This window comes from Pseudomonas sp. AP42, from assembly GCF_001728935.1.
Taxonomy (GTDB): domain Bacteria; phylum Pseudomonadota; class Gammaproteobacteria; order Pseudomonadales; family Pseudomonadaceae; genus Aquipseudomonas; species Aquipseudomonas lactis.
In genome coordinates this window covers 1-55,366 of sequence record NZ_LYSO01000005.1, presented here as the reverse complement: position 1 = coordinate 55,366, position 55,366 = coordinate 1, and the positions used below count along the sequence as shown (strand labels likewise).

At 57.2% G+C, this 55,366-nt stretch carries 54 protein-coding genes and 8 pseudogenes; 38 read left to right on the top strand and 24 right to left on the bottom strand.

What is annotated here, in order from left to right; all coding sequences use genetic code 11:
- The first annotated feature begins 142 nt into the window (after window positions 1–142).
- The 8 genes and pseudogenes from A7K61_RS03390 to avs1c all read left to right on the top strand — a co-directional run bounded on the left by A7K61_RS03390 (window position 143) and on the right by avs1c (window position 12,024).
- Window positions 143–1,522: a TolC family outer membrane protein gene (locus A7K61_RS03390; RefSeq protein WP_019819744.1), complete on the top strand. Its 1,380-nt coding sequence runs from the start codon at window positions 143–145 to the stop codon at window positions 1,520–1,522.
- Between the two features lie 39 nt (window positions 1,523–1,561).
- Entirely contained in the window at window positions 1,562–1,798 is a 237-nt protein-coding gene (locus A7K61_RS30805) for a hypothetical protein (protein ID WP_074059233.1), read from the top strand.
- A 427-nt stretch (window positions 1,799–2,225) separates the two neighbouring features.
- Window positions 2,226–2,996, top strand: a complete 771-nt coding sequence (locus A7K61_RS03385) for a hypothetical protein (RefSeq protein ID WP_019819742.1) — start codon at window positions 2,226–2,228, stop codon at window positions 2,994–2,996.
- 82 nt (window positions 2,997–3,078) lie between these two features.
- Window positions 3,079–3,153, top strand: a pseudogene (locus A7K61_RS34140) (transcriptional regulator); the annotation flags it as partial.
- Window positions 3,154–3,722: 569 nt separating this feature from the next.
- Window positions 3,723–4,685 carry a DNA-binding protein gene (locus A7K61_RS03380; RefSeq protein WP_019819740.1) on the top strand — a complete coding sequence of 321 codons (963 nt, stop codon included), beginning with the start codon at window positions 3,723–3,725 and terminating at the stop codon, window positions 4,683–4,685.
- An 81-nt stretch (window positions 4,686–4,766) separates the two neighbouring features.
- A complete protein-coding gene (gene avs1a / locus A7K61_RS03375; protein ID WP_019819738.1) occupies window positions 4,767–5,951 on the top strand; it encodes an AVAST type 1 anti-phage system MBL fold metallo-hydrolase Avs1a in 1,185 nt (394 codons plus the stop codon).
- Window positions 5,951–11,755: an AVAST type 1 anti-phage system protease Avs1b gene (avs1b, locus tag A7K61_RS03370; RefSeq protein WP_019819735.1), complete on the top strand. Its 5,805-nt coding sequence runs from the start codon at window positions 5,951–5,953 to the stop codon at window positions 11,753–11,755. Before avs1a ends, avs1b begins: the two co-directional genes overlap by 1 nt.
- 11 nt (window positions 11,756–11,766) lie before the next feature.
- Window positions 11,767–12,024 carry an AVAST type 1 anti-phage system protein Avs1c gene (gene avs1c / locus A7K61_RS03365; RefSeq protein ID WP_019819734.1) on the top strand — a complete coding sequence of 86 codons (258 nt, stop codon included), beginning with the start codon at window positions 11,767–11,769 and terminating at the stop codon, window positions 12,022–12,024.
- Between the two features lie 668 nt (window positions 12,025–12,692).
- On the opposite strand, the gene A7K61_RS03360 is transcribed toward avs1c, so the two are convergent.
- The 10 genes and pseudogenes from A7K61_RS03360 to merT all read right to left on the bottom strand — a co-directional run bounded on the left by A7K61_RS03360 (window position 12,693) and on the right by merT (window position 19,070).
- Window positions 12,693–13,517 (bottom strand): hypothetical protein, encoded by an 825-nt coding sequence (locus A7K61_RS03360; RefSeq protein ID WP_019819733.1) that lies wholly within the window; start codon window positions 13,515–13,517, stop codon window positions 12,693–12,695.
- Window positions 13,514–14,596: a ComEC/Rec2 family competence protein gene (locus A7K61_RS03355; protein ID WP_019819732.1), complete on the bottom strand. Its 1,083-nt coding sequence runs from the start codon at window positions 14,594–14,596 to the stop codon at window positions 13,514–13,516. Before A7K61_RS03355 ends, A7K61_RS03360 begins: the two co-directional genes overlap by 4 nt.
- A gap of 266 nt (window positions 14,597–14,862) precedes the next feature.
- Window positions 14,863–15,120 (bottom strand): annotated as a pseudogene (locus tag A7K61_RS03350) (DUF3330 domain-containing protein); the annotation flags it as partial.
- Between the two features lie 115 nt (window positions 15,121–15,235).
- Window positions 15,236–15,472: a broad-spectrum mercury transporter MerE gene (gene merE, locus A7K61_RS03345; RefSeq protein WP_069556925.1), complete on the bottom strand. Its 237-nt coding sequence runs from the start codon at window positions 15,470–15,472 to the stop codon at window positions 15,236–15,238.
- The gene (gene merD / locus A7K61_RS03340) at window positions 15,465–15,827 is read right to left on the bottom strand and encodes a mercuric resistance transcriptional repressor MerD (protein WP_019819727.1); all 363 of its coding nucleotides are present in this window, start codon (window positions 15,825–15,827) and stop codon (window positions 15,465–15,467) included. The genes merE and merD overlap by 8 nt, the downstream gene beginning before the upstream one ends.
- Window positions 15,824–16,243, bottom strand: coding sequence for a hypothetical protein (locus A7K61_RS03335; protein ID WP_019819725.1), 420 nt, complete (start codon window positions 16,241–16,243; stop codon window positions 15,824–15,826). The genes merD and A7K61_RS03335 overlap by 4 nt, the downstream gene beginning before the upstream one ends.
- Window positions 16,244–16,263: 20 nt before the next feature.
- Window positions 16,264–17,946, bottom strand: coding sequence for a mercury(II) reductase (gene merA, locus A7K61_RS03330; RefSeq protein WP_019819719.1), 1,683 nt, complete (start codon window positions 17,944–17,946; stop codon window positions 16,264–16,266).
- Between the two features lie 34 nt (window positions 17,947–17,980).
- Complete coding sequence (merC, locus tag A7K61_RS03325; protein ID WP_019819717.1) at window positions 17,981–18,415, bottom strand: organomercurial transporter MerC; 435 nt, start codon at window positions 18,413–18,415, stop codon at window positions 17,981–17,983.
- Between the two features lie 12 nt (window positions 18,416–18,427).
- Complete coding sequence (gene merP, locus A7K61_RS03320; RefSeq protein ID WP_019819715.1) at window positions 18,428–18,706, bottom strand: mercury resistance system periplasmic binding protein MerP; 279 nt, start codon at window positions 18,704–18,706, stop codon at window positions 18,428–18,430.
- A gap of 13 nt (window positions 18,707–18,719) precedes the next feature.
- A complete protein-coding gene (gene merT, locus A7K61_RS03315) occupies window positions 18,720–19,070 on the bottom strand; it encodes a mercuric ion transporter MerT (protein ID WP_019819713.1) in 351 nt (116 codons plus the stop codon).
- Between the two features lie 71 nt (window positions 19,071–19,141).
- Here merT and merR point away from each other — a divergent pair, with 71 nt between their 5' ends.
- Window positions 19,142–19,561 (top strand): Hg(II)-responsive transcriptional regulator, encoded by a 420-nt coding sequence (gene merR / locus A7K61_RS03310; protein WP_019819711.1) that lies wholly within the window; start codon window positions 19,142–19,144, stop codon window positions 19,559–19,561.
- Window positions 19,562–19,762: 201 nt separating this feature from the next.
- Here merR and A7K61_RS34045 read toward each other — a convergent pair whose 3' ends face one another.
- Both A7K61_RS34045 and A7K61_RS33060 read right to left on the bottom strand, forming a co-directional pair.
- Window positions 19,763–19,969 (bottom strand): co-regulatory protein PtrA N-terminal domain-containing protein, encoded by a 207-nt coding sequence (locus A7K61_RS34045; protein ID WP_019819709.1) that lies wholly within the window; start codon window positions 19,967–19,969, stop codon window positions 19,763–19,765.
- 162 nt (window positions 19,970–20,131) lie between these two features.
- On the bottom strand, window positions 20,132–20,380 hold the full coding sequence (locus A7K61_RS33060; RefSeq protein ID WP_200645650.1) for a phosphoribulokinase: 249 nt from the start codon (window positions 20,378–20,380) through the stop codon (window positions 20,132–20,134).
- Between the two features lie 297 nt (window positions 20,381–20,677).
- Here A7K61_RS33060 and A7K61_RS03295 point away from each other — a divergent pair, with 297 nt between their 5' ends.
- The 14 genes and pseudogenes from A7K61_RS03295 (at window position 20,678) to A7K61_RS33055 (ending at window position 29,634) form a co-directional block, all read left to right on the top strand.
- Window positions 20,678–21,358 carry a cupin domain-containing protein gene (locus A7K61_RS03295; protein ID WP_004574802.1) on the top strand — a complete coding sequence of 227 codons (681 nt, stop codon included), beginning with the start codon at window positions 20,678–20,680 and terminating at the stop codon, window positions 21,356–21,358.
- Entirely contained in the window at window positions 21,355–21,939 is a 585-nt protein-coding gene (locus tag A7K61_RS03290) for a TetR/AcrR family transcriptional regulator (RefSeq protein WP_004574803.1), read from the top strand. The genes A7K61_RS03295 and A7K61_RS03290 overlap by 4 nt, the downstream gene beginning before the upstream one ends.
- 59 nt (window positions 21,940–21,998) lie before the next feature.
- Window positions 21,999–22,775, top strand: coding sequence for an SDR family NAD(P)-dependent oxidoreductase (locus A7K61_RS03285; protein WP_004574804.1), 777 nt, complete (start codon window positions 21,999–22,001; stop codon window positions 22,773–22,775).
- A 14-nt stretch (window positions 22,776–22,789) separates the two neighbouring features.
- Complete coding sequence (locus A7K61_RS03280; RefSeq protein WP_004574805.1) at window positions 22,790–23,356, top strand: OsmC family protein; 567 nt, start codon at window positions 22,790–22,792, stop codon at window positions 23,354–23,356.
- Between the two features lie 1,416 nt (window positions 23,357–24,772).
- Window positions 24,773–25,151: pseudogene (locus A7K61_RS03275) on the top strand (type II toxin-antitoxin system RelE/ParE family toxin).
- A complete protein-coding gene (locus A7K61_RS03270; protein ID WP_001172026.1) occupies window positions 25,132–25,467 on the top strand; it encodes a helix-turn-helix domain-containing protein in 336 nt (111 codons plus the stop codon). The pseudogene A7K61_RS03275 and the gene A7K61_RS03270 overlap by 20 nt, the downstream one beginning before the upstream one ends.
- Window positions 25,468–25,481: 14 nt before the next feature.
- Entirely contained in the window at window positions 25,482–25,817 is a 336-nt protein-coding gene (locus A7K61_RS03265) for a hypothetical protein (protein WP_000741275.1), read from the top strand.
- Between the two features lie 23 nt (window positions 25,818–25,840).
- On the top strand, window positions 25,841–26,167 hold the full coding sequence (locus A7K61_RS03260; RefSeq protein ID WP_000091614.1) for a hypothetical protein: 327 nt from the start codon (window positions 25,841–25,843) through the stop codon (window positions 26,165–26,167).
- A complete protein-coding gene (locus tag A7K61_RS03255; RefSeq protein WP_001054412.1) occupies window positions 26,164–26,544 on the top strand; it encodes a hypothetical protein in 381 nt (126 codons plus the stop codon). The genes A7K61_RS03260 and A7K61_RS03255 overlap by 4 nt, the downstream gene beginning before the upstream one ends.
- A 156-nt stretch (window positions 26,545–26,700) precedes the next feature.
- Entirely contained in the window at window positions 26,701–26,991 is a 291-nt protein-coding gene (locus tag A7K61_RS34040) for a DUF3391 domain-containing protein (RefSeq protein ID WP_305884790.1), read from the top strand.
- Between the two features lie 91 nt (window positions 26,992–27,082).
- Window positions 27,083–27,952, top strand: coding sequence for an HD-GYP domain-containing protein (locus A7K61_RS03245; protein WP_223198360.1), 870 nt, complete (start codon window positions 27,083–27,085; stop codon window positions 27,950–27,952).
- Between the two features lie 167 nt (window positions 27,953–28,119).
- Window positions 28,120–28,974: pseudogene (locus A7K61_RS03240) on the top strand (helicase-related protein); the annotation flags it as partial.
- A 151-nt stretch (window positions 28,975–29,125) separates the two neighbouring features.
- Window positions 29,126–29,374 carry a hypothetical protein gene (locus A7K61_RS03235; RefSeq protein WP_020302556.1) on the top strand — a complete coding sequence of 83 codons (249 nt, stop codon included), beginning with the start codon at window positions 29,126–29,128 and terminating at the stop codon, window positions 29,372–29,374.
- Window positions 29,375–29,466: 92 nt separating this feature from the next.
- Window positions 29,467–29,634 carry a hypothetical protein gene (locus A7K61_RS33055; RefSeq protein ID WP_020302555.1) on the top strand — a complete coding sequence of 56 codons (168 nt, stop codon included), beginning with the start codon at window positions 29,467–29,469 and terminating at the stop codon, window positions 29,632–29,634.
- A gap of 154 nt (window positions 29,635–29,788) precedes the next feature.
- On the opposite strand, the pseudogene A7K61_RS30795 reads toward A7K61_RS33055, so the two are convergent.
- Window positions 29,789–29,875: pseudogene (locus A7K61_RS30795) on the bottom strand (AAA family ATPase); the annotation flags it as partial.
- Window positions 29,876–30,067: 192 nt separating this feature from the next.
- Here A7K61_RS30795 and A7K61_RS30790 point away from each other — a divergent pair.
- Window positions 30,068–30,397, top strand: coding sequence for a four-helix bundle copper-binding protein (locus tag A7K61_RS30790; protein WP_032489165.1), 330 nt, complete (start codon window positions 30,068–30,070; stop codon window positions 30,395–30,397).
- A gap of 185 nt (window positions 30,398–30,582) precedes the next feature.
- Here the strand turns inward: A7K61_RS30790 and A7K61_RS03225 are convergent, their stop codons facing one another.
- Window positions 30,583–30,852 carry a hypothetical protein gene (locus tag A7K61_RS03225; RefSeq protein WP_003458515.1) on the bottom strand — a complete coding sequence of 90 codons (270 nt, stop codon included), beginning with the start codon at window positions 30,850–30,852 and terminating at the stop codon, window positions 30,583–30,585.
- Window positions 30,842–31,843 (bottom strand): annotated as a pseudogene (locus A7K61_RS03220) (IS66 family transposase); the annotation flags it as partial. The pseudogene A7K61_RS03220 and the gene A7K61_RS03225, both read right to left, overlap by 11 nt.
- Before the next feature lie 368 nt (window positions 31,844–32,211).
- Here A7K61_RS03220 and chrA point away from each other — a divergent pair.
- The 4 genes from chrA to A7K61_RS03200 all read left to right on the top strand — a co-directional run bounded on the left by chrA (window position 32,212) and on the right by A7K61_RS03200 (window position 36,666).
- On the top strand, window positions 32,212–33,417 hold the full coding sequence (chrA, locus tag A7K61_RS03215; RefSeq protein ID WP_017735062.1) for a chromate efflux transporter: 1,206 nt from the start codon (window positions 32,212–32,214) through the stop codon (window positions 33,415–33,417).
- 10 nt (window positions 33,418–33,427) lie between these two features.
- Window positions 33,428–33,733 carry a PadR family transcriptional regulator gene (locus A7K61_RS03210; protein ID WP_017335982.1) on the top strand — a complete coding sequence of 102 codons (306 nt, stop codon included), beginning with the start codon at window positions 33,428–33,430 and terminating at the stop codon, window positions 33,731–33,733.
- Between the two features lie 582 nt (window positions 33,734–34,315).
- Window positions 34,316–35,803 (top strand): SulP family inorganic anion transporter, encoded by a 1,488-nt coding sequence (locus A7K61_RS03205; protein WP_017735063.1) that lies wholly within the window; start codon window positions 34,316–34,318, stop codon window positions 35,801–35,803.
- An 11-nt stretch (window positions 35,804–35,814) separates the two neighbouring features.
- Entirely contained in the window at window positions 35,815–36,666 is an 852-nt protein-coding gene (locus A7K61_RS03200) for a universal stress protein (protein ID WP_020302552.1), read from the top strand.
- Between the two features lie 102 nt (window positions 36,667–36,768).
- Here the strand turns inward: A7K61_RS03200 and A7K61_RS03195 are convergent, their stop codons facing one another.
- Genes A7K61_RS03195 through A7K61_RS03185 form a run of 3 tightly spaced genes read right to left on the bottom strand, consistent with a single transcriptional unit; the run spans window position 36,769 to window position 40,415 of the window.
- Complete coding sequence (locus A7K61_RS03195) at window positions 36,769–39,762, bottom strand: Tn3 family transposase (protein WP_019334756.1); 2,994 nt, start codon at window positions 39,760–39,762, stop codon at window positions 36,769–36,771.
- A 3-nt stretch (window positions 39,763–39,765) separates the two neighbouring features.
- A complete protein-coding gene (locus tag A7K61_RS03190; protein ID WP_017335986.1) occupies window positions 39,766–40,176 on the bottom strand; it encodes a putative toxin-antitoxin system toxin component, PIN family in 411 nt (136 codons plus the stop codon).
- On the bottom strand, window positions 40,176–40,415 hold the full coding sequence (locus A7K61_RS03185; protein WP_017335987.1) for a ribbon-helix-helix domain-containing protein: 240 nt from the start codon (window positions 40,413–40,415) through the stop codon (window positions 40,176–40,178). The genes A7K61_RS03190 and A7K61_RS03185 overlap by 1 nt, the downstream gene beginning before the upstream one ends.
- Before the next feature lie 201 nt (window positions 40,416–40,616).
- Between A7K61_RS03185 and A7K61_RS03180 the strand changes: the two genes are divergently transcribed.
- The 4 genes and pseudogenes from A7K61_RS03180 to A7K61_RS03160 form a co-directional block, all read left to right on the top strand.
- Window positions 40,617–41,534: a recombinase family protein gene (locus tag A7K61_RS03180; RefSeq protein WP_017335988.1), complete on the top strand. Its 918-nt coding sequence runs from the start codon at window positions 40,617–40,619 to the stop codon at window positions 41,532–41,534.
- Window positions 41,535–41,697: 163 nt separating this feature from the next.
- Entirely contained in the window at window positions 41,698–41,961 is a 264-nt protein-coding gene (locus A7K61_RS03175; protein WP_020303033.1) for a type II toxin-antitoxin system RelB/DinJ family antitoxin, read from the top strand.
- A complete protein-coding gene (locus tag A7K61_RS03170; RefSeq protein ID WP_011282522.1) occupies window positions 41,948–42,229 on the top strand; it encodes a type II toxin-antitoxin system YafQ family toxin in 282 nt (93 codons plus the stop codon). The genes A7K61_RS03175 and A7K61_RS03170 overlap by 14 nt, the downstream gene beginning before the upstream one ends.
- A 165-nt stretch (window positions 42,230–42,394) precedes the next feature.
- Window positions 42,395–42,696: pseudogene (locus A7K61_RS03160) on the top strand (hypothetical protein); the annotation flags it as partial.
- Window positions 42,697–42,785: 89 nt separating this feature from the next.
- Here A7K61_RS03160 and A7K61_RS34135 read toward each other — a convergent pair.
- Together A7K61_RS34135 and A7K61_RS34130 are read right to left on the bottom strand one after the other, a co-directional pair.
- A complete protein-coding gene (locus tag A7K61_RS34135) occupies window positions 42,786–43,490 on the bottom strand; it encodes a methyl-accepting chemotaxis protein (RefSeq protein WP_370588167.1) in 705 nt (234 codons plus the stop codon).
- Window positions 43,491–43,718: 228 nt separating this feature from the next.
- Window positions 43,719–43,829 (bottom strand): annotated as a pseudogene (locus A7K61_RS34130) (hypothetical protein); the annotation flags it as partial.
- 1,945 nt (window positions 43,830–45,774) lie between these two features.
- Here A7K61_RS34130 and A7K61_RS03145 point away from each other — a divergent pair.
- From A7K61_RS03145 to A7K61_RS03135, 3 genes are all read left to right on the top strand, one after another.
- Complete coding sequence (locus A7K61_RS03145; protein WP_020302117.1) at window positions 45,775–46,845, top strand: ComEC/Rec2 family competence protein; 1,071 nt, start codon at window positions 45,775–45,777, stop codon at window positions 46,843–46,845.
- Between the two features lie 32 nt (window positions 46,846–46,877).
- Window positions 46,878–47,360 (top strand): hypothetical protein, encoded by a 483-nt coding sequence (locus tag A7K61_RS03140; protein WP_032904893.1) that lies wholly within the window; start codon window positions 46,878–46,880, stop codon window positions 47,358–47,360.
- A gap of 103 nt (window positions 47,361–47,463) precedes the next feature.
- On the top strand, window positions 47,464–47,814 hold the full coding sequence (locus A7K61_RS03135) for a hypothetical protein (RefSeq protein ID WP_020302115.1): 351 nt from the start codon (window positions 47,464–47,466) through the stop codon (window positions 47,812–47,814).
- A 459-nt stretch (window positions 47,815–48,273) separates the two neighbouring features.
- On the opposite strand, the gene A7K61_RS03130 is transcribed toward A7K61_RS03135, so the two are convergent.
- A complete protein-coding gene (locus A7K61_RS03130) occupies window positions 48,274–49,140 on the bottom strand; it encodes a WYL domain-containing protein (protein WP_020302114.1) in 867 nt (288 codons plus the stop codon).
- A 135-nt stretch (window positions 49,141–49,275) separates the two neighbouring features.
- Here A7K61_RS03130 and A7K61_RS03125 point away from each other — a divergent pair, with 135 nt between their 5' ends.
- The 3 genes from A7K61_RS03125 (at window position 49,276) to A7K61_RS03115 (ending at window position 53,676) form a co-directional block, all read left to right on the top strand.
- Window positions 49,276–50,460, top strand: a complete 1,185-nt coding sequence (locus A7K61_RS03125) for a hypothetical protein (RefSeq protein ID WP_020302113.1) — start codon at window positions 49,276–49,278, stop codon at window positions 50,458–50,460.
- Window positions 50,457–52,685: a ThiF family adenylyltransferase gene (locus A7K61_RS03120; protein ID WP_020302112.1), complete on the top strand. Its 2,229-nt coding sequence runs from the start codon at window positions 50,457–50,459 to the stop codon at window positions 52,683–52,685. Before A7K61_RS03125 ends, A7K61_RS03120 begins: the two co-directional genes overlap by 4 nt.
- Before the next feature lie 406 nt (window positions 52,686–53,091).
- Entirely contained in the window at window positions 53,092–53,676 is a 585-nt protein-coding gene (locus A7K61_RS03115; protein WP_020302111.1) for a hypothetical protein, read from the top strand.
- A 308-nt stretch (window positions 53,677–53,984) separates the two neighbouring features.
- Here A7K61_RS03115 and A7K61_RS03110 read toward each other — a convergent pair whose 3' ends face one another.
- The 3 genes from A7K61_RS03110 to A7K61_RS03100 form a co-directional block, all read right to left on the bottom strand.
- Complete coding sequence (locus tag A7K61_RS03110) at window positions 53,985–54,329, bottom strand: hypothetical protein (protein ID WP_020302110.1); 345 nt, start codon at window positions 54,327–54,329, stop codon at window positions 53,985–53,987.
- A 69-nt stretch (window positions 54,330–54,398) separates the two neighbouring features.
- Window positions 54,399–54,776: a TIR domain-containing protein gene (locus A7K61_RS03105; RefSeq protein ID WP_020302109.1), complete on the bottom strand. Its 378-nt coding sequence runs from the start codon at window positions 54,774–54,776 to the stop codon at window positions 54,399–54,401.
- Between the two features lie 2 nt (window positions 54,777–54,778).
- A complete protein-coding gene (locus tag A7K61_RS03100; protein WP_139129447.1) occupies window positions 54,779–55,255 on the bottom strand; it encodes a hypothetical protein in 477 nt (158 codons plus the stop codon).
- Window positions 55,256–55,366: the final 111 nt, after the last annotated feature.

Sequence of the window (55,366 nt, the reverse complement as noted above, 5' to 3'; positions counted from 1 at the left end):
CTTCTGCCAGTTTGAAGTCCTGGTGGGCTAAACAGGTGAGAAGAGCCCATTGGTCAATAGAGGAGCGCACGCTCCTTAACTATCCGCTTTAGTCCGCATTTCGCGTGATGGCGCGGTCGATAATCGAACGGTGAGTCAGCCGATGTTGAAGAAAGCCTTTTATCTATCGTGGATGCTGGCGCTACCGGTGCACCTCATGGCACAGCCCGGGCCAGTCAGGGAGCCGGATAGCTACGTCGATATTTGGACGCTGTACCAGCAGAACATAGTGTCCAATCCCAGAATCATTGGCGCCGAAGCGCAGGTTCGCAGTGCCCAGGGACAGGAGCGTGCCTCATTCGGGCAGCTGCTGCCGCAAGTCAGCGCCAGCAGCTCGTTTAACCGAGTAGGCCGCGAGCAGGGGACATACAAAGAGCTTGTCAACGGCGAGACATATGGCCTTCGCCTGAGTCAGTACCTTTACAATCCAGCGGCCTGGCGAGGCTTTAAGAAATACACAGAGATGACTGCGCAGTACCGTTCCCAATACGAGGATGCCAAGGTCGAATCTACCGTAGATCTAGTGCAGCGCTATTTTACCGTTCTGGCGGCCGAAGATGAATTGGAGTTGACCACAGCAGAGCGCAAAGCGACCCAGCGCAACTTGGATCGATTGCAGGCGATGTTCAAGCTTCGGCTGGCTACGGTGACGGATGTCTTGCAGATCTCCGCCAAGGTGGACAGCCTTAAGACAGCCGAGATCGAGGCTCGTAATCAGATTGAGGTCAGCCGCGAGGCACTGGCCGAACTGATCGGTCGCGAGGTCTATCAACCGCTCAAGCGGATTGATCAGGGCGTACACTTTGACATGCCTCCAGGCACCGAGGAATATTGGCTGGCCCAGGCGGTGAGTAGCAACCCGGCTCTACAGGCGAAGCAGAAGGCGGTCGATTCGGCCAATTACGCCATCGGTGAGGCGAAGGCCGGAAATTTGCCTACCTTAAGCATGGGTCTCGGCGCTCAGCGTAGCGACTTTGCCTACGAGAACGTGCCGTCGCCGCGCACGGACACTTATTCGGCTAGCGTCTCGATCCAGATTCCGATCTACAGCGGCGGCTCCACCAGCGCTCGGGTACAGGGCCTTTACGGGGCGCGAGACGCGGCTGAGCAAGATTATGAGTCCATTCGCCGACAGGTCATCAAGGAAACCCGCACTGCCTACATGAAAAGTGCCTCAGATCTGAGCAGGATTGCCTCGTCACGGCACGCGCTGGACTCGGCAACTAAGTCGCGGCAGGCCAGTGAGCGCTCGATGTCCCTGGGTATCGCGACTGCCGTAGAGGTACTCAATGCCGTGCAGCAGGAGTACTCCGCGCGGCGCGACTACCTAAAGGCACAGTATGACTTCATCTTTAATCAGCTGGTCCTGCTGCGCTGGCGTGGAGGGCTGACTGACATCGATATACAGAAGATCAATGCTTGGCTGAGTGTGCCTGTCCTAGGCGCGCAGAACGATATGTCGCCAATGAAGGCTAGGGGATGAGTGCGCAGCTACAAACGATTTCGGCGCCAGGAAACCCTAATGACGATTCACCAGGCGCGACACACCTATGATCCCAACCGACCTTTTTTCCCGTGGCTGCTGACTCTCTCGCGGCGCCGCATTGCTAACGGTGTGAGGTGTCGCTCACGCACCAAGCGACGCGAAATGGTGATCGATGCGTTTGATGTAACTTTTATCGACAACCCGGCGAATATCGAGTGCGAGTCTTCGGTGGATAGCGAGCGCTTATGTTCAGTCATCGGAGCAACACGTTGAAAACAAAACAGGCGGAGCACCCCGCAGTTGCTGTGACTTCATACTGCCGATAAGGCTGAGTCATGAATGACCCTCGTATCCACATCACTTCTGAGAACCTTGTTCAGAGCGAGGCCGTGCCAGTGCTTGATGAACCGATGGAAGCTCATGCTTTCGTATCCCGAATTCCCGAACTGTTGGTGGCTGAGATGAACGCTTAGCTAAACCGAGTGCTGCTTTTGGATACGCCTCAGGCCTTCCGCATCATTTTCGCCTGTCGGCCAAGTTGATGTTGATCTCAATACGCAACTCTCAGCGCAAGGCATTAGTCAGGGCCGCGCGGGTCGGGATGAATCAGTTGTTAAGCTGGTTCGTCTCATGACAAGACCGGGTTCAGTTGATGATGTTGTTTTGATATTGTGTTCGCTTGCCGATTCCGAGGTATCAAATGCACAAGCTTGTCGCTGAATATTTACGTCCATGGAAAGACAAGCTACCAACCCTTTACGATTGGGATTTTGACCAGGATCGCGCAACAAAAGACTTCGGATTGAGCTTTGGGGATACCACATCGTTCGGTAGAACGTTGGAGCTGAAGTCAGGTTTGCGTCAGCTGGTGAGGGAAACCGACTGCCCGATCGAGCACGCGAGAGTAGCGATCTATTTCGTAAAAGTTTGGGGGGGGATTACCCGCTTCTCAAAAGTCGAGGAGACACTTTGTCTTTTTGCACACATGAAGGGCAGCACAGCTCCGCCGGTGGCCTACAATCTCCCATTCAAGATGATCAGTAGCTGGTCGAAATGGGCGTCTATAGTCTGTCCTGAGTGGGCATGTATATATGATGTTAGGGTTGCCTACTCGCTAAATGCTATTAATTATCTAGCCGGGGCTAAGCACCCAATTTTTCCGATGCCAGAAGGGCGCAACTCACGCCTCAAGATGTTGGACGTTTCAACGCTGCTTTTGAGCGAAAGGTTGGGGCATACGCAACCACACGTTGATGGTGCGAGTGAGCCCAAGACGATCCGAAAAAATCACTTTATTCCTGAGCACAGTACTTACGCTACCTATGTGTCGTTGGTCTCCAAGGTGAGCCAGGATCTTTGGGGTGATTCCAACCGTATTCATGAAGTTGAAATGCTGCTTTTTTCGCTGGCAGATGCTGACATCTACGCTGATGTGTTTAAGCGTCTTTCCAACGTTGCGGTAAAGCAATAGAAAATTCGGTTCTCGCCGTTGTCACAAGGCACTCTAAAGTTTTATTTTGACTTGAATATCCAATGTTCCCTAGGAGCCCCCAACGTCCAAGCTCGCAGAATTCCGTCAACTCGAAAAACACCTCGCCGAGCAGCTGCAGGCCCTTGAGGTGTTGGAGCCGAAGTCGAATTGACCCAGTTGCCGATATGTGGCTGCCCCATTCGTCTCCTCGCAAAAACATTGCCTTTGCTGAATTTTGGCAGATTGGAGGTGGGTCAGACTTGCGTCAACACGTGGGGCAATTTGGCGTTGGCGCCAACAGGCTAGTGAACCTCATCTCTCAATTCTGATGCTTGCCGAAGTCCCCCGTTCAAGTTATTACTCCCAGCTCCTCAGTTACCGTCCGCCTGATGTAGGACTGATTCGGTTGCGCGATCGGATAAGCGAGGTGTTCTCACAAAATCGTATTGCTGCCGGCAGCTGCAGCGAAGTTACTCACGACTAAAAGTCCATTCCTTGTGACGCATCCGACGAAAATTACACGAACGCTATCCTGACACGACAAAAAGTCCAGGCTTTGTGTCTTAAGACAGTTCTTATAGCTAAAAAATGGGCAAATAGTCCAAGAATGATGTCGGTGCGGGCATCTGTATTATTCATTACGTTCAACGTATTATTAATTGAGTTTCGATTTTATAATGTCGTATAACATTCTATTATCAGACCTAATATACCGGGAGATAGTCCATGGCAGTAGGGGTGCCAGAAAACGAGGTATTTGCTGCCGCGGACGCGGTGTTGGCTCGCGGCGAACGGCCAACGGTCGAACGCGTGCGCCTGGAACTCGGGCGCGGCAGCCCGGCGCGGGTTGGCGGCCTGCTCGATCAATGGTGGGCGCGCCTGGCCGAACGGCTGAACGGTGAGACACGTCTGCCAGCGTTGCCAGCCGAAGTGGCGCAGGCCTTTGTTGCCATCTGGCAGCAGGCGATTCATCTGGCGCAAGGCGTCGCCGAGCAGTCCCTGGACCAGCATCGCCAGGTGCTGGCCGCCGAGCGCGAGCGCGTGGCCGTGATTGAAGGCCAGGCGCGCCAGGATGCGGCGCAGTTTCGGCAGCAGACGGCAGAGGCTCTGGCTGGGCGGCAGACAGCAGAAACTCGGTTGGCTGATTTGGACCAACTGCTGGCCCAGCGCCGGGCGCAGATCGAGGACCTGCAGCAACAACGTGGCGCCTTGCAACTGGACCGCGACGCCTTGCAACAGCAGTTGCAGGCTCTGCAAGCCGAGCTGCACGACACCCAGCACCAGGCCGAGCACGCACGGCTGGAGCAGGATGCCTACGTGCGGGGCGTCGAGGACCGTGGCTACCGCGAAATTGATCGGGCACGCGAGGAGAGCAAGACACATCAGGTTGAACGCCGAGAGCTACAGCGCCAGCTCGACCAACTGCAGCAACGATTGGAGCAAGACCGTCATGCCTTGAGCGAGACGCAGCGACAGGCAGCCGCTCAGCAAGCGCGGGCCGAAGTGGCAGCGGAGCAGGGCGAGCAACAGCTGCAAGCGCTTGAAGGCCGCCTGCATGCCACGCAGCAAGCGCTTGACGCAGTGCGGCATACGGCCGTGGCCCAACAGGCGCGTGCTGACACGCTGGAGCAGCAACTGGCCCAGCAGCAGGCGCCGAACCCGCGCAAGCCCAGAATCAAGAAAGGGTGAAGTGTTGGGGCGCGAATTCTTCGCCTTGCCAGCCGCCGTCCCTTAGACTGTGCAGCCCTAATCGGACGTCTGTTGGGCAGTATGCTGAAACTGAAGATGTATCCGGCAAATAAAGGTGATGCGTTTCTGGTCAATGCCAATGGCAATCACTTGCTGATTGATGGCGGGTATGCCAGTACCTACACCGACTACATCGCTCAGGATCTGGCGGAATTGTCACGACAGGGCGGGCGTCTCAGCCTGGTGGTATGCACCCATATCGACGCCGATCACATCGGTGGGCTGCTGACCTTCTTTTCGACCAATGGCGGTCCCGGCAACCGAGGCATCGACGTCGACGAGGTCTGGCATAACAGTCTGCGCTCCTTACCGTGCCCTGCCACCGGGCCAAGCCTGACTGAAGATGCCACGGTGCTTGAAGCCATAAAGCGACGAGGTTTCCCCATACCTCCCGAGCAGGCGGCCGATCCGATCAGTGCGCGCCAGGGCAGCTCGCTAGCCAATCTCCTCAGAAGCCAGGGTTATCACTGGAATTTCGGTGACGGATCTCGCTGCATAGACCGCCGCTGCGCGACACTCGACCTGCCGCATACAGTACAGCTTGCCGTGCTGGGCCCTAGTGTCGCGCGGCTGGAAAGTCTTCGCACCTTCTGGCTCAAAGACATGCAGAAGTTCGGCTATCGAGGTGCAGCGCAAAGCAGCGATCTGGTGGACGATGCCTATGAGATGTGGTGTGCCCATGCTGCTCAACAACCAGTTTCTGCGGGCATTCAACCGATTGCTGCAAATCAGGAGCTGTCGTTGGCGCAGGTGTACAAAGCCGACACGTGGATTGCCAATGGCAGTTCCATTGCACTGTTGTTGACGGCGGGGCGGTCAACCGTGCTGTTGTTAGGTGATGCCTGGGCCGAAGACATGGTCGAAGAACTGAAATGCCGGCAGCCAGAGTCGGGGCCCTTGTTGTTTGACGCCATCAAGATCGCTCACCATGGGAGTTATCACAACACCAGTGTGGAGCTGTTGGCTTTGGTGGACGCCCCATGCTTTCTGATTTCCACCAATGGCAAGGGAAGGCATGGTCATCCGCATTTCGAAGTACTGAAAGAAATCGTCGACCGGCCAGCGTCTTTCGAACGCACGCTGTATTTCAACTATGAAACCGCAGCCTCACGACGGTTGCGCAACTACTCATCGAAATCCGGAGCGCGTTTTAGCGTTCACGTGGTTGAAGGCGAATGGATTGACCTTGGAGAAGCCCAGCTGTGATGGATGAAGCTGTCAAACAAGCCACCTGCATGATTATCGGTAGCGAGGATGTAGGGACCGGTTGGCTGATTACACCCTCGCTCGTGCTAACGGCGCTGCATTGCGTGAAAGCCACTGCGGCGGCAGGCGGCCCCCTCACAGCCCGCTTCGGGACTGGTACTGCTGCGACTCAGTATGCTGTGGTGGTTGAAGCGCTGGACGACGATCTCGATGTATGCCTGCTGCGCCTGCCTGCGCCCTTGGACATTGAGCCGATTCCACTGGACGGCAGCCTGCCCCGGGTGGGTGCAAAGTGGTACGCGTTCGGCTATCCGACGACCAAGGTTGATATTGGTCATGCCCTCAACGGTGAAGTCCAGCAGATATTGAGCGAACGGGTGCACGGAGTGGACCTCGACCTGTCGGTCGCTCCAGGATCCCACCTCTCCGATTATCAAGGCCTGTCAGGCGCGGCGCTCATGACCGGCCGCGTTTGTCGCGGCATGCTGCGGCTGAATGTCGACACGGCGCTCGCTGCGCTGAGCATCGACCAGTTGCGTCCATTCCTTGAGGCCCACGGCGTGCTGCCTGAACTCCTTGTCGACGCCGAGCAGAGCGCGCCGCATGGCGCTCGCCCGGAGTTTGACGAGCTTTTTGAAAGCCGCCTGGCGAGCCTGAACGGCGGTTACCTCTGGGTGGAGGGCGCGCACGGTATTGGCAAGTCGACCTACTGCAGGCAGTTTGCACCGCGCACCCAGCCACTCGAAGTGCTCGGGGTGTACGCGCTTTCGGAGCGAGGTCGAGGAATAACGCCCGCGCACCAGGCTCAGCCGGAAGTATTCTTTGACTGGATCAACTCGTTATTGTCGCTGCAAGTGAGCGGGAAGCCGGCCAGGTTGCGGGAGCTGTCCTACCCTGATCTGATCCAGCAGACCCATGAAGTGCTCAACGCGCTGGCCCATCGGCACGCCGCTGCCGACAAGGTCGGGGTGCTGTTTATCGACGGCCTGAACGAAGCTGTCGGGGTGAGCACGGATAGTCTGCAGCGTTTTGTCGGCTTACTTCCCTCGGTTTTGCCTCGCGGGCTCGTGATCGTCATTACCGGGGTTGGCTTGGAAGCGCATGCCAGCAGCATCGGCCCCCTGCTGCAGAGCGCGGGGCGCTTGACCCTGCCGGCCCTTGATCACGACAGTCAGCACGCGTTGTGCATCGAGTTGCTCGACCCGGGCGTAGCGACGTCGACGCTGGTGGCCCTGCTGTGTGAGCGGGCCGTGGGCCACCCGCTGTACCTCCATTACCTGGCGGATCTGGTGAACGGTGGCGCTAGCGAAGCCGATATTGCTCGATTGCCCGCCTTCAGTGGCGCCATTCAGGATTATTACGAGACGCTCTGGGGACAACTCCTGCCGGACCCCGACGCGGTCAATCTGCTGGGGATCATTGCCCGGCTCCGTTGGGGGATTTCCACAGCAGACCTGACCGTCATGCTGCTGCCCGCCGAGAGTGCCGTCTACATCGCCACACTGGCCCGGATCCAGCACTTGCTTTCTCGAACGGGTAACACCGAGATCTATCATCCATCCTTTTCGGAGTTTGTGGCGCACAAGACCTCAGCCATGAACCAGCGCCTGCAGGAGCGGCTGGCGACTTTCTGCGTCACTGCGGAGAGTGGCGACTACGGACAGCTGAACAGGGTCTATCACGGCCTGCTGGGTGGAAAGCAGGCGCAACTGCTGGCCATCGGAGAATGTCAGCAAACATGGGTGGACGCCGCCGTTGTGCTGGGCTCAGAGCCCGATGTACTCCTTGGCGACATCGATCATGCGCTCGCCGCCGCGACGCGTATCGGTATGGCCACCGACATGGTCCGTTTGCTGCTGCTGTCACAACGATTGACCTTTCGCTACGACACCCTGTTTACCCAGTCAGCCGAGCGGGTGGCGCTGGCTCTGCTGGCGCTCGACAAAACCGATGAAGCACTGCGCCATGTCATTCGCAATGGTCGCGTGATTGTGAGCGCGCACGAAGCGTTTACAGTCGTCCATGCGCTGACGCGCAAGGGCCGCCAGCGCGAAGCGCAAATCCTGCTGGATAAGGTTCAGCTGTCGCTGAATGCGGTATTTGAACAGTGGCAATCCGAGGGTAGCATCGAGACTGATCGGCTCATCGAGACGATCCAACTGCGCTTGCACGGCTTTGCTTTAGCCGTAGCAGCGGGTGGACAGCCGCCAGTGAAGCGCTTCCTTAACGCGATCGTGCATCAATTCGTGCGCGCCCCGCATAGTCCGTTTTCCGTCGAAGAGCAAAATGAAGTTCTGTTACAGCTCACAGGTAACCTGAGCGGCGCGCTGCTTTGTCTGCGCGGACAGTTTACGTCGCTCCTGCAGCTCAAACTCCCTAACACCGATCCCGAGCAGATCCTGCACTCGCTGCTCCACACGCTGGTCTTCGCCGAAATGAACTCCCGCCTGTATGGTGTTCGCCTGGCCCGGGAGAGTATCAACTTGCTGTTGGAGGATTTGGAAGCGGTCAGCCAGACACTACAGCAACCCCAGGATCTGCGCGTCGTCGTTGTCGATACGCTGATTGAGGCGGGGGCCACTCGGCCGCTGGTACGAAGGTGCACAGTGGGCATTGCCGACACCCCGCAACCGCTGGCCTTGTATAAAACCAACCGTGCCGACCCCGATCGGGAGGGTTTCCACGAGTCGTATCGGCAGCTGCGTGCCCGGTATTTCCTCGATGACACCCAGCTACAGCCGGTGGTCCACCCGGTCCAGCCGCATGACTGGGAAGGCCCATTGCGCTCGATTGCTGCGGCCATCGCCTGGGCTGATGGTACCGCGCGCAGGGCCACGGCCGAGGCGGATCACGCCACTGTTGATCAGGTATGGTCCTGCGTAACTGATGTGATTTTACCGGCTTGGGCCATCCCCCTCGCTTCTCGGATCCTGTGGCAAGGCGCCTACAGCATTCCGGAGACCATCATCCCTGTTCTGTACGAGCGTTTAGCAAAACTGATACTGGACTGCTTTCCCCAGCGGTCAGGTGTGTTCATTCAGGTGCTTGAAGCGGCGTTTGATCACCAGTTCGGCCTCTACAACGAAGGTTTCCGCCAGGCGCTCGCGGGTGTCGCGGAGCAGTTCGTCAGCGCCGAGTTAACGGTGGACACGGCGGACGCGCTCTTCAACCTGATCATCCGCTGGCGAGACTACGTCGCGGCAAATGTCGAGAACCGATACGAGCTGATACCCGAGCTATTGCGCATTGTCCCCCTGCTGACGCGATTGGACGCGACCGAACAGGCCTTCCAAACGTATCAGTTGGCACTGCGTTTTTCGATGGGCCCAAGCTGGTACAAGGAGGATCAGTTGTCCCTGATGTCCAGTACGCTTGAATCCCTCCCGATCGAGCTGAAGGTGCCCCCGACAGCGCAGGCACAAATTGCGGCTTACCTGGAACGAGCCAGCGGGGATATGACGTTTCAGCGGTATGTTCGGGCAGACAAGGGCAGCTTCATCTCTCAACTCTGCCGGCGTTCGTTGTACGCTGGTGCCGTTCAGTATTTCAAGCATCAGTCTTGCGGGTCGCTGGCGCAACTATTGGCACAAGCGGCGGCCGGTGATCTGGACAGGGTATCACCGCTGGTTGGCATGCGATTCCCGGGCGGCGCGCTGGAGGAGCAGGCGGCCATGCTCGCCTTGCTTCGCCAGGTGCCGAGCAAGGCGGACTGGCGGCTGCGCTGGGCGCTGCTTGAGGTGTACCTGCATGGTGATGAGCGACACCTGGGCGACTGGGGACGAGAGTACGCGCTCATTATCACTGCACTGGAAGTTGAGCCAGACGATGTGGCCTGGGCGACACGGCGAATCCGGGTCCTGGTTCAAGGCATGCGCGCTGAACGGGCGTGGATGCTGTTGAGGGAGTCGGTCCTCCCCTTGTCCGCCGCTATCAACGCTGACCTTGCCCGCTTGCTGGAAGAGACCGAGGCGCGCGTAGGGCAGGAGCGCCTTGCGCAACTCGCCTCCATGTTTGGTTTTGAGTCTGAGCAACCTCGGGCGGCAGAAAAAGCGACGGGTAGCCCTGAGATACAGCCAGATCAGGTTGATTCCCTTGCGGACGAGCTCTACCGCCCAGGTCTGTTCGGCAAAGTGTCGGTTGAAGAGCAGGCCCGCAAAGATCTAGCGGCGGCGCGCTCGCTCCTGCGCCGAGGTAATTCGAACGCGGCAGTCAACGCCTGTATCGAAGTCCTGCGCAACCTCCAAGCGGGAGGATGGTCCATCTGGTCGAACAACCATACCGGTACCGCGGCGGAGCGGCTGATCATCGCCGAGGTACAAGACGGCAACGAGTTGGCCCGTCTTTATGGCCCGCTGTTGCTCGAGGAGCGCCACGTGCAGCGATGGCGCATCGCATCGCACCTCATTGACGTCGTGGCCAACAAGGTAGCGGCGCCACAACAGGTTGCCTTGCTTGACATCGCCATTGAGCATGTCGGACAAATGGTGGGAGAGGCGTCGACTGAAGCGTTCGACTACCTTGACCGCTGCGAGATCGAGGCCAACGAAGCGCTTTTTGAACTGTTGCTCTGGACCCTTGATCATCCGGTCTGGGAACGCCGCGACAGCGGCGCGGCCATGCTGCTCTGGCTGTCCTCAAGGGATGACACCTGGTTTGCCCAAGTGGTGAAACTTGCCTTTTCAATGGATCCGCGCAACCGGGCGGACATCGCTGCTGCCGTTCTCGACGTGCTGTCCTGCCGCAATCCGGCGGTGTTGTGGCAACGCTTAGCACCACACCTCATCATCGCTGAGGTTGTAGCAGAATGTCGTCACGTAGCACGGTTTGCCACGCTTCTGCGTATCGCCCAGCGGGCGAGTGAGCAGGGCTGCGCGACTGCAGCTAGCGTGGCGTCGGCGATGCGCGCAAGTTGCGCTGACGGCCCTGTTCCAGCGTCTGCCCAGTCGCCTGCAGTACCTGAGTTCTTTCCACAGGAGCTCCACGAACTCTGGCATACACTGGCAGAGCTCGGTGCCCTCACGGAAGCGTCGCTGACGCAGCTTGGCACGGTGCTAGCCGATACCTGTCGACCGCTCTCTATTGATATGGCACAGCAGCTGGAAATGAAAACTGCGCAGAGTTTTCGAGAGCCGGACCATCTCTCCACGGATCGTTGGGCTGGTAAACTGCGCTATGCCTTGAACGCGGCATTGTTTCGCCCCATGCCTGTGGACAGGCTGCTCTCCATCGAAGCGGCGCTGCGCACCTACAATCCGAGCACCATTGCCGCGCCCAAGGACGGTAACCGATTGCTCTCTGGCCTCGTGACCGCACTGGAAAATGGTGACGAGCAGGACTATCGACCCGCTTGCGACGATTTGGTGTTTCTGGATCTCCAGTGCTTCGTGGAGTTGGAAGGGGAAACCGCGTTCATTGAACTTGTCCCGCATCTGGTTTCTCCTGATCCCAGACAAACGCCGTATCGCTCAGGCTATGGATTTAAATCAACGGAGCTGCCACCCGATACCCCTGATCAGCAAATGGCGATCAGTGTCAGGGCTCAGCCAGTTGTCGCGTACTTTGCCTCGCTCAGTCCGGCGGTGCCTACTCACAGTTTCACCCAACTGATCGGGGCCAGCCCCTCTGCAACCATCAGGTACCATTGGCGCGATGGCAGCAGCGTTACGGGCACCGGCTGCAGTCGTCGATACGAGGCCGCACTGCTCGCCGTACAGCGGGGAGCACTCGCGCTTCCTCCAGGCTGGAACATCGTCTGGGCGCTGCGAGTCAACGGGAATGTGCGGGCAATTCTGCACGATGTTTAGAGGGCGATGACATGCTGACATCTTATGCGACACCGCTGACGCGGGCGGATTTTGAAGCGCGTGTGGGCTACTCGGCGGAACAGTGCCGCATGGGACTTATACACTTTGCCAAAGGGCTACGAGGCACTGAAAGCCTTACCCAAGTGCGGTGTTTGCCCAACGGCAGAATCGATTTGCTGAGCATCGACGAAGCAGCCCGCTTGCACGCGAACATGATGTATCAGATGCGGAATTTCACACCCTCGGTTGCCGAGGAAGGCATCGAATAACGCATTGCCGGCCCGGCCTCGAGCCAGGGCATTTCGTCCATTTTATGCAGGATCGAATGTGCTCGCGGCCGTCTCGGCCAAGCCAGGACAAACGCCCGGATGCTCGCTCAACGGCTTTGGCCGCTGCAACATATTTGTGCGGCTTTTGACATTTTGTCGTTCGGACATTCTGACCGTTGTCGGCCTGCTGTCTGCACACCTTTGGGCACGGCAGCGATTCATTTGATCTACGCCGCCCCCTGCGTGGTGTGGGGTTGTAGCCGCGTAGTTTCGCTTCAGCATCACCTCGGTGTTAATGCTCAATGCTTGAACTCAACATGGCTGAGTGGAGCTGGATCGCCGTTTCGCGCCTGGGATCGCCCGGATCGCAGGTTTGCAGCAGCTCCTCGAGCAGGCCAATGTTAAAAAGGATCCACGGCTCCAGCTCCCACTCTAATCCGGGTCGCCAACAAGACCTACTGTCGGTGTCGCGGGGCGTGCAAGTGCAAACCCGCACGGCCGGTGCGGGGGGCGGCTTTTTCCGCTTGGGGCAGGGGACAGGTGTTCGCGGATTGTAACCGGAAGGGGGAAGGCTGCCGGGCCGGCGCCCTGTGTCGGGACAACACGTCTGTGGCATTGCTCAGCTTTAGCAAGCGGCTTTCGCCCCCTGCTAAAGGGAGTGCCCGGGTCTATGCGGATTTTTCTGCAGTGGCGCGTGCCGCTCGTGGCTTCGGCGCCCAGGCTTCGCAGGTCAGGACAAGAGTGCGTGCGTAGGAGAAAGCAGCCTCACGTACGGACTGTTCGGTGAAATACCTCAGCCACAAAAACAGCATGGCCAGCGACACTGCAACCGATGTCAGCTCCCCACCATTGAGCAACGATTCCGGTGTCGCCGCCGCCTGGAAGCGGATTACCCAACTATTCAGGCCGTGTCGAACCCCCACCCAGACCAGACTGCCCAAACACAGGCTGATCGCGACACACCGCAATCCGAAAGCATTGCGGCGGAAGCCGTAGGAGATGTTGTCCTTGTACAACAGGCCGAATTGCTTGGTATCACGTGTGGCATTGCGCAGCATATTTCCCGCGGAAGTATAGAGGGCGTCCGCCGCTTGCGGATCGGCGGCTTCCTCACCTGCGTTGGGGAAGCGAGCGCCCATCTTCTTCGCAAGAATGGCGTGATAACGCTGGAGAGAGGCCACGTCGAAGGTGGTGTTTTCCCGATGGCGCAATACCTGGGTACTGGGCATGCCCCCCCACTTCTTCCACAGCGCGGGCTCCTTGGCTTTTCCGCCACGTCGGGCAAAATCAGCCAGCAGATACAGCAGACCGCAGACGATCAACGCGGAAACCAATGTGCTGAGCACCCCGAGCTTCTCGCTGTACAGCGAGAACACCAGCACGATCACCGGCGACAGGGTCAGGAGCGCAGGGTACAGACGTGCCTGTCGTTCGTAGGGATCGGAGAACTGACCGATGGCCTTGGCAATGGATGCCCCCGTACTGACCGTCATTCTTCGACTTCCTCATAAAACGGCAGATAGGTGATCGGCCCCCAGCCTTCACGCTTCGGTGTGCCCTGGGTGAAATGAGAAATTGCCCGCCCCTTGGTCTGGCCAACGCGAAAGCCGCGACGAAGGAATGCATTGGTAACAACCTTCTTCGGGTGCCGCGGGGCGTTAGCGGCCGCTGACACATAGGCCGTCCGTGAGGGTTGATCCGGAGTGTTCTGCAGCGGCTCGCCCACGATCATATTCAAGGTCTCGGTGGACACGTTGTGCCGACCGCCATGGTGGGGAATCTGCACAAAGCTGACACGCTGGGGCAAATCAATGCCAATGCTGCTGGCAAAGTCCGCGCAGGCGCGCAGGGCCTCGATGCCCGCATCCCCGGTCAGCAGGTAACCGCCTTTCCCGACGGTGGCAAACAGGATTGCGCTGCTTTCATTTTCAGCCGAGGTCGTTACCGTATCGGGCAGATATTCCTTGTCCCACAGGTCGGCAACATACCCGGCCGCTTCCTTGATCATGTCGAAGAAAGAGGCCGCGGTACTCTCTTCTTTCTTGAGCTCAGGGGATTTTTCAAACTGGGGGACTAGTCCGTGGACATAATGGTCTCGGGTGGGTGACAACACCGTAAAAATCCCGATCTGGCTGCCGGCGAACGGTTCGTGGATCGGAATGTCTCGCTCCAGCGCGGCTTTTTCCAGGGCATTCGCGGCCGACATTTTTTGCTTCAGGCGCTCGGCAAGGCTGTCGTTGGTGATCCGACCATCGTGGAAATAATGGCGAATCTCGTTGCTGTACGCCCAAGGGCGGTGCATCCACAGTTGGCCTACCGTCAGGTTCTCCAGGACGTGCAGCAATCCCCCCGCATGGTCATTGTCCGGATGCGAATTGACCACGTAATCGACGTAATGCGAGTTGAAGTGTTTTTTGACATGCTCGACCAGGTCAGCGCCGTAGGCCTTGGTGCCACCGTCATAAATCAGGATTTTGTATTGATCATCCTCGCGCCAACGAACTGCGATCGCGTCGCCACTGTGTTTACCTTCCCCCACGGGCAAGAAGTCAATTTCGATACCGTTCACCATTTTAAGCGCTCCAAATTTTTGTTGTTGTCTCTGCCGCCGACCAGCGCTCACGAGGAATGGCCGTCTAAGTGTAACGGCTCGCGTTTGAAATCGGCCGCGCTCGCAATCAATGCGATTCCCGGCTCAGATTAACTGCAACTGACGGAGCAGCCGGGCTCACATTCACTGCGAGTGAGCTTGCATTCAGATGCGTCGGCTTGCATTCCATCATCGTGGGCTCACGCTTTCTGCAATTAACCAGAGCCACTTTCCAGAGGCAAAGCGAATTAGTCGTCGTGACGGGTACTGACCTTTTGTGTGCAGGGGCTATCAGGCTCGAATGCCGCCCTCTTATCCGCGCGAGACATAAAGCGTTGATAGCACTCCAGGCCACAGAAGTGCACGACGTACTCGGAACCTTCCGGCGTAAGCGCGGCGTCAAGGGGAATGTCCTTGCAACATTCGCAGCAGCTGATGGTAGGGGTGTTGTTTGCGTTCATGATGGGGTTCCTCCGTCGTCCAAGAAAACCTAGTAACGCTTCCGCACCCGTGATCGAACCTGTGCGCAGATCGACCTGCGGCCGGTAGTGCAGAAGAATTCCCGGCGCTCCCAACTCTGCCGCAACTCGGCAGCGGAGACCGCGCAGTGGTCTGAGCGGATCACGGCCGCTCCCGAAAGGCCCGCAGTGCCGCTCTCAGGAAGAGGATGAAGAAAACCGCCAGCACGAGCGCAGCGAGGCTCCAATGTTCGCTGACGAAGGCCCCGGCCGCAGTCCCCGAAAGCAGCAATGCCAGCACCGGCAAATGGCAGGGGCAAGTGAGCGCGGCGAGCGCACCCCACGTGTAGGCGCGCCAGCGGGGTATCTTGATTGATTCGGATTGGTTGGTGTTACGCATGGGCGTGACCTTCGACGGCGCAATGGGTCAGCCCGGCCAACTCCGTTTTCACTGCGGCTAAAGCCGCCTGCCGTGTCGCGATTTGCCGAAGCAAGCGCTCGATACACCCGATCACATCGGTACTATCGTGCGCATCGAGCGCTCGACAGAGCCGCGCCAATTCGTCGAGCCCGATACCGGACTCGAAGGCGGCACGCACGAAGCACAGCCGCGCCAGGGACCGCTCATCGAAAATGCCGTAACCGCTTTCCGTGCGCCGCGCGGGCTGCAGCAAGCCGCGCAGCACATAATCTCGGACGATATGGACACTAACGCCCGCGTCCTCGGCCAATCTGGATATGGAGTAGGCATTCATCGCCGACACACCCGATCTTCACCGCAAACTGGGGCGCTCAGATATTTCCTTCCGGCTAGGCGCTCAGGTAGCCAGATGAGCAACGGTGCAGCACCCAGAGCCAGTAGCAGCCAAAGCCTGGAGAGATGCTCGCCGTTTTGGTCAAACACATAAGCCAGTAGCGCACCAACCGCGAGCAACAGGAAGTAAGGCCCCGTGATGTAGCAGTGAAGGCGGTGACAACGCGTGGCGTTGACCAGGCAGGCGCCGCCCATCACGGCCAGCGCGGCGCCCGCTGCCAGGAACAACGCGGGGCGTCGATCTGACAGAACAATCGCTATCGTCGCCACGACGGCAGGCAGCCCCCAGAAGCTGACCACCTGCCATGTCTTGCGTAGGCTGTCGCACCTACCGAGTTCGCCTGCCGTGTTGCTCATGTTTCAACCTCCCTCTCTCATTACCCGGCGCAGCAGGACAATTGTTTGACGTCCTTGTTAAAGGTCTGTGCGGCGAGCTTCAGCCCCTCGACCATCGTCAGGTAGGGGAACAACTGATCGGCCAGTTCCTGCACCGTCATCCGGGCGCGGATGGCAATGGCGGCGGTCTGGATGATTTCCCCCGCTTCCGGAGTCACCGCCTGCACGCCCAGCAGCCGGCCGGAGCCCGCTTCGGCGACCAACTTGATGAAACCCCGCGTGTCGAAGTTAGCCAACGCTCGTGGCACGTTGTCCAGGGTCAAGGTGCGGCTGTCGGTTTCGAGGCCGGCGTGCTGCGCTTCGGCTTCGCTGTAGCCGACGGTGGCCACTTGCGGATCGGTGAACACCACGGCCGGCATGACGTCGAGATTGAGCTTTGCCTCGCCGCCGGTCATGTTGATTGCCGCGCGGGTGCCCGCCGCCGCCGCCACATAGACGAACTGTGGTTGGTCGGTGCAGTCGCCGGCCGCATAGATATCCGCTGCGCTGGTGCGCATACCCTGATCGATCTGGATTCCACCGCGCTCGTCCAGCTTCACGCCGGCGCCGTCCAGATTCATGCCCTGGGTGTTCGGCAAGCGCCCGGTGGCAATCAGCAGTTTGTCGGCACGTAACTCACCATGGTTGGTGGCCAGTACGAACTCGCCGTTGGCGTGGGACACCTGGCTGGCTTGCGTTTGCTCCAGCACTTCGATGCCCTCCATACGGAAGGCCTCCGTCACCGCCGCGCCGATGGCCGGGTCTTCGTGGAAGAACATCGCACTGCGTGCCAGGATCGTGACCTCGCTACCCAGCCGGGCGAAGGCCTGCGCCAGTTCCACCGCCACTACGGAGGCGCCGATCACGGCGAGCCGCTTAGGGACTGTATCGCTCGCCAGCGCCTCGTCCGAGGTCCAGTAGGGCGTGTCCTTGAGACCGGGAATCGGCGGAACGGCCGCGCTTGCGCCGGTGGCGACCAGGCAGCGGTCGAAGGCTACGATGCGCTCGCCCCCCTCGGCCAGTTCCACGCTGAGCGTGTGGCCGTCCTGGAAACGGGCGGTGCCACGCAGCACGCTGATGGCTGGGGTGCTCTCCAGAATACCTTCGTATTTGGCGTGGCGCAGTTCGTCGACACGGCCTTGCTGCTGCGCGAGCAGTCGCTCGCGCAGGACCGTCGGCGTCGTGGCGGACAATCCAGTGTCGAACGGACTCTCGCGGCGCAGATGGGCCACATGCGCGGCACGAATCATGATCTTGGAGGGCACGCAGCCCACGTTGACGCAGGTGCCGCCGATGAGACCGCGCTCGATGAGGGTAACGCGGGCACCGCCTTCCACCGCCTTGAGCGCGGCCGCCATCGCCGCGCCACCGCTGCCGATGACCGCAATGTGGAGCCTACCGTCTTCTTTCCCGGCGCCAATGCTGCCGCTCAACCAGCCCCGCGCCTTGTCGAGCAGGCCAGGACGGGCTTGTATCGTGGAATCTTCGAACGCCGCTCGATACCCCAGAGCCTCGACGGCGGCCTGCATTTGCTCTCGGCTTACGCCCTCGTCGGCCTTCAATTCGGCTTTGCCGCTGGCATAGGAGACATCCGCCCGGTGCACACCGGGAATTTGCTCCAAGGCCTCTCTGACATGCTCGGCACAGGAGGCGCAGGTCATACCGCGGATTCGTAAGGTGGTCATATTCTTTGTTTCCTCGGAGGGGTTAGTGGCGGTATCACGGTTTTGGCGGCGTCGGACAGGCATTCGGTACGCAACGGCGGTGAGCGGGCGACACCAGATCCCAGATGGACACCCCAAACATGAGAGCCAGGCCGATGTAGAGCAACCAGCCACTCCGCCAGCCGTGAGCCAGCATCAAAAACACCGCTGCCAGCACCAGGACAGGGCCGATCAGACTGAGCGCAGTCCGTCGCCACTGCCGATGATTGAGCCAGCCAAGGGCATTAACGAGCAGAGCCAGTCCAGCAAAAAGAGGCAGCAGCGTGGTGATGAACAGGCCTTCCCACTGGCTCAAAAAGCCCAGACCGATCGCGGCCCCCAGGCTGGCAAGGGCGGGAAAACACGAGGCGCAACCTATGGCGGAAACCAGCACGCCGACAGAACCGGCTTTGTCACCGATCCGCGTGAACAGATTGAAAGAATTTGCCATCGGAACTCCCGCCTATTGCTTGACGCTGGACGGGTAGCCGGCGTCCTCGGTCGCCTTGGTCAGCGCCGGGGCATTGGTCTTGGTATCGTCGAAGGTGACGGTGGCCTCGCGGTTCTCGAAGCTCACCTCAGCCTTGGTCACGCCATCGACCTTGGTCAACGCCTTCTTCACCGTAATCGGGCAGGCGGCGCAGGTCATGCCGGGCACCGACAGGGTAACGGTCTGGATGGCCGCCCAGACAGGTGTGGCGACGAGAGTGGCAAGGGCGAAGGATGCGAGCAGTTTTTTCATGGCGAACTCCTGATCAGTAGAACAAGGGAAGGATGTAGGGGAAGCCGAGCGCGACCAGCGCCAATGCCGTCACCACCCAGAAGAGCAGCTTGTAGGTGGTGCGTACCTGAGGGATGGCGCAGACATCGCCCGGCTTACAAACTTGTTGGGGTCGAAAAATGCGCCGGTAGGCAAAAAACAGCGCGATCAACGCCCCGCCGATAAAGATCGGGCGATAAGGTTCCAGCACGGTCAGGTTGCCGATCCAGGCCCCGCTGAATCCCAGTGCGATCAGTACCAACGGCCCAAGACAGCAAGTCGAGGCGAGAATCGCAGCAAGCCCCCCGACGACAAGAGGGGCGCGCCCGTTTGATGGTTCAGACATGCATTTCTCCTTTCGAGCATTTGATCGATGGTTTAAGGTTAATCCCGTAGTCAAGTACGGAATCAAGCGGTATGAAAAAAAATTTGGAAAGCCTGACCATCGGCGCCTTCGCCAAGGCGGCCGGGGTCAACGTGGAAACCATCCGGTTCTATCAACGCAAGGAGCTGTTGCCCGAACCGGACAAGCCCTACGGCAGCATTCGCCGCTACGGCGAGGCGGATGTCGCACGGGTGAAATTCGTAAAATCCGCGCAACGGCTGGGCTTTAGCCTCGAAGAAGTGGCCGGGCTATTGAGGCTGGATGACGGCGCTCACTGTGATGAAGCGCGCGTGCTCGCCGAGCAGAAGCTCGAGGACGTGCGCGGCAAGCTCGCAGATCTGCGACGGATCGAGTCAGTTTTGGAGCAACTGGTTCACGACTGTTGTGCGAGCCACGGGACTGTCTCCTGTCCGCTGATCGTTTCGCTGCATAGGAACAAAGAGCCGCGCTGACCTACGATCAGCAGTTTCGTAAGGCACCCCTGTTTGTCGGCTGGAGCTTAAAAAAAAGCGGCGCTCAATGAGCACCGCTGAATGGCCAAAGGAGCACTTGCAGAGGCCACAGATGGGTAATCTGACATTTACGCTCACGCCTTATCAGGACAAACTCACGCTGAGTCTGGTCGAGCGGAGCGTGGAGCGGTCGCTCATGTACTACCTTGCAGGTGAACAGGCGGGCTGCTCTTCGACACGGCTAGCCGCCGTGGCCCCTTGTTGCTCAATCTTCACCACCAAGGCCGCCTCAGCCTTGTCGTGCATAGAAGCGGCCCGCTCAATCGAACGATCGCTCCCGCCCTCGGCCCATATGGTGGATGACAGCAGAGTCGAACCCACTATCAGTAGCAGTCTTAGGTATTTCATAACAGCCTCCTCTCGGGTTTTCTACCCACGAGTCGACTCTATCTCCGTAGTTAAGTACGGAATCAAGCAGAGGATAGAGTTGGAGTACCTGGACTATTGCGCTGAGAGGAGAGGGCAGGGCTTAAGTGCACTTTCTGATCCGTTGCTCCTCAGCCCCCAGACTCAGATCGGCAACCCCGCTGCCAGCATCTTGTCCCGCAGCTCAGCGGCGCGCGCCGGATCGAGCGCGTTGCTAAACAGCGCCTTGATCTCATTGGGTCTGGCGTCGAACTGATCTACCAGATCCTTGATGCGGTAACCGTGGCGCGTCAGGGTCGGTTCCAGATCATCCAGTTGACGCGACAGCACTGATTCCACCAGCTCCGCCGAGACCGGTTTCTCGCCAGTCAGGTAGCCGGCTTCCAATGCCATGCTGAGGTGCAGTTGGATTTGCAATGGTGTGCGCAGCTTGGTGGCGAGCAGGTCGATGGCGTCTTCACTCAGGATCGACTCGGGTTCGACCTTCCCCGCAGTGCAGGTTTCCAGCAGCCAGTGGATGTACTCGGGGACGATAGAGAATTCGGAAAAAATCGTACGCTAAGCTTCGCGAGTTCTTGTAACCAATTCATTGTTTTTTCAATGGATGAAAGAAAATGGCGAAAGCTATTTGACAAACAAATCGGGATCTTATAACTTACCTACCAAGTAGTCGGTAGATGAAATAAAGCCATGAAACTCAATTCAGATCTTTCGCAGCGTGTTGTCGTCGAGCCTTCAAGCTTACAGTGGGTCGATTCGCCAGCGACCGGGATTCAACGCCAGTTACTGGAGCGTGATGGCGACGAAGTGGCGCGTGCCACCTCGATCGTGCGATACGCGCCGGGCTCCGCTTTTGAAAATCATAAGCACGACTTGGGCGAGGAGATTCTGGTCCTGGACGGCGAATTCAGCGACGAATCCGGGACCTTCGGGCCTGGGACTTACATCAAGAATCCACCAGGTTCTTCGCATGCACCGAGCTCCGCGACGGGTTGCACGTTGTTCGTCAAGCTGCGCCATCTTGATCTAGCCGACAGCCAACGCACCGTGGTCGACACCCGTAACGGCCCCTGGTTTCCAGGCCTCGTGCCGGGTCTGTCGGTGATGCCACTTTCTGAGTTCGACACACAACATACGGCTTTGGTGCGCTGGGCCCCGGGGACACGATTCAATTCGCATCGTCACTACGGCGGTGAAGAAATCTATGTGTTGGAAGGCGTCTTTGAGGATGAGTTCGGAAGCTACCCTACCGGCACATGGATGCGCAGTCCGCATTTGAGTGCTCACCGTCCCTTCAGCAATACAGGCTGCACCATCCTGGTCAAGACAGGCCACCTGCCAGTCGCCGAATCAAATGAGGCGCTTGCATGAAGCATTTCTCCGAAATCTCGCCGACCGCCGAGCGGGTGGTCGATGCCGCTGAAGGGTTGGTACAGCAGCACGGCTACAACGGCTTCTCATACGACGACGTGGCCCAGTTGGTAGGCATCAAAAAACCAAGTATCCACCACCACTTTCCCAAGAAGGGTGAACTCGTGGCCGTGGTCGCACAGCGCTACACGCACCGGTTTCGTGAGGAGTTGCTGAGCATCGAAGGGCAGCATGCGAAAGCGCCTGACAGGCTAACTGCGTATGCGGCACTTTTCGAACGCACCTTCGCCAAGGACCGGCGCCTTTGTGTCTGCGGCATGTTGGGTGCCGAGTCGGACTCGCTGCCGGACGCCGTTGTGAGCGAGGTCGAGCGATTCTTTAAAGTCAATCTCGACTGGTTGACTCTTGTCGTTGCCGATGGTCAGCGTGCCGCGCTGATCACCTCGAATTCCACCCCAGAGGCTCTCGCAGAGGCATTCTTGTGCGCGTTGGAAGGCTCGATGATGGTGGGCCGTGGCATGCGGTCGTCACGCGGACCGGCCGAAGTTGGAAACACTTTTCTTTCCACCGTGTTGACCTGAGGTCGGCACTTTTTTTGCAACACAACCCTACCATTTAGTTGGTAGTTAAGGAGATTATTATGAGTACTGAATTTAATGGCAAGAAGTTGTTGGTCATCGGCGGCACTAGCGGGATGGGACTGCAAACTGCCCGCATGGTTCTTGAGCAAGGCGGAAGCGTCGTCATCGTCGGTCACCGTGAAGACAAGGCCGAAGAGGCCCGCAAGGCGCTGTCGTCGTTGGGCACCGTGACCGCCCTGACTGCCGATCTCTCGCGAGCCGAAGATGTGAAGCGACTCCTGCATACCATCGATGAACACCACAAGGACATCAATCTTCTGGTCAACGCGGCTGGGGTGTTCTTCCCGAAGGCGTTTCTTGAGCACACGGAAAGTGATTACGAACAATATTTGACGTTGAATAAAGCGTTCTTCTTCATCACACAAAAAGTCGTGGCCAATCTCGTGGCCAGCGAGCGTCCCGGCGCCATTGTGAACATCGGCTCGATGTGGGGCAAGCAGGCGATTGCGGCTACGCCGTCGTCCGCGTATTCGATGGCAAAAGCAGGTTTGCATTCGCTGACCCAGCACCTTGCGATGGAGCTGGCATCCAAACAAATCAGGGTCAATGCCGTTTCTCCGGCGGTTGTCGAAACGCCGATTTACGAGGGATTCATACCCAAGGCCGAGGTTCATGGCGCCTTACAGGGATTCAACAGCTTCCACCCAATCGGCAGGGTTGGGACGCCACAAGACGTCGCCGAGGTCATCCTCTTCCTGTTGTCGGACAAGGCAGCATGGGTGACGGGCGCAATCTGGGACGTTGACGGCGGCGTGATGGCCGGGCGTAACACATAATGGGGGAACGAGAAATGAACACAAACATTAAAGGAACTCCCGGCAACGGGATCAACGTCGGCGCATTGCGTGAGTTTGCAGATCAGGTCGCAGCAAAGCCCGCCGCAGGCATCGCGACGTTCGGCGTCGTGACAACCTGGGAGGGTGGCACCCGGACGCGTGCGCGAACCATGCCGCTCGTACTAGGTGACACGGCCTTGGCGCGCGGCTTTGTCATCGACGCGGACGAACCGGCAGAATTGCTCGGTACCGACACGGCCGCTAATCCACAAGAATTGATCCTGGCTGCGTTGAACGCATGCATGACTGCAACCTACGCGGCAAATGCGGCGGCAATGAACATCGAGTTGCAATCGCTGACTATCCGCACGAAGGGAAGCCTCGATCTGAGAGGTTTTCTTGGAATCGATCCTGGGATCAATCCAGGGTACGACCAGGTCGAGTATGAGGTCGAAATGGAGTCGTCGGCGGATTCGGCGGCGCTGAAAGCATTGCACGCGCAGGTGCAGCGAACATCGCCGAATTACCACAACTTCGCGAGAGCCATTGATCTCAAGGCCAAGCTGACCATTCTCCAATGATCGAGTCAGTGTTTCCCGTGGTTGGCTGACGGGAGGCCAAACCAGATGCGCTATGACGGAAGGTTCAACCTTCCGTCATCACGTTCTCTGGAATACGCAGTGTCAATTTGAGGTATAGGAAGCGGATAGAGGCGGCGTAGCGGGGTGAGGTAGCAACGATTGCCAAAGCCCGATACTTGCACGGAACGCTACGACGTAAATCCGACAGGCATAAGCAGGAAGGGCGCGCGAATTACCCTGGGAGATCTGTTTGGCCTGCCACGTGCTACCGGCACCGAGAGGTGGCGGGATGGGCGAACAGAAGTCAGCAGAGGCCGTAGTAGTTGCTCGGAACCGGAGCGATGAAGGGCTGAACCTGTCATGAGTGGATAGTCAGGTGTGCTCTCTGTTGGAGCGTAAGGCAGAAACGTCGTGAACAGCGGCGGTCGAGACCATCAGGAGGTAGGAGTCGGAAACTCCGAGGGCCGGTCTGGGCGCTTAGTTACCACAGGCGACACATCAACGGAACCAAGCTCGCTGACGCAGTCTGTCAGTAGGCAGGAACCGCCGTATACGGAACCGTATGTACGGTGGTGTGGGAGGACGGCGGGGGCGACCCCGCCTCCTACCCGATTTCTCTATCGTCCCCAAAATCGGCCCCCTGCGGCCCCCTGCGGCCCCCTGGGCGCGTTTCTGGTGCTAAGGTAGGCTTGCCCCCTGACTGACAGCTTCCGCGTTGTGTGGGCGATTCTGGAGGCTCTGACGCTGCTCCGGTTGCAGCGCTCCCGCCCCCTCTTTGGCGTTCAACCCTTACGGACTTGCAGGCGGCGGCAGTCGTCCAGGATGAGTACAGGCGGTCGGATCGCCTCGATCCATACTGTCCAACCCTTAGCGAGCCTTCAGGCGGCGCATAGGTTTGGTTCAGTTCGAGGTGGTTGGGTTGACGCCGGCGCGGCTTGCCGCGCCCTTGGTAAACGTTGCTGGCCGTAGGCCAGGCATTTTTGAGCGGGCGCAGGCCGCGACAGGCCGACGCGAAGCGGCGGGGCGAAGGGAGCGAAGCGACCGAAGGGTAGGCGCGCCCATAGGGCGCTAACGGCGGCTTGTATGTTGCTTGCAGGGCTGCGAGTTGCCCACAGGCTGAGAGGTTTTAAGAAGATTTAAAAGATTTAAAAGATTTAGGAGGAAAAAACGGCTTTTTATCTTTTGAAATCAAGGTCTTACGGATGTGGCCGGTTCCTAATAGACGGAACTCGGTTCCTAATAGACGGAACTCGGTTCCTAATAGACGGGCTATCCACAGCCTGGGAGGGAATACGCGACAAAACATGGTTTAGGGGTGCCCGCAGAATTCGGAAAAAATCGTACGCTAATGTTTTACGACACCTCCTTGAGGTTGCCGCGTTTACATCATTACCTGAACAGGTATAAAATTCCGTCATGACAAACAAAGAAAAACCGCTCGAATGGATCGCGAGCAGCCACAAGGATTTGATGGCGTTGCACGTCCGACGTGCGTCGCCGTTTCGGTTACGCGCTCTCGTTGGCGCAGATAGGCGATCAGGATGACGCAGCAAAGGTGCTCAAGGGGTTCGGTGGTGCCGGCGTGCTGGAGGTCGTCGAAGACGATGCCGGCGGCACCTATCGAGCGGTATACACGGTCAAGTTTGCGGAAGCGGTGTTCGTCCTGCACTGCTTCCAGAAGAAGAGCAAGAGCGGAATCGCCACGCCAAAGGCCGACATGGACATCATCCGCGCTCGGCTGAAGGTGGCCGAGGTATTGGCACAGGAGCTACGAAATGCAAAAACGAATCATTGAAGGCGTCGAGGTTCAGCGCAGCTCGGGCAACGTCTTTGCCGACCTTGGACTGCCTGACGCTGAAAAGCTCAAGATCAAGACCGGCCTGGTGGTCGAGATCAGGAGGGCCATGCGCGCCCTTGGGCTGACTCAACAAGCGGCGGCCAAACGCATGGGCATCCCGCAACCGAAGGTGTCGGGCATGATGCGCGGCGACTTCACCAATCTATCCGAACGCAAGCTGATGGATTGTCTGAATCGCCTCGGCTACGACATCGAAATCAAGGTACGGCCAGCAGCCGAGCCGATCGGGCATCTAACGCTCGCAACCGCTTAATCGGAGCCCTCCTGATGGCAGCCCGCATCACCGACGACGAATGGGACGAACTGACTCCCGAGAATTTCGATACCACGGCACTGCTGCGTGCAGTCGATGCCGTGGACGTGCTGCGCGGCGATTTGAATGACAGCGCAGACGGCGCACCTCCGCAACTGCGCACCGACCTGTTGAAGCTGCATCAACTGGCAATGGCCGCGTTCAACGAGGGATCACGCAGCCGAGTGGCTGAGCTATTTGATCTCGCCGTGGATCTTCAGGATCAGGTTGATCATCTGATGACCTCGCTGGAACAAGTGCAAGAAACCCTGTCCCGGTTGACGGCGCTCTACCCAGAAAGCCTGTCCTGAATGTTCTTGGAGACAACCACATCATGAGCCGCAGCCGCCGCAAAACGCCCATCGTTGGGCACACGACCTGCCGTAGCGAGCGCGAGGACAAGAAACTCTGGCATCAGCGCTGGCGAACCCACGAGCGCACCGCGCTGGCCAGCGCGTCGCCGGAAGCTCTATGCGCCCATCTGCCTCTACTGGAAAACCAGGTCAGCAACGTCTGGTCGATGGGTAAGGATGGCCGCTCCTACTGGCCCATCAAGCGCCAGGCCGCCACGGCGGATCGCATTGCCAACCACAAGGGACGCAATCCGCAAGAGCGCGCCTCCCTGAAAAAGCGTCTGCTGCGCAAGTGGATGAGCAAATGAACCTGTCCACCATCGAGGCGCTGGCTATCGCTTGGGCGCGAATCGCTGAAGAAGCAGAACTCCCAGCCGGCTACGAGGGCACGGCGACGCCAGAGGCGCATCGGGCCTGCGAGGTGATCCAGGAGCGGATTCGAGAGCACGTCGTCGCCACCAATGACATGCGGCTGTTCGGCCTGCTGCACCTGCTTGGGCAGGCGTCGCTGCGCATGGAGCAAGCGCTGTGGCCGGAAGAATATGCGCGGATGACCCGCGAGGTCGAGGAAGCTCTCCGAGAGGCCGACGACCCCAACGCCAAGTCGTACACCCACGAAGAAGTCATGCAGGCGATGCAGGAACGCATCGACCGAGCGCGAGACAAAGCCATGTTGATCGGCTGACGGAAATTTCGGCGGTTCCGGCTGATCCAAGAATCTTGGCGTGACCTTACCTCCGCTCTACCGCTGGGTGCCAGCCTCGGCGCACGCCTAACCACCCAACTCAGAAAGGAAAATAAGTTGGTAAAACGCATTCCCGTATCCGAGCTTCGTCTCGGCATGTACATCCACAAGCTCGCCGGCTCTTGGGTTCGACACCCATTCTGGCGCGGCAGCTTCCTGCTGACCGAGCCTCAGGATCTCTCTGCCATTCGAGAATGTGGCGTCGGGGAGGTCTGGGTCGACTTGGCCAAAAGCCAAGTCGACCCAGAGAGCCCAGAGAGCCCAGAGAGCCCAGAGAGCCCAGAGAGCCCAGAGAGCCCAGAGAGCCCAGAGAGCCCAGAGCCCAGAGCCCAGAGCCCAGAGCCCAGAGCCCAGAGAATTGTCGGAGGAGCAATCTCTGCCGTCTAGTCCACTAAGCAAGAAAAGTGACGGCGCAACCTCAATGGAGAGCGAAATGTGTTATGCACGGAAACTCTGTCTTGCGGCCAAGTCCCAAGTCATGGACATGTTCCAGGAAGCCCGGCTTGGCAAGGCCGTCGACCCAAGCACGACGTTGCCGCTGGTCGGAGAAATCGCTGCCTCGGTGCTGCGCCAACCTCATGCCCTCATCAGCGTCGCACGCATCAAAACGCACGACGATTACACCTACCTGCACTCGGTTGCCGTCTGCGCCCTGATGCTATCGCTGGCCCGGCATCTCGATCTAGACGAGGAGCAAACGCGCCTGGCTGGCATCGGCGGACTGATGCACGACCTAGGCAAGGCCGCGATGCCGCTGGAAGTGCTTAACAAACCAGGCAAGCTCACCGATGCCGAGTTCGCCATCATGAAGCGCCACCCTGTGGAGGGCGCAAAGATGCTGCGCGCAGGCGGGGCCGAGCCCGGGGTGGTGGACATTGCCCTGCACCATCACGAGAAGATCGACGGAACCGGCTACCCGGATCGCTTGGCCGGTGACGCCATTTCACTCCTGGCCCGCATGGGCGCAATCTGCGACGTCTATGATGCCGTGACGTCGGAGCGAGCCTACAAAAAGCCGTGGGACCCGTCCGCGGCGATGCGGCAGATGGCCAAGTGGGAGGGCCATTTCGACAAACGCATCTTCCACGCCTTCGTCAAGGCCGTGGGCATCTACCCCGTCGGCTCCTTGGTTCGCCTGTCCTCTCAGCGTCTGGCCGTTGTCGTTGAGCCGGGAATGGAATCACTGCTGACTCCCAAGGTTCGCGTGTTCTTCTCGCTACGCTCGAGAGAGCCGATCCCGATGCAGACCATCGACCTGGCGGCCACGAGTTGCAAGGACAGTATCACTGGCCCCGAAGACCCGACGCTCTGGAACTTCAAGAACCTCGACGACTTGTGGATGGAATAGCCCCCACAAAACGACGGCCCCGTGAGGGAGCCGTTGAACATCGTCGAGCGATGCCCGTCCAGGGAGGGATGGCCGAGCTCGATTCTCCAGAAGGTAGCTGGTGACACGAGTGTTGAGCCCACCCAACTAGGGTGACGGAAATTTCTGGGGTTCCGGCTTACATCCCCTACGTGCTGCCATTCACCGTTTTCCTGAAACTCAAGGACATCGGTGGAAACGTGCTGCCACCCTACGATGAGGAGTTCGTCGAGGTGGACATGGCTGATGAGCAAGCCGCGGCATACGCCAGGCTGGCTGCAACCCTGACAGCTGAACTGAGACAGGCACTGGCTCGTAGGGACACAACGCTTCTAGGCGTTGTGTTGAACGTCCTATTGGCATGGCCCGACTGTTGTTTCCGGGCCGAAACAGTGAAGCATCCTCGCTCCAAGGCCCTGTTGGCATTTGTGCCAACGATCTTTCCTGATGGAGAGCTGATGCCCAAGGAGCGAAAGCTGCTTGAGCTCTGTCGGGAGGAAAAAGCCAAGGGGCGCAGGGTTCTGGCCTACTCGGTATACACGGGAACGCGTGACACAACCTCGCGATTGAAGGCCATCCTCGAACAGGGCGGCTTGAAGGTCGCGGTGTTGCGCGCATCGGTAGACACGGCTCGCCGTGAAGACTGGATCCTCGACCAGGTGGATAAAGGCGTTGACGTGTTGATCACAAATCCCGAGCTGGTAAAGACGGGTTTGGATCTTCTGGACTTTCCAACCATCTGCTTCATGCAGACGGGCTGGAACGTCTACACGCTACAGCAGGCTGCGCGCCGGTCTTGGCGGATCGGACAAAAGCAGGCGGTACGGGTGGTGTTTCTGGGCTACGCCAAAACATCGCAGATCGCTTGCCTGGAGCTGATGGCCAAGAAGATCGCAGTAGCGCAATCCACGTCTGGTGACGTGCCTGAGTCTGGGCTCGATTCGCTGAACCAGGATGGCGATTCGGTTGAAATGGCGTTGGCCAGGCAACTGGTAGCTTGTTAAGTCATCGTTATAGCTAGCCCCCGTAAGGGGGCTTTTTTTTGATATGTCGGAAGGACTTGTAGGGTACCTTGAGGCGAACCTAAGAGTAGGCAATGCGCTAAGGTCGAGATTTGGGCTGAGCAGTTCAAGCCGTATGGCTAAGGAAAACGTGATGGTCGATCTACTAAGCAGGGTACGGATCGCCGCTAGGCGATACCGTGACGCCAATCCCGAGCGCCAAGGAGGCATTGTGCTGGTTTTTCAGGACAAGGTTTACGGCTGGAAAAACTGCTTGCGAGATGCGGGTCACGAGCAGCCTGGCGCTTATGCAGTGGACGAAGACGGTCACGTTTTCATTGCAGAAGGCGGCAATGAGTACGACGGAGCCAAATGCTGGGTCGCTGTCGGCACCTCAAACTGATCATGGAAAACGGCAAGGCTCTAGCCCTGCATCTGTAGGGCCGGGGCTGTAGGAGTGAAGCGATCTTCGCTTCATTGAATCGAGGGCTCGGTATGCAGCACAAAGGCGATTTGATAGTCAACGATCAGAGAGAAACCACCGGCCAGATTACCGGGACGACCTATGTCAAAGCTGGTGGGCTACTAATTGCCCATGGCCAGCTTGCTGGTGGGCTGATCATTGTTGGCGCTGATGGAAAATTGACCCACCCTGCCGATTGAAATTTGACCCAGGGCGGATTGCTGATTTTGTTACCAGCAACTGTGGATAAGTCTACCAGCGCAGCTGCTGTTGCCCCCACTCCTTCGCTAGCCCAGTTCAGTTGTTTAAGACCTGCCACACGCAGCCATGTAGCAGGCCGTCGTCGCCATGAAATCAGAACGGCTCATCGTCCTCCGGTTCCTGGCTGCCCTTACGCTTTCGCTCCCGTGATTTGATCTTGGCCTGGGCCGCCAAGCTACTGACTGCCACATCGCCACCAACTGCGCCCGCAGAGCCCCGGTGCGGTTGGATTTACCTTACAACATTGTAATGAAGTTTTTCGAAACGGGCTCGGTAGGAGCGTGTCATAATTCAGTGCCTGCTAACAGGCTGATGAGCCGTATCGGTCAGTAGGCACCGACGACATACAACTATCGAACCCTGGAGAACGCAATGACAAACTCAATGTTCGCTTCCTGTATCCAAGCTTGTTCGAACTGTGCCCTTGTGTGCGAAACGTGCGCCTCTGCTTGCCTGCGTGAGGATGACGTAAAAATGATGGCACGCTGCATCGAGCTTGACCGCGACTGCGCGGACATTTGTAGGTTGGCCGCCATACTGATGAGTCGCGAAAGTGATTACGCTAAAGAATTTTGTGCCCTTTGCGCCAAGATCTGCCGTGCATGCGGAGAGGAATGCGCGAAACATCAAGTGGATCACTGCCAAGAGTGTGCCAAAGCGTGCATGAAGTGCGCTGAAGAATGCGAGCGCATGGCTGCGTAACATTCGCGACTTGCTGCTCTGGCAAAGCTCGTCATCTCGTTGCCAGAGCAGCTTCGCCGGAATGACCTTATATCCCAGCATGTGCAGTTGAAGCTAAGCCAGCTGACTTGCTAGCAGAAAAGGCCTAGATATCCGCTGGCCGAGCTCACCCAAACCGTAAGCGTTCATTCCACGACGTACTGGACTTACTTTACGTCCCGAAGGGGCCTTAGCAATTCCGGTGAGACCTTGTACTGTTTCGTGCCGTTCTCGGCCAGGACGATCACGCTCTTGCGGTTGATCTTGGTGACGATCCCCATAGTCAAGCCAGTTCGGCTTTCGAAGGTCACCTTCAGCCCCACGTGCAGCCGACTCAGCGCCTGCAGGTTTTCTTGATCTTGCAGTTCATCAATGCGCCGGCAGATCATTCGGTTCAGCTCCAATAGCTGATCGATGCTCATGTCTTCAATGCGCATGGAGGGTGCCCTTTGGCTGTGCGGTCTGTCGATCAGAATGGCGCGGATCGATCAGCGAGCGTAACGGATTATCGGCGAACCGGGTCTTCCAGAGCCGAGGCGTCAGGTCAGCGACCTTGCTGGCCGGGTGCTGACTGATGCGCTGCAGCACGTCCACCAGATAGGTGTACGGGTTGATGTCGTGCAGTTTGCACGTAGTGATCAGGCTCTGGATGATGCCCACGTGTTCCGCGCCGAGTTCAGTCCAGCAGAACAGCCAGTTCTTGCGTCCCATGGGAATGGGGCGCAGGGCCCGTTCCAGGTGGTTGGTGTCTGGCTGGACGTCTGGGTCTTCCAGGAAGACGGTCAGGCTGGCTTCACGGCTGAGCACGTAGTTCAGTGCTTTGGTCAATAAATCACTGGGCAGCAGACCGCCCTGTGCCAGTTGATCCCGGCACCATTGGAAGAAGTCGCTGACCACCGGCTTTGAGTGGAGCAGCCGGTACTGGCGTTTCTTTTCGCCGGTCAGTTGCTGGACGCGGATCTCTTCTTCGTTGGTGTATAGCTTGGCAATCTGCTGAAGGGCTTCGGTGGCAGTTATCGGGTGGTCCTTCTGCGCCTCAATGAAGTAACGACGACTGTGCACCCAGCACTGCGCGTGGATGATGTTCTGCTGTGCGGCGGCATAGCGGGCATAAGCAGCATAGCCGTCACTGATCAGAGTTCCGCTGAACTGTTCGTTCAGTACCTGCTCGATATGGGCTCGGCCTCGACTGTTCGAGTAAGTGAACACCACTTCATCGGCATCGCCGTATAACGGCCAGAACCAGCCGGATTTCATCTTGCCTTTTTGTGGGCCTGCCCGACCCTGGTGGCCAGCTTTAATCGGCGTCTCATCCATCGCCAACACCCGGCTGCGCAGAACATTGTCGGTCTGGGCATCCACGATCGGCCGCAGCAGATCAATAGATGGGGTTTGGGGAGCAATGGAACCAAAAACCAACGTAAGCCCGACTAGCTCCGTTCAGAGCCCTCTTCCCAGGCATCCGACTCGATAAAACCATTGCGCAACTTGACCACCCATTGGCGCCGTTATTGACCAGCCGGCTGCATTCTTGACCAGTTATTTGCATTCGGAGTGACCAGGAGGGGGGCAATAGAGAAAACGGAAAAAATCGTACGCTAAGGCCAAGCGTGTTTTGCTAATGAACTGTGCTAGCAGACAAAACCAGCGGCTAGCACAACATCGATTACTTGCATTGCGACACCCAGTACGAATTGCACGGTACTCCAGTCGTTTTGGGCAGCTATAAAATCGAATTTCGTTATCGAAGTTCGATTATTATGGATTAATCTGTGGAAAATCAGGTAGGCCAACGCATGACTAATACCTCCACCGATGACCGCAGCCCATGGTCGGTTTTTCTTATTTTTCTACGACTTGGATTGACCTCCTTCGGCGGCCCCATCGTGCACTTAGGCTATTTCCGTGACGAGTTCGTCACACGACGGCGCTGGTTGTCTGAACGCAGCTATGCTGATTTAGTGGCGCTGTGCCAATTTCTTCCAGGCCCAGCAAGCAGCCAGGTCGGCATAGCGTTGGGGCTATCACGGGCTGGATATAGCGGGGCGCTGGCTGCTTGGACAGGCTTTACGCTGCCTTCGGCCGTAGCTTTAATCCTGTTCGCGCTGGGCATTTCCAACTATGGGGATTCCGTTTCGCCGGGCGCGTTGCATGGCCTAAAAGTGGTGGCCGTTGCCGTAGTCGCCCAAGCGGTATGGGGCATGGCGCGCAACCTGTGTACGGATGGGCTGAGAGTCACAATAATGGCGATTGCCGCCTGTGCTGTCCTGCTCGTACCGTCCGCGTGGGGGCAGGTTGGTGTGATTGCTGCCGCAGGCATCATAGGCCGACTATTGTTCAAGCCAGCACATACTGTTGAGCACGACCCACTACCTATCACGGTCAGTCACCGGGCCGGCGCACTTTGGCTATCGTTATTTTTTGCCCTGCTGATTGGCCTACCGATCTTGGCAAAATTGCTGCCAAGTCCAACGATGGTGGTAGTGGACGCCTTCTATCGTGTGGGGTCACTAGTGTTCGGTGGTGGCCACGTTGTGTTGCCGCTGCTGCAAGCCGAAGTGGTGTCCTCCGGCTGGGTCAGTAATGAATCCTTCCTCGCGGGGTACGGGGCGGCTCAAGCGGTGCCCGGCCCATTGTTCACATTCGCCGCGTTCCTTGGTGCTTCGATGAGCACCGCTCCCTCTGGCTGGGTCGGCGGTATTGTGTGCCTACTGGCTATCTTCGCACCCTCTTTTCTGCTGGTTGTGGGAGCCATGCCATTTTGGGAGCGTCTGCGTCGCAATACAGGCATGCAAGCCGCGCTGGCTGGGGTCAATGCGGCGGTGGTTGGCCTGCTGCTGGCCGCGTTCTATCACCCTGTATGGACTAGCGCCATATTTCAGCCGCAAGACTTTGTCTTGGCCCTGGTCGCCCTTGTCGCACTGATGTTCTGGAAGCTCCCGCCGTGGCTAGTTGTCGTCGGCAGCGGTGCAGCGGGTTGGCTGTTGAGTATCGCGCTGTGAGGCACGAAAAATGACAGATAAAGACCTGTACGGCGGGTTGATCCGCCTGCACATACTTCACCATGCAGCCGAGAAGCCCGTCTTCGGACTGGGAATCATCGAAGAACTGCAACGACACGGCTACGAGCTGAGCGCCGGGACGGTATACCCAATGCTGCACGGGCTGGAAAAGAAGGGCTATTTGACCTCACGCCACGAACGCACCGGGCGACGTGAACGGCGTGTCTATGAGATCACTGAGCAAGGCCAAGTTGCGCTGGTCGAGGCACGTGCAAAGGTTAAGGAACTGTTCGGCGAGTTGATCGAAGGTTGCTGAGTTTACGGCTTCAACTCGGCGTCAGGCGGTTCACTGGCACCGCGTCAGACTAGGGCCGCTTTCTGCATTTTCTGACGCCAAGGCGTCAATCTCTATGGCCTCAACCTGACAGGCCGAATGCTTAGCGTACGATTTTTTCCGATTTCTCTATCGACCCCAGGAGGATCTGAATTGATCTCTCCACCATGTGTACACTGCCTGACAGCGGAGTTCGTCGCGGTTTAATCTAGAAAGACTTGCCCTAGGGAGATCAGCACGGCTGGAAGAACTGACCCAAACGAGGCAGCAGGTCGCATTTGACGATATCTTCACTGTATACTTTATCGCTCAGCCATACCTCTTGAGCTACAGGAACACCAGCATGACTGTACTCCAAACGATCTACTGGCAGCCTACGCCGCCTTAGCGCTACGCCCCCTCGCAACATCTCGCTTCCGCTAGTTTCGCTCGCGGTCGCGTACTGCTGTATGCCCGGTTTTTACACCCAAGGCACACAGCCAAATAATCCTCACAACTTGAATTCGTATCGACGCGCTCGCCATCTGCCTGGTGTGCGTGTGGTGCATTGCCTTGGATATTCTGATGCTGCAATCGCTCAAACAAACGTGGTTTTCCAACGTCCGTGGAGACGTGCTCGCGGGGATCGTGGTCGCGCTCGCGCTGATCCCGGAGGCCATTGCTTTCTCTATCATTGCCGGCGTCGACCCCAAGGTCGGTCTCTACGCCTCCTTCTGTATCTGTGCTGTCATCGCCTTCGTCGGCGGTCGACCCGGCATGATCTCGGCAGCTACCGGTGCGATGGCACTGCTGATGGTCACCCTGGTAAAAGATCACGGGCTTCAGTATTTGCTGGCAGCCACCTTGCTCTGCGGGGCGCTTCAAATCCTCGCTGGATACCTGAAACTGGGCTCTCTGATGCGCTTTGTTTCGCGCTCGGTAGTCACAGGCTTTGTGAATGCATTGGCGATTCTGATTTTCATGGCGCAGTTACCTGAATTGACCAACGTGACCTGGCACGTTTACGCCATGACCGTAGTGGGCCTCGGAATAATCTATCTGTTTCCGTATGTACCGAAGATCGGCAAGCTGATTCCCTCGCCGCTGGTGTGCATCCTGGCCCTGACGGCCATTGCTATTTACCTCGGTCTGGATATCCGCACTGTGGGTGACATGGGCGAACTGCCGGACACGCTGCCGATTTTCCTGTGGCCTGAAGTCCCGCTGAACGTTGAAACTCTGCGCATCATCTTCCCGTACTCAGCCGCCTTGGCCGTAGTAGGTCTGCTTGAGTCCATGATGACCGCGACCATCGTCGACGATTTGACCGATACCACCAGCAACAAAAACCGTGAATGCAAGGGTCAAGGCATTGCCAACATCGCTGCCGGGATGCTCGGCGGTATGGCAGGCTGCGCCATGATCGGCCAGTCGATCATCAACGTGAAATCCGGTGGACGTACCCGTCTCTCCACATTGTGCGCGGGCATTTTCTTGCTGCTGATGGTCGTTTTCCTCGGCGAATGGCTCTCCAAGATCCCGATGGCTGCATTGGTTGCTGTGATGATCATGGTATCCATCGGCACCTTTAGCTGGGATTCCTTGCGCAATCTGAAAGAGCACCCACTGTCGACCAACCTCGTCATGGTCGCGACCGTTGTGGTGGTCGTGGCAACGCATAATCTGGCTTACGGCGTGTTGGTCGGCGTACTGCTGGCTTCGTTGTTCTTTGCGAACAAGGTCGGACATTACCTCGATATCAAGAGCAGTCTTGAAGAGACGGAGTCGCATCGGACTTACCGCGTGGTAGGCCAGGTGTTCTTCAGCTCGGCAGACAAGTTCACCGAAGTTTTTGACTTCAAGGAAGCGCTCAACAAGGTCACCATCGATCTGACACAGGCGCATTTCTGGGATATCACCGCCGTCGCCGCGCTGGATAAAGTGGTAATCAAGTTCCGTCGCGAGGGCGCCGAGGTTGAAGTGCTGGGTCTAAATGAGGCCAGCGCCACAATCGTTGACCGCTTTGGCGTGCATGACAAACCTGGCGCCATCGACAAGCTCATGAGCCACTAAGGAGATCGACAATGACCCACGTAATGGCATGTATTGATAACTCACAATCCTCATTGGCGGTCTGCGACTACGCAGCATGGGCGTCGCAGCGACTCAACGCGCCTCTTACCTTGCTTCACGTATTGGATGAAGAGAAATACCCAGCAGCAGCTGACCTAAGTGGAAATATTGGTCTCGGCAGTCGAGAGCATCTGCTGGAGGAGCTGGCTACATTGGATGCCCAATGCGCCAGACTCGCTCTGGAACAGGGCCAACACATGCTGGAAAAGGCCAGGGAGCGAACGGTCATTTCCGGCGCTGCGTTTCCTGAGCTGAAGCAGCGCCACGGACACTTGGTAGAAAGTCTGAGCGACCTTCAGGAGGATATTCGACTGTTGGTGATAGGAAGAGTGGGTGAAGACAACTCACGCAACGCGCACAGCCTTGGCAGCCAGATAGAAGCTGTAGTGCGAACAATTCACCGGCCTATCCTGATCACAGCCAACAGCTATAAAAAGCCCGAAAAGGTGATGCTCGCATTTGACGGCAGCTCCACAGCCTACAAAACCATCCAAATGTTTGCCGCCAGTTCGCTTTGCAAAGACTTGCCCATTCATCTTGTTACGGTCGGTGCAGATTCGGTGAGCAATCACGAGGCACTGGGAAAAGCACAAAGCATGCTTCTCTCGGCTGGCTTCCTAGTCCAAGCTGAAATCAGACAAGGTGAGGTGGAGTCGGCTCTGCACGATTATCAGACAGAGCACGGCATTGATCTGCTGGTCATGGGTGCCTATGGGCATTCACGCATCAGGCAGTTTTTGGTAGGAAGCACGACTACGACGATGCTTCGAACAGCCACCATGCCTGTATTGCTGCTGCGCTGAGATAACTCTCTAAGCCACAGTGTTTCTACTTATTGAGAAATGCTGTGGTCAATCCCATCTAAGCTATCTGACAACATAGCCCACTGAGTTCGACCTGCGCACCTAAATATCGTCGTCTGGATTACGCAGTGGCCGTAGCTCACCTCGGGCGACCTCTTCTGGTACCGCGAAGGAGTACCGTCCCAACATATTGATGTGCTCGAAGATCAGCGGCGACAAACGAGCCAGGTCTTCGTCCTGTACCGGGTAGCCGTGCTGCTTTAACCGCTCCACGGCAGCCGTCATGTAGAGGGTATTCCATAGCACAATGATATTTACCACCAGGCCCAGGGCACCGAGTTGATCCTCCTGGCCTTCTCGGTAGCGCTGGCGAAGCTCGCCTCGTTTGCCATGGAACACGGCGCGAGCCAGGCTGTGTCGGCCTTCGCCGCGATTCAGTTGGGTCAGGGTGGCGCGGCGCTTGGACTCATCATCAATGTAGGTCAACGTATGCAGGGTTTTCTCGATCCGTCCGAACTCTGCCAACGCCTGGGCCAGACGGGTCGGACGATCTCCCGTTTGTAGGGTGCGCATGATGCCTGTCGCCGGCACTCGGCCAAGTTTGAGTGAGCCAGCCAAACGCAACAGGTCATCCCAGTGCTCGGCGATCAGGTCGAGCTTGACTGACTGGCGAGCAAGTCCGTTGAGCTTGCCGTAATCCGCGTCCGGGCGGGTGCGCCAGAAGCGGGTACCGCCGACATCAGCCAGGCGCGGGCAGAAGTGATAACCGAGCAGACGGAATAACCCGAACACCACATCGCTGTAAGCACCGGTATCGGTCATGATTTGTGTGGGCTGCAATTCGGTCTGTTGTTCCAGCACAACCGCGAGCAATACTAGGCTGTCGCGCAGGGTGCCGGGCACCGTAATGGCGTTAAGACCGGAAAACTGGTCGGAGATCAGGTTGTACCAGGTGACGCCCCGGCCGGTACCGAAATACTTCGGGTTAGGGCCGGCATGTACGGTACGCACAGGTACGACAAAACGCATGCCATCGGCGGAGGCCACCTCGCCGCCGCCCCAGACCTGAGCCAGCTCCAGTTGACTCTGCGCAGCCACCAAAATGGCATTGGCTGCCGACAGGGTATCGTCACGGAGATAGTTCTGGCTCACCCAGGACATTCGGTCACGGCGCAGCGCTTGGTTGTCGTTGCGAGTCAAGGGCTCCAGGCCGGTGTTACAGGCTCCTCCCAAGAGCACTGCGCACAAACTCGTCACCAAGTTGTCGGCCCGCGCATTGCGTTCGGACACATGGGTGAAGGCTTCAGTGAAGCCGGTACGAGCGGCGATTTCTAACAGGATTTCCGGCAAATCGACACGCGGCATCAAGTCGGCCACGGCTGCACGCAGTTGCAGCAACGAGTTGGGCTCTTCCAGCTTCTCCAGCGCTCCGAGGGACAGCTCGGTTTTGCCCTCTGTATTCTCACTCAACTGGATCGCAGGATTGTCGGGCAGGCGAGCGGCGACTGCGTACCAAGTCGCATCCAGCTCGGCAGACAAGGCGTCCAAGGTGGTTTTGGCGTTCACAGTCAGGCCCAGTGAGCGACAGATGATCGGTCGCGCCGACAGCCATTCTGCACCATCGAGCAGACCGATACGCGGGTCGGCATAGCGCCAACTGGGTGCAACAAAGACATCGCGGCGGCGTAGGGCCGTGCGTAGTGCATCAAGCGTGCAGAAGACATAGGCGCCCATGTCGAGGGAGCCATCTTCGCGAGTGATGTGGTTCTGCCAAGCCTTGGCCACGATCTCCTGCGGCACGTCATCCTCCGGCTTCCTGCGAGGCAAGTTCAGTTGCAACCAGTCCAAACTAGCCGCCACACCCTTACCCGCCGGGCTGAAGCCGAAGCGAATATGTTTCAATAAGTCAGGAAGGAAACGGCGCACGCTGCGGTAGCGCTCCTCCAGAGCGAGGTAAAACACATCGTTGGCCGGACGGATCAACGCATTGACCTCTTCCAGGGCTTTCTCCAGCGTGACACGTGGCAGGTCGTTGAACAGCCGGGCACGGACATTGTCATCGCTGATCGAGCTATCCAGCACGACCTTGCACGCAGCGGCGAGCATTGCCGCCGAGCGATCCAGGTCTTTTAGACTACGCAACCGAGCCTTCTTGTCAGCCTTCTCTGCGTTGTTGAAGATATCACGCAGTAGCGCTTCCAGAACTTCCAGAGCATCGTCGTGCGCACTGGCTTCCAAGGAAACCGCGAATGCCACCAACGTCGCCAACCGGCGCGACGCCGGCAGTCGATTGATGGCCGTGACCTTCGCGGTGTTGGCAAAGCGAGCCAGGGCGGCAATGCGGCTGGGAGGGATATGCGCAGCTGCCGGTAAGGCGATACCCAACCCGCGTACATCATCCAGCCGACGCAGCGCCCGAACCAGTGCAGGGCCACTGACCATCACCGGGCCGGAGCGTAGTTGATCCAGTCGGGAACTACGGTTGCCTTCGGCCACCAGAAGCAAGTCTTGTAGGTGCTGTCTTTGCTCCTCGGTCACGCTGCGGCCCAAGGTGTACCAGAGGCGTTCTTCAACCCGGCTACGCAGTTGGGCAATGAAGCGCTCTAACTGGGAAATTCCGGGCAATAGGACTTTCTGTGTGAGCAGCCATGAGGTAGCTCGTTCGAACAGCACGCCAGGACGATCAGTACCAGTCCAGCAAAGGGCATACAGCCATCGGCTCAAACGAAAGCCGATGCCTGGGTCAGTAAAGTGGCGATAGCCATAGCGCTCTTGAATATCGGCCGCATGTATCCAGCGACGATGATCGCTATAACGTACAAGACAGTCAGGGTCGGCGATTGCCAATTGCCGACAAAGCACAAGCAGGACTTCCACCGGCACAGCCGTGGGTTTGTCCGGCAAAACACCGACGAAGCGAACGGTAGTCAGCAGAACGGCATAGCCCAAGCGGTTATGGTTGCCCCGTAGTACCTGGACGGCTTCACGGTCTTCATCGCTCAGGTGGAAGTAGCGCTCCAGTTCATCACGGCTGGGCGCATCGATGTAGCGACCAAAGCCGTCGCGTTGCTCCTGAGTCAGAAAACCAACCGGCATCGATCACAGTACCTCGGCGCAGAACACGGCGGGGGTGACAATCCGCGTGCGTTCGATATGTCCGCGCTGCAAGAGGCCTGCGCGTCGATCACCGGTTACTAGGTAGTCCGCATTGCCCGCCAAAGCCATGGCCAGCAGAAAAGAGTCATCCGGATCATCGGCTTCAACCTCAATGGTCAACCGCTCCAATACCACGGCGCGTTGCAGGTTATTGATCATGGCCCCCACTTTGGCAGGCTGAAGGATGGCCTGAAGCTTGGGGTAACGACTGGCGCGACGAATTTCGTCGAGCTGTGCCCGTGAAGTCACCACCTCGAAGCGAGCTGAACGCCAGGCCCGATAGATCGCATCAGGAGACCCATGCGGTGAGATCAGCGCACTGAACAGAATGTTGGTATCCAATACAACCCGCATCAGCGCTTACGCGCCCAGTCGAGCGCTTCTTCAACCGCTTCGGTCAGTTCGGCCTCACTCAGATGGGCATTGGAAACCTTGGCCTGTTCGGCGCTCAGCTCCAGGATGTGTGCCCGCACCGCTTCTTCGATGAAGCGCGACAGGTCGCCCTTACGGCCACCGCCTTGGCTGGCCAGAAACATGCGAAGCGATTGGTCGGTGTCGGTGGAGACGGCGACGTTCCAGCGAGTGGTATTCATGACTTTTTCCAATGTTAGGTGTTTATGTGTTTATACACTCGATCCTCACTGCGCCGCAACGGTTCGATAAAACCCTCGTTTTATAGAACTTTAACGGAAGACCTGCCCAGCTCCGAGTTAGCCCATATTATGGTTTTAAATACTGGTATCGTTAATCAAGGTTCTATTTTCAATTTCTCTGTTGAGTAAACGGTACTTTTGATGAAAATTGGCTATGCGCGGGTGAGTACTCGGGATCAGAACGCCGACCTCCAGATCGATGCTCTGACAAAGGCAGGGTGCGAGCGGATCTATCAAGACGTTGCCAGCGGCTCAAAAAGCGCACGTCCGGAACTGGACAAATTATTGGTTCATGTACGGGCCGGTGATGCTGTGGTGATTTGGAAGCTGGATCGTCTAGGGCGCTCGCTCAAGCACCTGGTCGAACTGGTCGGTGAATTGGCCGCTCGTAACGTTGGCCTGCAAAGTCTGAATGACCCCATCGATACCACCCACGCGCAAGGCCGCTTTGTGTTCAACCTGTTCGCTTCATTGGCAGAGTTCGAACGTGAGTTGATTCGTGAGCGCACACAGGCAGGCTTGTCCGCTGCACGGTCACGTGGTCGAGTCGGTGGCCGCCCGAAGGGGCTGCCCGCTCAGGCGGAAGCGACCGCTATGGCCGCAGAAACGCTGTACCGAGAGGGTCGGTTAAGTGTGAGCGCCATTGGCAAGAAACTGCACATTTCCAAAAGCACGCTTTACCGCTACCTCCGGCATCGCGGCATAACGATCGGCGTACCCGCAAAAATCACCCAGCATCTCAACATCACGGTCCCACCGGCAGTGGACAATGCCGAACGGATCGCGACGGTCATATTGCGCCTGGCCGTCGAGAACAACAGCAAGTTCGTGCGTGGTAAAAAACGGGCACTGGAGAATATCGAGCGTTACTGCCTGGAACCTTACGGCATGAAGCTGCTTGAGTCGGGCAACTACGCGCTGAGCATTCCCTATCGCAACGATGAGGCACTGGATAAGACGGTACATGATCTGCTGACCGAGATCAGCCAAGAGGCCGAGATGCGTAATTGCTTTATCGAGGCAGATGCTTGGGAAGAGGGCTCTGAGCGGAGGTGGTAGGGCTTATGTTGGTTTTTGGTTCCATTGCTCCCCAAACCCCAACATCAATGGTACGGACAGTCCAATAAACCTTCGTTTGATAGACGCCTCTGGCGAGGTGTGCTGGGTGCACTCCTGGAAGGATTGAGCTACAATGTAGCTCATCAATCTGGAGGATCAAACCATGTCCGCAAATGCTGTAGTCCGTGCCCGTATCGACGAGCACATCAAGGAAGAGGCGACCGTCGTGCTGGCAGCGATGGGACTCACCGTGTCTGACGCCTTCCGCATCATGTTGACCCGAGTCGCCCGCGAGAAAGCCTTGCCGTTCGAGCCGCTGATTCCGAACGCCACCACCATCGAGGCGATGAAGGAAGCGCGCCGTGGCGGCTTGAAGTCGTTCGCTTCCGTCGAGGATCTGATGGCGGATCTGAATGCGGACGATTGAACAGACCAGCCGGTTCAAACGCGATTATAAACGCGAAGCCAAAGGCCCGCATCGTCAGACGCTGGCGAGCGATTTCATTGCCGTCGTCACAGCCCTGGCGAATAACCAGCCTCTGGCCGAGAAGCACCGTGACCACGCCCTCACCGGCGACTGGAAAGACCACCGGGACTGTCACATCAAGCCCGACCTGGTGTTGATTTACCGCAAGCCGGATGACGCCGTGCTGCAACTCGTGCGTCTCGGATCGCATAGCGAGCTTGGCCTGTAACGCCGGGGTCTGCCCAGGACAAGGAAAGAAGCTACATGACAATCAGCATCACCGACGACGATTGGAACGAACTGACTCCCGAGAGTTTCGATACCACCGCACTGCTGCGGGCAGTCGATGCCGTGGACGAGCTGCGCGGCGATTGAGTGACAACGCAGACGGCGGGCCTCCGCAACTGCGCACCGACCTGTTGAAGCTGCATCAACTGGCGATGAGGTGATCCAGGTGCGGATTCGAGAGCACGTCATCGCCACCAATGACATGCGTCTGTTCGGTCTGCACCTACTGGGGCAGGCGTCGCTGCGCATGGAGCAAGCGCTGTGGCCAGAAGAATATGAGCGGATGACCCGCGAGGTCGAAGAAGCTCTCCGTGAGGCCGACGACCCCAACGCCAAGTCGTACACCCACGAGAAGTCATGCAGGCGATGCAGGAACGAATCGACCAAGCACGAGACAAGCCATGTTGATCGGCCCTGCCCCAACTCCCTCGAACTCGGATGAGTCGGACCTAGCAACGTGGTGACACCGATCATCTAGGGCCGGAGCAGAGCCTGTGTCAGCCCGCGAGGCGGTGCGTCACTTCGCTGAGCTGGGCCGACAGCGTATGCAGGTTCTGGCTGGCTGCCTCGGTACGCTCGACATTGTCCTGGTTGGTGGTGGCGATGGCGGTAATTTCGGTCAGATTGCGCGAGATATCTTCCGCCACGGACGTCTGCTCTTCGGCAGCGGTAGCGATCTGACGGTTCATGTCGCGGATCGCTTCGACTTCTTGGGTGATGCGCTGAAGCATGCTGCCCGCTTCCGTAACCTGTTCGACACCTTCGTTGCTGCGGGTTTGTCCATTTTCAATCGCACGCACCGCATCCACCGCGCCGGTCTGCACCGTGTCGATAATCTGATGAATTTCAGCGGTGGAGTCGGCGGTGCGCCTGGCCAGCGTGCGCACCTCGTCGGCAACGACGGCAAACCCGCGTCCGGCATCGCCCGCGCGGGCGGCTTCGATGGCTGCGTTTAGCGCCAGCAGATTGGTCTGGTCGGCGATGCCGCGAATAACTTCCAGCACCTTGCCAATGCGACCGCTATCGGTCTCCAGACGGCGTATTACCTCGGCGGTGTTGCTGATCTCGCCGCGCATGTGGGTAATGGTCTGGATAGTCGAACGCATCATGGTCTCACCCTGCTGCGCCGAATGATCGGCCGCATCCGCTGCACGCGCGGCTTCGGCGGCGTGACGGGCGACTTCCTGCGCCGTAGCGGACATTTCATGCATGGCGGTAGCGACCTGATCGGTGCGCGAGAACTGCTCGCGAGTGCCTTGGCCCATCAGTGCGGCGATGGCGCTCAATTCACCACTGGCGCTGTCCAGGTCCGAGGTGTTGCGTTGCAGGAGGGTGAACGTATCGGCAAGGAAGTCACGCAGGATATTCGCGGCAACTGCCAGACGTCCCAATTCGTCAGCACGGGACGCATCGACGCGCTGTGCAAAGTCGCCCTGGCTGAGCTTGGCGATGTGGTCGATCAGGTGACGGATGGGGGCGATCAGATTGCGGTTTACCAACCATAGGCTGAGCAAGGCGATGAAAACGCCAGCGGCTAGCATTACCAACGAGCCGACGACTATTTTACGATCTGCGGCTTCGCTGATGGTTTCCGAACGATGCAGCGCCGAATCGCGCTGCTGGATGACCAAACCACTGAGCTGTTCGCTGGTGGCACGGTCGATGCCTTGAACCGCCTCGTCGCCGGCGAATGGATCGTTTCCGCCGGCGATGTAGGCCGCACGGCCCGCGCGGTAGGCGGCGCCGAGGCGCCGGTGCTCCTCGTGCAGGTCGCGGAGCTGCTTTGACAGGGCAGGGTTGTGCTCGCTTCGCTCAACGAGTCTGCCCAGGATGTCCTGGACCTTTCGTTCCTGGTTCTCGAAGCTTTGCCAGTACTTGCTCAAGGCTTCAGGTGATTTGCCACGCAGCAAGACGTTCTTCCACTCCTGCACCTGCACTTTGAATTCCACGTTGGCTTCGTCGATCAGGCGCGACGTTTCGATCGGACCCTTGAGTAGTTGTTGATACTTGGAAATGTCATCCGACAAGAAGGAAAAACTGGCGAAGGCGATCAGCAATATCACCAACAGGCTGCCGCCGATCAGTGTGAGCAGCTGAGCGCGCAGGGATTTTTTCAAGAGCATCTGGGCGGTCTCGTATCGAAAGGGGGGCGCTTGAGTCATACGCAAGATTGAGCGAGCGGTCAGCCAAATGACCGTTCGTTCGCCCCCTTATGTCGGCGTACCGCTGCGATACTTGAACGCTTTCAGACCAGACGCAGATGGTTGTCCCAGAGCCCTGCCGGCAATTGCAGCGCGGTGCTGACGAAGCCCCCGCTGGCGGGGTCGACCGTTAGGACAAGATGTCCGATCCGCGCTCATCGAAGCCTCCGCGCCTGGCCGGGGCACTTCTACCCGTGTGTTCGCGCAGTTGCGACAGCCAACCCGCAGGGAGTTTTTGCGGTTCATCCGCGTGGCTTGAGGAGACCAAGTTTCCGTCGCGGTCAAATAAGCTCATGCGCTTGAAAACCGGGTCCTCGGCGAGCATTCGCGCGGCTCGTCTCTGGTTTGGCCTTAAGCTACCGGCGCCCCTATCTGCCTGGTCTGCACTCTTTACTATACCGAACGACGAATGTCAGATCGAGCGCTCGGCGATCGGGAATATTTTTCGCCAAGCAAGGGCTACGCATGTCGCGAGATTCCAGCGCCTACGACTGGTGTTTAGAGTCGGCCAATACTCCTGTCCGGCCGGTCAGCCATGCGTCCTTGAGTCGTCGTGAATCCTGGCGGGATCGGACCTGGGCCCACAACCGTTCCCACCGAACATTTTCCCCGCCGGCGAGCGGCTTTCTCGCGCAACAAATTGTTCGGAGCTCAAGGTCCTTCTCTACGTTTCGGCTGCATTGGCAGTGCGTTCGGCCCTCACCCGCCGATCGGCTCACAACAAGGACGCGATGGGCGCGACCATGAATCCGAAAGGAGAACACCATGGCCATCATCGGCATCTTTACCACCTCTAAAGACGGGGCTAGTTGCAGTTAATGTGAGTAGGGAACGATGGAATGCAAGCCGGCGCGGCTGAATGCAAGCTCGCTCGCAAATAATCTGAGCCAGACGGCTCCGTCAGTCGCAGTTAATCTGAGCCGGAAATTGCGCTGATTGCGAGCACGGCCGTTTTCGATTGCAAGCCGGTACATCTAAGTGCGGGGCATTGACTGGGTGGCGGCCACTGGCCACTAGCTCATGCACAACATAGGGTTGGATCCAACTTCTTCAAGGGCGGTCACGGAAATTATTTTGTCCGGCGGGCGCAGCGATAAATTGGCGATGGGGTGGTCCGCTGCACGCGGAGACAACGGGATGAGCCAGCCCATGGCTGGCAAGGCTGGGGGGGGTACAGCACGACGATTGGCTTGACGGGCTGGGCCAATCTGATGCAGCGTGTCAAAGGGCCAGTATGCTTGGCATGTGGCTCGACCTCAATTAAGCACGAAGGGAGCACAAGGACGTGGCGGACAGTGTTGAGATTGACTTTATCGGCGTCGAAACCTCGAAAAGCGGCGATGCCATTACGGTGCGTTACACCATCAATGGCACCACCCAAATACACGTGGTGGACGGGGGCTATATCGACACTGGCCCCCAGATTATCGAACACCTTCAACAGCATTATGGAACAACGCGGATCGACCATGTCGTGCTAACCCACCCCGATCGTGACCACGCCAATGGCCTGAGAGCGGTGCTTGAAAATTGCAGTGTGGGAGCACTATGGCTCAATCGACCCTGGCAGTACGCCGCAGAGCTGCTGCCCCGTTTCGCGACTTATACCTCTGCCGACGCACTGGAGCGAAAGTTGAGGTCGGTGTATTCCGCCAGCGCAACGCTCGAAGCGATTGCCCTAGCGCGAAATATCCCGATCTACAGCCCACTACAGGGCCAGCGTATCGGTGCCTTCCACGTGCTGGCGCCTTCTCGCCGCCGATATTTGGACTTGATCGTGGAGTCCGAAAAAACGCCGGAAGCCGAGGAGGCCTCGGTGATCGGCGAGTCTTTCGAGGGCATTGCCAAAGCGTTTCGAGCATTGACAAACCTGGTGAAATCGGTTTGGGGCAATGAGTACTTTCCAGCTGCCGGTACGAGCAGTGAAAATGAAATGAGCGTCGTTCAATACGCAAAAATCAATGAATCGAAAATCCTGTTGACCGGCGACACCGGCCGCGAAGGGCTGACCGAAGCAGCGGACTTCGCCCCCCATGTCGGTTTGGCGTTGCCCGGGCTCGAGTTGTTTCAGGTGCCGCATCACGGTGGCCGGCATAATGTGTCCACCGAGGTGTTAGATCGGTGGCTGGGGGAACGACTACCATCGCTGCCGGATGAGCCGGTGTGGTCGGCGATCTGCAGTTCCGCAAAGGCGGATGAAGACCATCCGCGAAAGTCGGTAGTGCGTGCGATGATGCACCGGGGCGCGCATTTCGCAGCCCTGGAGGGCACCGACATTCTGTGGTTCAACGGCAATCAGCGAGTAGGGTGGTCGGCGGTGCCCCAGACGGCTTTTCCAGAAGAGCAAGAAAATTGACCGATCCTACTTCGAGAGTCACGACCAATCTCATGCTGTTCATTATCCCTCTTTATCTGGTACTGCTGTTGTTTCTGGCGACGTATTCCATTGGCGCGATGGCATTGGGTTGGCTGAGCCAACCCTACGAGGTGCTGAGGGTGCCGCTGATGTGTGGGGCCATTGCATGCGTTGGGGGATGTCTGTACTGCTTAAGAGCGGTGTATCTCAACAAATGTATGCACAAACGTTGGGATCCCGATTGGCATGTTTGGTATTTCATTCGACCGATCACCAGCATTGTGGCCGGCGCAGTCAGCTACCTGTTTTTAAAGGCTGGATTGTTGGTCCTTGAATCCAGCGCTAAAAGTGATGCCAGTGAAATCGGTTTTTTTGCCCTGGCATTCATTGCGGGACTGAATGTCGACAAGTTTGTCGCCAAAATCGAAGAGGTGGCCAAAGCCGTCTGGGGCATCGATAAGTCGAGAGCTTCCGAGGTGCGCAAGGACGATACCTCTGCAGGCGACCGGCAGTAAGGCACACGCCGGGCCCTTCCCGCATAGGGCCCGTGGCCCTCTGGTCCGACCGGCCCGTTTGAGGTGTTTCCCAGGAATCCTTCAATGTTTCTAAGGAGTTAAGGTGGCCAACGAACTTGCCTTGCTTGATCACACATTTGAGTCACAGAAGGAAGCGGAAGCTTACTTTTATGCCCTGCGCGACAAATACAGCGCCTCTGCGGCCGATATCACCCAGCCGCAGGAGTTCGAATTGCTGCGTGAGCTTTACCTCAAATATTGTGAGTACACGGATTGGCCAGTACCAGCCTCACCCATAGCTTTTTGCGTGCGCAATGTCGGAAGGGGTGTGGGTGGTAAGGGGGGAACAACACAAGCTTTTGTCGTTCGGTTCAATTCCGACGCGAAAGCCGATAAAGAGTTCTCGGCGAAGAAGGCCATCCAAGCCATCGCGAAACACCACGCGACCAGGTGAGACCAGGTAAGGCACAGGAGGGGCAAGGTACGCTGCGCCCCCCCCCTGCAACGTCACAGGATCCTCAATGATCTGCAGGGTGTTCACGCCGTCGCCAGTCAACGCGCACCAGCTGACGCCCAAGTGCCTCACCCCCGCTGCGGCTGGGCATGACAGGGGGGGATCAGGAGGACAGGCCTGTTCCAACTCGGAATGGATGGTATCCATTTTTGCGGTCTAAGGCTCGCGCCGGAGAATTGATAAATTGAGCCACCGAAGCACTTCGGGCTTGGATCAATTCTTAAAAATGAAGACACCCGATGGGTCTTGAACTGTCAGGAAGGGTGGCATTGGTCACCGGCGCATCGAAGGGCATTTCTGCCTTCAACACCGCGGGGATTGCGTTATCCACCTCTTCAGGGAGTATTCAGTCTCGGCGTGGTGCGGTCTCGCCACCGAGCAGGGCTCATCATTATTGCCCTACTGTCCGGATGCGGAGCATTCTTCAATTCGTAACATTACGATTTGCTGCGAATCCTTAAGGGGTTCATCAGGCTTTATATCCAAATTTAGGCGCCGGGTTAAATAATACAACTGGGCCTTACGAGCGCGGATCTTTGTCTCGCCGTTGATCATTTGGTAATCGTGTTCAATGGCTAATCTTTTGGGGTTGGAATAATTAGGATTTGGGCCGATCACGATATCAATGAAAGTTTCCCATTCAACATCCTGAGGAACTTCGCCAGGTGGAGCGATTGATTCTGTGATCTGCATGATGCGACCGAGCACGTAATCCTTGTATTTTGACGATTTAAAACAATAAGCACGTATGTGCCATCGAAACCCATCATGGGCAAATGAAGTGGGGTAAATTGTGCGGGTCGCGGCTTCGTCAAAACTTGTCAGAGACCGGTAATCGCAGACTACTGCCTGCTGTTTTTGCAGCGCTCTAATCATACTCACAAGTATGTGAGGCTCGACCTTGCGAGTAGGCGAGGGGAGGCTCGCAACGGGCGGCGCCCAACCGATGAAGCTATCACCCGGGGCAACGGTGCCGTGCTCACGCAACAACAGTTCGTTCAAATATTGACTGCTGTCAAAACTGGCCAGAATCGGCTTAAAGAAGGGTGAGGCGACGTAGGCCTTGAGGGTGCGATCGTAGATCAGGTTGTCCGGTGCAAGCTCCTGGTACCTGGACAAATCCAAGGATGCTTGGGGAACAGAGATTCTGAAAAAGGTCGTTAGGTCGGAGCGATTCAATCGTCCCTCCCACAGCAGACGGAAATCGATGAACTCCAGTCTTCGGTCTTGACCCCATCGGCCAGTACGGGTGATCTGCTCGGTCATGTTATTGATTTTCCATGCTTTTTTATATGCGTATAAAAATTATCCGCATAACTACTAGACGGGTAGTTTTTCTATACGTATCTTAGCCTTCGCGGTGCCAGAACTCAATCGTGCGTAACCGCCCAGGAGGCGTCAATGGCAGCAAAAATTACGTTCTTTCAGGTCGGTAATGGCGACATGACTCTGGTTCGGCTCGCGGACACACGCGTGACAACTATCCTGACCGACATCAACATTCGTAGTTCAGCGGATGATCCCGACGATGACATGCCTGACGTTGCAGGCGCACTGCGTCAGCGGTTGATGTATGACAAGGATCAGCGTCCGTTTGTTGACGCCTTTATGCTTAGCCATCCGGATCAGGACCATTGCCGCGGCCTGCGCAAGCATTTCTGGCTGGGGCGTCCGGAGGACTATCCGGATGACCATCTTGAGCGCTCAGAACGGCGCATTATCATCCGTGAACTGTGGTCGTCTCCGCTGATTTTCCGCCGTCGTTCAGTGAACCACACCTTGTGTGACGATGCGCGCGCCTTCAATTCGGAAGCTCGCCGGCGCGTGGCGCACTGGCGTGCAAATGGTTATGCCACCAGCGGCAATCGCATTCTCATCATGGGTGAAGACAACGACGACAAAACCGATGATTTAGGCGCCATCCTGATAAGGTCGGGCGATACTTTCAACAAAATTGACGGTGAGTATTCATCGCTGTTTTCCGCTCGCCTATTAGCGCCAGCGCCGCATGAAGATGATCAGGAGCTGGAGACTCTGCTGTCTAAAAATGACTCCAGCATCGTCATGAACATGGAAATTTCGCCTTCCATTTTTTCGAGCCGCAAGACGCGCTTTCTGACAGGCGGTGATGCGCGGGTGCTGATTTGGGAGCGTATGTGGGAGCGCTTCCAAGATACACCGGAAGTGTTGGAGTACGATCTCCTGCTGGCACCGCATCACTGCTCTTGGCGATCGCTCTCGTACGACAGCTGGTCGGACCTCCGGGAGAACGCCCAACTCTGCGATGCTGCGCGCAAGGCACTCGGTCAGGCACGCGGCGGTGCGACCATCATTTCCAGTAGCAACAAAATTCTCGACGATGCCGTTGATCCACCGAGCATCCGCGCCAAGCGTGAGTATGACGAAATCACCGACGAGGTGGACGGCTGGTTCGGCTGTACCGGGGACTTGAAGGATGCCGCAGTCCTCGAATTGGAGGTCGCGAGCAATGGGAGTGTGAGCCGGATCGCCGCGGTAGGTATCGCTTCTGCTGCCGCAAGTACCGCCGCAGCTGCGGCACCGCGCGCGGGTGCACCTGAACGATGATCGAATATTTCGAACTGGGGGAGTTACCCGACACTCTGACCAGTGCGCCGCTCTACCCAGCGACCGTGGCTCTGATAAAAGCCTGTGAGAAACATCCTCACATTGCGATCCGTGAATTGCGTATTGCGGAGCAGGGCGACGATCGTTCGGAATACATCGTCATTGATGCGGGTGACGGTGAAGTCAACGCGGGCAACCCAGGGCGGATTCGGCGCAAAGAACGGTTGGCGATAGAGATCAATCCCGAGCGGAGGGTCCCCATTGTCGCTCGCACATTGCGCAAAGACTTTCCGAGTCTGTCACACCAACATGCCTGGGTGCCCGGCACACCAAGGACACTTTGCCTGTACGAAACGGCGTGGAGTGCCGAAGAGCGCAGCTGGACCGCAGAGCGATTCCTCCGTCGGATATTCTGGTGGCTTAAGGAGTCATCCGAGCTGCGCCTTCACCGGGAGGATCAACCGCTGGAACAGCTCTTTTATCTCAGCCCGTACCAGCTGATTCTACCCGCCAATCAATACGAATATGCGAACTCGGTCGACCGCAAGTTGATGATTCAAGAGGTCCAGAAAGGGCCGCCTATCACTTGGAGGGCGGTACCTGAGAGTGATGGATCGTCGGTGAAGGCCATCCGCATGCTGACGATCGAGGTCCTTCCAGTCGAGGCCAAGTCAGTGGTGATGTTTCCCGAGACCTTGGGCGCACTGCACGAACACCTGGTGTCGTGGGGCAGTGAGTTGGCCGATCGGCTGCTAAAGACCACCTTCGACGCCATACCAAATGGCATCAAACCGCCGAGTGGGAAAGGGGAGGCACTGCTGATTCTGGTGTGGGTACCGCGCTTACGCAATGGGCGCGACGAGCGCCCTAATGTTATGGGGTATGTAGTAGGCACTTCACTCTACGAGCTCGCCTGTGCATTCGATATCTTAGGGCCAAAGGACGGGGAGGGGCTGCAGTTCCGCTTCCAGCCACTGGATGGCCAGGTCGGTGCGGGCTGGCAGAAGCTTCCGCTGTTACCTGTGGAAATTCGTCCCGGGATGGACGCCAAGAATGCGCGGGATCTGTCTGCAATTGACCATGACACCGCCGTTTTTAAAGGCGTATTGGCCGGTGTCGGGGCCTTGGGAAGCACCTTGGCTGATATCTGGGTGCGCTCGGGCTGGGGGCAATGGACATTTATCGATCCTGATCAGTTGATGCCGCACAATCTGGTCCGGCAATGGGGGTTCGATGGCCACCTGGGTCTGTCGAAGACCGCGGTTGTGCAGGAGCTGGCGACGTACATCTATCCGCATGAGCCCGCCCCGACTGCCATCGCCAAGAGCGTTGTCGAGGAAGATGGGGATGTGGTTCAGGCGCTTCGAGACGCGCAGCTAGTGGTGGATGTCACCACCACCTTTGAAGCGCCTCGTAGCTTGGCAGTTCGCGATGATGCACCTCGAACCATCAGTTTGTTCCTCACTCCCTCGGGGCTCTCCAGTGTCATGCTCATGGAGGACGCCAGCAGGACGCAGCGAATCGACGCCCTGGAGGGGCAGTATTACCGCGCGATCCTGAACAGTGAGTGGGGGCAATCTCATCTCGAGCATCATTACGGCGACCGCTGGGTGGGAGGCGGTTGCCGGGACATATCGGTGCGCATGTCCAATGAGTGCATTCATGCACATGCCGGGATCTTGTCGCGCCAACTTCGCCAGGCAGTGCTTAAAGAGGAGGCCCGGCTCTGTATTTGGTCATCCGATGAGGCTTCAGGGGCCGTTCACGCGCACGAGGTGGAACTGTTTGCAGTGACGCGCGAAATTACCGCGGGCTGGACCGTCACGTATGACCACGGTCTTCGGCTGAAGCTTAAGGACATCAGAAGGGGCGCGCTGCCAAATGAAACCGGTGGTGCCATTCTCGGTGTCACCGATTTCAAGAACAGGACCATCACTCTTGTTGATGTGCTACCTGCGCCATCCGACAGCGAATCCAGCCCTACTCATTTCATCCGCGGCAAGGAAGGACAACGGGAGGCATTAGAAAGGGTGCAGCAATTGACTGCGCGGGTGGTTGATTACGTAGGCGACTGGCATTCCCATCCGCCAGGCTCTTCGGCAAGGGCGAGTGTTGACGACGAAAAGTTGATAGCGACCTTGCATCAAAGAATGAGTGCTGATGGCTTGCCTGCGGTTATGGTCATCGTTTCGGAGCATGAGATAAACATAGTTGTTAAGCAATAACGTTAAACATTAGAACGTGCTGCAAGTTCACTCACGTCCACCCTGCGGCAGGACGCTAGTGGGTAGACGACTTGACCGGTTGGGCATCTATATAGGTGTGGGCTTGGCCAATATTAGGCTGCGATGGAAGTACGATTTAGCTCTTTAGCAGCGTTGCTTTAGGCCGCAAGCGTTGCTGACATGATCGTCCACCTTAAATGCCTGCTTGGCATGGAGCGCTGCCCAGTACAAGTCGTTCAATTGGATACCAGGCATCAAGAGCACAAGGGGAGATTGGCTTCTATTATGGCAGTGATCTCAGGTAATCCATTGCGCCGCGCATAGTTAAAAATTTGAGTTTTGAACTTTACCTAATCCGTACATCTTTAATGCTAGTAACCGTCAACGGGAATAGTGGGTAGAAAAAATGAACGAAACGAAGTCGGAGTTGAATAGTGGAGGCGAGCAACATCTGAATGGTGTCTATGGAGGGTGGGAGCTCCTTATTGCGGGTGTGGTCTTGGTTGTTGTGGCCCTGCTGGATGTCGCCTATCTTCAACTCTATCTTTCTGGTCGCGAACCGGTATATGTATTCTCGGCGGTTATGATCAGCGCCTTGGGGGGCTTTATATTGTGGCTTCCGTTCGCAAGGAGACGGATCGAAGCGGCCGGAGAAACCCGATTCTCAAATTTCCTGGCCTTACCTGACAATGAGGTACCTATTACGTTTCCGGTGGTATCGGCTTTTCTGGGTGAACAAGCGTTGGGCGGCTTTTTAGGCAGCGTGCTCATGCTGACGACGCACGGGGTTTTTTCCAATTTTGGGGCTGCGATCGCAGGAATTTATTGCTTTGCTCTAATAGTCCTTGCGATCACAATTACATCTTTCTCGCTTCTTAGATTTGTTGTTCTCTTTGCTAGATATGGTTGGGCCACTTATGGGGTTATAGCTGTTTCCTCGCTCATTGTGATGTTCGGATTTTTCTGGGCGGGAGTGAGATCGGTATCGTAGTTGCAGGTGTATGGTGGGAATGATGTTGCTCATGGAGGCCATGTCACGCAAAGTCAAGCGGCACTGGGGTGTCATATTTTTAATGATACTTCCGACTGTATTTTTTCTGAACAGCCTTGGCGGGGGCGTCGCAGACAATGGCGATGGGACGTTGGTAATCCCTAGATGTGAATTTCCATTTATAGTCTCGTTGGGAAATTACTACTCAAGAATTACTTATGTCAAAGTTCGCATAGTTCCGTCAACTCAAAAGATACCTGGCCGATCTAGAGGCCCTGAAGGGGTAGCTTCAAGTCGTGCGAGGGGTATTAAATGGTCGCCGTCATGCCCGACTTGGAGAATACAGTGATCGGACCACTCCCCAAGAGAATTTCTATTTTGATGCTGCCGTCTTCGTACAAAGATAGCATATGGTTTTTTAGCACTATAGATGAGAGCCCTGAGTCATCGTGAACCCATTTGGTAAAATCCCATAAATACATACGTTGCCCTGTATCTTTATAATTTTTAGGCTGTCCGCTGTGATCATCTTCTACTTTATCCAAAATCGTTTCTACAAGCTTGAAGGCCTCGCTTTTCGTTCCCACACATCCAGCGGACCCAAGCTGTTCCATAAAAATCAGCAATCGTTCCCGCTTTGAGAGCTCACTCATAACTATCCTATTACCTTTAGTGGGTGGCAGATATAACCATCGGGGTGATAATTTTTTGTCTCTGGTTTTTCAGAGACTTAATGGGGGAGCTTTTCGGGCTGCAACTAACTTATCGATAGCACCAGAGATGGTCAGGCGAATTTCATCTATGGAAAATTCGTTTGTGGAAGCGTCCGCATGTATGGTGACGCCATGAAGATCAATTGCCTTCGCAGTATCTATTTCCCATTTTACCCACGGTGAGTTTTTTATGGAATCAGTGCTCAGCAGCATAAAAATATCTGCCTGCTGCAACTCATTTGCCACTCTTGCTTGCTTATTTTTTGAGTGATTGTGAAGAAGATCGATATAGATATCCCCCAAGTCAGATAATTCGAACTCCAAGATACTAAGAAAGTCTCTCGTTATTATTTTGTCTCTGGTGGTGTAGCTGATAAATATCTTCATTTTTACTGGCCAGAGGCGAAATGCTTGACAATATGCATGATGATGGTTGCGAGCATGATGAGTACGAAAATGGTTGAGCAGTAAATGTATAGCAGCATGGATTTGTTAAAAATCGCTGCATTCCATGAATTAGGCAGTATAGGTGGGGCGATAGATTCTCCAGTGTTTCGGTTTGAGATTTTAGTTTGAAGATTCAAAATTTTCTGTCGATTCACTCTTTGATAGTAATAGGCTGTGGTATCGCACATCCAGAACCCGGTGCTAATGAATAGGCAGGTTAGCGAAAGCAATAATGGAGTTGTATCCGTTCCGAGCTTCAGCATGGCCGCGATAATAATGCCCAAGGCACCCACGCATAATTTTTTGTATTCAAAGCATTGATTGCTAATTTGCATTGTTGATTCATGGTATTGCTCAACCGAGGACCAGTCTAGCTCGTCATCTAAGCTCTTCTTATATTCCGGCATCCCACTGCTCATATTTAAAACCCTTGGCGAAAGAGAGATCTTATCTTATGAGCCCGATTTCGCCAAGATCGCGGAGTTAAAGAGTTATAGCACTCTGCGACTATTGTCAAAATTTTGGCTAGG

What these genes read in the sequence shown, in the direction of transcription:
- A7K61_RS03390 (WP_019819744.1), top strand. Translation starts at nt 143, where the DNA reads ATGTTGAAGAAAGCCTTTTATCTATCGTGGATGCTGGCGCTACCGGTG.
- A7K61_RS30805 (WP_074059233.1), top strand. Translation starts at nt 1,562, where the DNA reads ATGACGATTCACCAGGCGCGACACACCTATGATCCCAACCGACCTTTT.
- A7K61_RS03385 (WP_019819742.1), top strand. Translation starts at nt 2,226, where the DNA reads ATGCACAAGCTTGTCGCTGAATATTTACGTCCATGGAAAGACAAGCTA.
- A7K61_RS03380 (WP_019819740.1), top strand. Translation starts at nt 3,723, where the DNA reads ATGGCAGTAGGGGTGCCAGAAAACGAGGTATTTGCTGCCGCGGACGCG.
- avs1a (WP_019819738.1), top strand. Translation starts at nt 4,767, where the DNA reads ATGCTGAAACTGAAGATGTATCCGGCAAATAAAGGTGATGCGTTTCTG.
- avs1b (WP_019819735.1), top strand. Translation starts at nt 5,951, where the DNA reads ATGGATGAAGCTGTCAAACAAGCCACCTGCATGATTATCGGTAGCGAG.
- avs1c (WP_019819734.1), top strand. Translation starts at nt 11,767, where the DNA reads ATGCTGACATCTTATGCGACACCGCTGACGCGGGCGGATTTTGAAGCG.
- A7K61_RS03360 (WP_019819733.1), bottom strand. Translation starts at nt 13,517, where the DNA reads ATGACGGTCAGTACGGGGGCATCCATTGCCAAGGCCATCGGTCAGTTC.
- A7K61_RS03355 (WP_019819732.1), bottom strand. Translation starts at nt 14,596, where the DNA reads ATGGTGAACGGTATCGAAATTGACTTCTTGCCCGTGGGGGAAGGTAAA.
- merE (WP_069556925.1), bottom strand. Translation starts at nt 15,472, where the DNA reads ATGCGTAACACCAACCAATCCGAATCAATCAAGATACCCCGCTGGCGC.
- merD (WP_019819727.1), bottom strand. Translation starts at nt 15,827, where the DNA reads ATGAATGCCTACTCCATATCCAGATTGGCCGAGGACGCGGGCGTTAGT.
- A7K61_RS03335 (WP_019819725.1), bottom strand. Translation starts at nt 16,243, where the DNA reads ATGAGCAACACGGCAGGCGAACTCGGTAGGTGCGACAGCCTACGCAAG.
- merA (WP_019819719.1), bottom strand. Translation starts at nt 17,946, where the DNA reads ATGACCACCTTACGAATCCGCGGTATGACCTGCGCCTCCTGTGCCGAG.
- merC (WP_019819717.1), bottom strand. Translation starts at nt 18,415, where the DNA reads ATGGCAAATTCTTTCAATCTGTTCACGCGGATCGGTGACAAAGCCGGT.
- merP (WP_019819715.1), bottom strand. Translation starts at nt 18,706, where the DNA reads ATGAAAAAACTGCTCGCATCCTTCGCCCTTGCCACTCTCGTCGCCACA.
- merT (WP_019819713.1), bottom strand. Translation starts at nt 19,070, where the DNA reads ATGTCTGAACCATCAAACGGGCGCGCCCCTCTTGTCGTCGGGGGGCTT.
- merR (WP_019819711.1), top strand. Translation starts at nt 19,142, where the DNA reads ATGAAAAAAAATTTGGAAAGCCTGACCATCGGCGCCTTCGCCAAGGCG.
- A7K61_RS34045 (WP_019819709.1), bottom strand. Translation starts at nt 19,969, where the DNA reads ATGAAATACCTAAGACTGCTACTGATAGTGGGTTCGACTCTGCTGTCA.
- A7K61_RS33060 (WP_200645650.1), bottom strand. Translation starts at nt 20,380, where the DNA reads ATGGCATTGGAAGCCGGCTACCTGACTGGCGAGAAACCGGTCTCGGCG.
- A7K61_RS03295 (WP_004574802.1), top strand. Translation starts at nt 20,678, where the DNA reads ATGAAACTCAATTCAGATCTTTCGCAGCGTGTTGTCGTCGAGCCTTCA.
- A7K61_RS03290 (WP_004574803.1), top strand. Translation starts at nt 21,355, where the DNA reads ATGAAGCATTTCTCCGAAATCTCGCCGACCGCCGAGCGGGTGGTCGAT.
- A7K61_RS03285 (WP_004574804.1), top strand. Translation starts at nt 21,999, where the DNA reads ATGAGTACTGAATTTAATGGCAAGAAGTTGTTGGTCATCGGCGGCACT.
- A7K61_RS03280 (WP_004574805.1), top strand. Translation starts at nt 22,790, where the DNA reads ATGAACACAAACATTAAAGGAACTCCCGGCAACGGGATCAACGTCGGC.
- A7K61_RS03270 (WP_001172026.1), top strand. Translation starts at nt 25,132, where the DNA reads ATGCAAAAACGAATCATTGAAGGCGTCGAGGTTCAGCGCAGCTCGGGC.
- A7K61_RS03265 (WP_000741275.1), top strand. Translation starts at nt 25,482, where the DNA reads ATGGCAGCCCGCATCACCGACGACGAATGGGACGAACTGACTCCCGAG.
- A7K61_RS03260 (WP_000091614.1), top strand. Translation starts at nt 25,841, where the DNA reads ATGAGCCGCAGCCGCCGCAAAACGCCCATCGTTGGGCACACGACCTGC.
- A7K61_RS03255 (WP_001054412.1), top strand. Translation starts at nt 26,164, where the DNA reads ATGAACCTGTCCACCATCGAGGCGCTGGCTATCGCTTGGGCGCGAATC.
- A7K61_RS34040 (WP_305884790.1), top strand. Translation starts at nt 26,701, where the DNA reads ATGTACATCCACAAGCTCGCCGGCTCTTGGGTTCGACACCCATTCTGG.
- A7K61_RS03245 (WP_223198360.1), top strand. Translation starts at nt 27,083, where the DNA reads ATGGACATGTTCCAGGAAGCCCGGCTTGGCAAGGCCGTCGACCCAAGC.
- A7K61_RS03235 (WP_020302556.1), top strand. Translation starts at nt 29,126, where the DNA reads ATGGTCGATCTACTAAGCAGGGTACGGATCGCCGCTAGGCGATACCGT.
- A7K61_RS33055 (WP_020302555.1), top strand. Translation starts at nt 29,467, where the DNA reads ATGCAGCACAAAGGCGATTTGATAGTCAACGATCAGAGAGAAACCACC.
- A7K61_RS30790 (WP_032489165.1), top strand. Translation starts at nt 30,068, where the DNA reads ATGACAAACTCAATGTTCGCTTCCTGTATCCAAGCTTGTTCGAACTGT.
- A7K61_RS03225 (WP_003458515.1), bottom strand. Translation starts at nt 30,852, where the DNA reads ATGCGCATTGAAGACATGAGCATCGATCAGCTATTGGAGCTGAACCGA.
- chrA (WP_017735062.1), top strand. Translation starts at nt 32,212, where the DNA reads ATGACTAATACCTCCACCGATGACCGCAGCCCATGGTCGGTTTTTCTT.
- A7K61_RS03210 (WP_017335982.1), top strand. Translation starts at nt 33,428, where the DNA reads ATGACAGATAAAGACCTGTACGGCGGGTTGATCCGCCTGCACATACTT.
- A7K61_RS03205 (WP_017735063.1), top strand. Translation starts at nt 34,316, where the DNA reads ATGCTGCAATCGCTCAAACAAACGTGGTTTTCCAACGTCCGTGGAGAC.
- A7K61_RS03200 (WP_020302552.1), top strand. Translation starts at nt 35,815, where the DNA reads ATGACCCACGTAATGGCATGTATTGATAACTCACAATCCTCATTGGCG.
- A7K61_RS03195 (WP_019334756.1), bottom strand. Translation starts at nt 39,762, where the DNA reads ATGCCGGTTGGTTTTCTGACTCAGGAGCAACGCGACGGCTTTGGTCGC.
- A7K61_RS03190 (WP_017335986.1), bottom strand. Translation starts at nt 40,176, where the DNA reads ATGCGGGTTGTATTGGATACCAACATTCTGTTCAGTGCGCTGATCTCA.
- A7K61_RS03185 (WP_017335987.1), bottom strand. Translation starts at nt 40,415, where the DNA reads ATGAATACCACTCGCTGGAACGTCGCCGTCTCCACCGACACCGACCAA.
- A7K61_RS03180 (WP_017335988.1), top strand. Translation starts at nt 40,617, where the DNA reads ATGAAAATTGGCTATGCGCGGGTGAGTACTCGGGATCAGAACGCCGAC.
- A7K61_RS03175 (WP_020303033.1), top strand. Translation starts at nt 41,698, where the DNA reads ATGTCCGCAAATGCTGTAGTCCGTGCCCGTATCGACGAGCACATCAAG.
- A7K61_RS03170 (WP_011282522.1), top strand. Translation starts at nt 41,948, where the DNA reads ATGCGGACGATTGAACAGACCAGCCGGTTCAAACGCGATTATAAACGC.
- A7K61_RS34135 (WP_370588167.1), bottom strand. Translation starts at nt 43,490, where the DNA reads ATGTCCGCTACGGCGCAGGAAGTCGCCCGTCACGCCGCCGAAGCCGCG.
- A7K61_RS03140 (WP_032904893.1), top strand. Translation starts at nt 46,878, where the DNA reads ATGCTGTTCATTATCCCTCTTTATCTGGTACTGCTGTTGTTTCTGGCG.
- A7K61_RS03130 (WP_020302114.1), bottom strand. Translation starts at nt 49,140, where the DNA reads ATGACCGAGCAGATCACCCGTACTGGCCGATGGGGTCAAGACCGAAGA.
- A7K61_RS03125 (WP_020302113.1), top strand. Translation starts at nt 49,276, where the DNA reads ATGGCAGCAAAAATTACGTTCTTTCAGGTCGGTAATGGCGACATGACT.
- A7K61_RS03120 (WP_020302112.1), top strand. Translation starts at nt 50,457, where the DNA reads ATGATCGAATATTTCGAACTGGGGGAGTTACCCGACACTCTGACCAGT.
- A7K61_RS03115 (WP_020302111.1), top strand. Translation starts at nt 53,092, where the DNA reads ATGAACGAAACGAAGTCGGAGTTGAATAGTGGAGGCGAGCAACATCTG.
- A7K61_RS03110 (WP_020302110.1), bottom strand. Translation starts at nt 54,329, where the DNA reads ATGAGTGAGCTCTCAAAGCGGGAACGATTGCTGATTTTTATGGAACAG.
- A7K61_RS03105 (WP_020302109.1), bottom strand. Translation starts at nt 54,776, where the DNA reads ATGAAGATATTTATCAGCTACACCACCAGAGACAAAATAATAACGAGA.
- A7K61_RS03100 (WP_139129447.1), bottom strand. Translation starts at nt 55,255, where the DNA reads ATGAGCAGTGGGATGCCGGAATATAAGAAGAGCTTAGATGACGAGCTA.